The sequence below is a fragment of the Nocardia sp. NPDC056564 genome, from assembly GCF_042793755.1.
Taxonomy (GTDB): domain Bacteria; phylum Actinomycetota; class Actinomycetes; order Mycobacteriales; family Mycobacteriaceae; genus Nocardia.
Genome location: NZ_JBHTUR010000009.1, coordinates 113,002 through 169,536 on the forward strand (window position 1 = coordinate 113,002; position 56,535 = coordinate 169,536).

Below are 56,535 nucleotides of genomic sequence, written 5' to 3' on the forward strand. Positions count from 1 at the left end.
GGCACAACGCCCCGCTCGACAGGCGCCGGTCTGGCATCTGGAGATGGCATGGGCCGCAACCCTGTGGGACCACGGCAAACTGAGTGAATCCGAACGGCGGTACCTGATTGCCATCAACTCCTGGATACCGCATCGTACCGAGGCGATCGAGCCGATGCGTGAACGGTCCCTGGACATCTTCGATCACGAGAAGACACTCGACACGATCGTCACCTCGCGGATGTTCGGGCCCGGCCGGTTGACCTGGGAACTGCTGGCATCTTTTCCGTGCTGGCCGCCAGTCGAGCAAATGGTTCTCGGCGATCGTGCTTGGTTGATCGTGGAGAACTACACGACCTACTCATCGCTCAGCTCACGAGCGGGCGAGACCGGTTTCGATGGCCGGATCATCTGGGGTTCAGGAAATCAAGTCGCCACCCGGCTCTCTGCATTAGCGGATGCTCCTCGGCCGCAGCGATGCTGGTACTTCGGCGATGTCGACGCCGGAGGATTCCGAGTTGCCCGATCGGCTGCCAAACGGGCTCAGCAACTGGGAATGCCTGCCCTCGAACCAGCCTGCGGTCTGTATCGGCTGGCACTCGCCACTGGCAAACGCCGCAACGACGAGTCCAGCCGTCGACCCGGCGCAGCAACACTCGACTGGATCCGTTCATGGGCAACAGGACCGCTCGGTCAGGACCTTGCCGGTATCGTCGAAGCGCGCCAGCGCATTGTGCAGGAGAACGTCGGATGCTTGGTTCTCGCTACGACCACACCTGCCGATTGGACTCTCAGCTGCTGATCCGGTGGGCGCAGCCAACGCGATCGGCGCCGTCGTACCGCTATGCCTGAGTAAAACACCGACCGGTCGGTACCTCGACCTGCCGCCCGCGGCCGCCAAACTCTTCAATGGCTTCCAATGGCCGAAGGGCAGGTTCGAAGAAAGCGCCGACACCGTCTATCCGCCGGACGTCACTGCTTGCTTCCGGCCTGTGAAAGAGCGCACGTCTCCATGCCCGCGACGACCACTGCACACCGACCGGCCAACTACCGCTGAGAAGGCACTTGAGAAGCACTCGCCCGACAGTTAGTAGGCGAACCAGCTTCTCCGGCCCGAAGATCGACATCCAGATCGGGCGATCGCGCTGGGCGCGAGTGACGCCGTTCGTTGAAACAGCAGACCGTCGACAAGTACCGCCGTGAGATCAAGAAGTCGACCGGCTCGGTGGAGTACACAACCGCAGCGCCAGCGGCGCAGCAGAGCCATTTCGGTGTAGCCGGATGCGGGATCGACCGGGGTCTTCAGGACCGCTGGCGTGCTGTCGGGTGGTGGTGTAGACGCAGCAGGACAGTGCGCCGCTGTCGGCGATGGATCCAGGTGCCAGCTTCGACCGCGGCGGCGATTCGCTGGATTTGGCCGCCGGACAACGAAGTTGGCATGTGTGCTCAGGGCGGGATGAAGCGACTGTCGGTGTTCAGAAAGCCCGAAGGGACCGAAACCATGCACGTTTGGCTCCTCATCTGCGCATTTGCATGCCCGCATCAGCACAGTTTCGGCCGCATTTGCTCCTCGTCAACGGCTACGACTGTCGTTTGGAGGTCAGACCCCGCAGCTTCTCGTTGGCGCGCTGGGCGCGTTTGTGCCCGGCGCGTTGCCACCAGGTGGCGGCTTCGGGGAGTTGACCGCGGTAGCGGAGTCGGATGGCGAGGTTGTGCATTGCGTCGGGGTGTCCGGCCTCGGCGGCGTGCCGGTACCAGGTGAGCGCGTCATCGAAGAGCATTGACTTGTCGAGCATGATGGCGAGGTTGTACATGGCGTCGGTGTTGCCGACGTCCGCGGCTCGGCGCCACCAGCTTTCGGCGTCGCCGAAGTGTTTGATCTCGTGCAACAGGTTGGCCAGGTTGCCCATGGCTTCGGCATTGCCCTGCTCGGCGGCCTTGCGCCACCAGTCGTGTGCTTCGCGGATTTTCTTTTGGGTGTGCAACAGGTTGGCCAAGTTGTTCATCGCGCCGGTGTGGCCCTGCAATGCGGCGCTGCGCCAGAGGATTTCGGCTTGCGGGAGGTCGCCGGCTTCAGCTCGGACCTTGCCACGCTCGAATGTTTCGCGGGGGCTGTCGGTGGGTGTGGCGGTCGACGCGGCAATGGTGCCTTCGGTGACCGGTCGGATGGATGACGTGGTGAACAGTCGCAGGTCGCCTGCGACGTTGACGCTGCGACGTTGGGGTCGGGGGTAACCGTTGCGGAGCAGGATCTGGTCGACTGTGCGGTAGAGCTCGTCCAGGGTGAGGTCGGGGTTGGCGGCGGCGCTGAGTAGCGCGGCGGTGAAGGCGGTGTGGCGATGGCCCTCGGGCGCGACTGAAGGTTCGGTTCGCGCCGAGGAGGCGATGGTGTAGGTGCCCTGGATGTCGATCTGACCCTGCACGAGCGTGGATGTCGTGCTCATGGCCTCAAACGCGCGCCCGGAGAAGCAGCAATCCAGGATCAGGATGCGGGTTCGGGCTCGGCTGCCCACGAGGTCATCGCGGAGGGTGGAAAACGGGACAGAGCTCCATTTCGGCTGTTCCTTGTTACTGCCGGGTAACGCCAGATACAGCTGTCCGCGTCGGTCGACGACGCCATGCCCGGCGTAATACACCAGCAGGACGTCCTCAGCCTCCCGTACCGCGGAGCCGACTGCGAGGCCAACCTCGGTACTGTCCGGGTTGGTGAGGACGTGGCAATGGTTTTCGGCAAGTCCACCGCCGGCGGGCGCGGTCAAGAGCCGCTCGAGGTCGGCGACGTTGTTGAGCGCCGCGGGGATGTCGGGGAACTCGATGTCGTCGTACTGGCTGACTCCGACGAGAACGGCTCGCCAGCGGCTACGGGTGGGTGCTGAGGTCATTGCGGGTCGCGGGGCCGTTGGAGCATGTTTTGCAAAGTCTGAGCGACCTCGGGAGCTTTGATACGTTTGGCGTCGAGGGTCAGTTCGGTGTGGCCGTCGATTTTGAGTGTGATGGCGATATCGGATCCGCGGACGGTGAACCAGCTCGTCAGTGATCGGGCAAGCGCGGACGCGATTCCCCCGGCGCCGAGGGCGACGACGAGGACATCGTAGAGATCGCCCATCTGTCCCTGGCGGATTCCGTTCGAAGGCAACTCCACTCGACCTCGAAGGTCGTCGTCTTCGTTGAACCACTCGAGGAGTTCGATAAGGTCGTCAGCACTGCCGTTAGTGTGAAGTGTCAACTGGCCTTTGGGTTCTGGCATGGGTTGATTCTTCCTGTCGTTGAGCTTCATCGGGTGCGCGGAACAGGAGAAGCCGCACTGCCGGCGGCCTCGCTATTCGAGGCACCCCTGTGGGCAGTACGGCTCTGGTAGTACTCCTCGGCTTCGGCCAGCTCGTTGAATTCCAGGAGTTGCCCGGGCTCGAGGAACTGTCCGATCAGATCTTCTAGATGTGCGCGGACCTCCGCGGGTGTGGCGTAGAAGAACTCGCGACGCGGGTTCACCTTGTTGACGCGCTTGTCGGCCAGTCGGCGATGCAACTCCTCTTCGATTCCGGCCGCGTCCTTGGCATAGAACCTGGCGTGGACGTCGTATCGGAATGGCACCGCAGAGCTATTGAGATCACGGATGCGATCTTCCGGATCCCATCGGCGCGTCATGCCGATTTGAACCACCCCAGGGCCGAACGCGCCAATATTGGAGACGACATACACATTCCCTGCGCGAATGTTGGAGACCCGGTAGTCGATCGCGCTGAGGGCCTGTTCCGCTCCCGCCAACTTTTCCTGCAGGTCGTCAGCGTCGGCGGTGCCGAGGTTGCCTGCGGCCTCGAGCGCGGCGAGAGCGGTGCTGTAGTCCTGGCGCTGTTTCTCGATCCTCGCGCGTTCGCGTGTGAGCTCCTCTTGAGCTCTGCGCTCTTCGCGGAGGCGGTCACGTTCCTCGCGTTCGCGCTCCTTCTGCTGCGCGAGCAGTTGGAGGTGATCGGCGGTCATTTCCAGCTCCCGGCGGCGCAACTGGTGGTACTTCGGTGCCACGCGCAGCTTCGTGGTCTTGCCCAGCTTCTCGAGGGCGATGGCGACCTTGTCGATGCGGTCCAGCGCGTTGTCCAGCTTGTACGGCTTGAGACTTCTGACGAGGATGTCGACCTCGGCGTTGTACGTACGCAGCATGAGCGTCGAATACTCGCGGACCATCTTGCGTCCCTCGGTCACCGAGTTGTTGACCACCCAAGGGGCCATCGATTCGATTGCGCCTCCGTCGCGGCGCGCCATGTCCTTGATCTCTCCTTGAAGGTGCTTCAGCTGCTCACGGTAGGCGAACGAGTCCGAGAGGGGGTGCCGGTATTCGTAGATACCGATCTCCTGCAGCACCTGCTCCTCGCGGGTGTGGATGATCTGCTTGCGCAGGTCGTCCAACAGCACCTGCTGCTCGGAAACCTGCGCGCCCAGTTGATCACGCAGCTGTTGCAGGTCTGCGAGCTCGAGTCCACCGGTGCTAGTCAACTGCGCTCGCAGTCTTCGGATTTCGGCGAGCGCGTCAGCCAGCTCCTGCGATTGCTTCTTCGCGAACCCGCGGGCGCCGAACAACGGGACGTTTGTTGCGATCGATCCGCCACGCTGGCTGTGCTCGGCACCAGGCGCACCGACTTGTGCGCGGTCACCGGTCCACTCCGCGCCGTTCCAATACCTGAGAAAGCCCTCGTGCTGTGGGTCCGGGTACCAGTTCGGTGGAACAGTCATTTGTGATCCCCCTTGTCGCAGTTGCTGTTTCGAGACTGCCGCTACGGGCACTGTTGGATGTTCAGGTACCTCTCCAATGCGCGTATCCGCGCCGCACACGAAGGATGGCTAGCAAACATGTTGGCGCGCAACCCGTTCCGACGGCGCACATCGTCGTGCCCGGCGTGCAGCCACCTGTAGAGAACTTCGAGCAGAGCCGGGCCGTACCCTAGCTGGCCGGCTACCCGGTCCGCGTCGATCTCCTGATATCGGCTGAACCAGGCCAGCGCGAACGGAACCAACCACAACAGAACCAGCAGCGGGTGGATCGAATAGAAGAACAGAGTGACCAGTGCCAGCCAAAGAAACGGGAACAGGCGCACGAGGGGGCCGACCAGGCAACCGGTCGCCTCGCCGCCAGCAGCACCCAAAGTGAAGCCAGCGAACAAGGCGAACACCATCCGCGTCGTCCAATGCATAACTACGACAAACACCCGGCCAGGTAAGGAATACCAATACGTCAGAAGGGTCGCCCAGGAATGCCCGCCGACATGGTGCCCGAGCTCGTGCGCGAGCAACGCCTCGAGCTGGTGCGCCGGCAACGTGAGCGCGCCGCGTGTCACCGCTACTATATGCCCGGCCGCGGCAGAGGCATTGAGGTCTTTGGAATCCTCCACCCAAAGCCGATACTTGTCCGCCCGGACTCCAGCGCTATGGGTGACCAGATTCCACGCATGGTCGAGGCGCTGTGCCTCGGCGACAGTCGGCAGGCGGTAGTGGAAGAGGGCTCGGGCGATCACATACTCCGTCGGCCCGAAGAACACTGCCGCCCCGGATACGACGAACACGGTCAGCACCGTCCAAATCGCCGGGTTCCCCGCGGCGAGCAGGGTCGGCACCATACCCACGACGATCAGGCTCAGCACGAACCCAGGTAGGCCCATAACGAGGGTCCCTGCGGTCGACAGATGCAGCCCCCGACGCAACCGGGGAGCGCCGGCTGCGTGTAGTGCTCGCGAGTCAGGTTGGGCCCCAGCCGATTTCGATTGCTCGTACGGTTCGTCGCCAGCCACCATCATGCCCCCATCGATGTCGCGCTTCGGCAGGTTAGCTTAGCGCGATCGCTATCCGAGCAAGGGCCGATAGACAAGGACACAGATCTGTCCGGTGGTTCGATCGGAATCCGTTAGGGACAGATGGGCGATCTCTACGATGTCCTCGTCGTCGCCCTCGGCGCCGGGGGAATCGCTTCCACGCTTGCCCGATCACTGACGAGCTGGTTCACCGTCCGCGGATCCGATATCGCCAGCACACTCAGGTTTCGTCTTTCCGCGCTCGGGTGTGCTGGACGGATCCGGTGACGAAGGAGCGTCCTTCGAAGTCGGATTCGTTCGACACTCGGGAGGAGGCCGAGGAATGGATCGAGAAGATCCGCCAGGCCGCCGCCCGTGGCGTCGATCCGATGACGGCAACCTTGACGCTCAAGGACTACGGCAACGCTGTTTGAAACCTCGCGATGGCCGGTCTGGAGGAAAGTCCGCCGGTGACGCCTACAAACCTGCATGGCGCCTGCGCGTGGTTCCAACGCTCGGTCATCTTCCGGTGACCATGCCGAACGGCGGACCTCGGCTACCGGAGCTGCTCGCACGCATGGGGCAGGCCGATTGGTCCCAAGCTCCACATCGTCGAATAACGACGAAACCCCTCCGACCGAGGTCAGGAGGGGTTTCTCTCTGTCGGGCTGACAGGATTTGAACCTGCGACCACCTGACCCCCAGTCAGGTGCGCTACCAAGCTGCGCCACAGCCCGTTCCGCGCCCGTTGTTGGGCGCTCGAAAAGATTACCTCAGGTAAGGCCGGGGGAGCGAATCGCCTGGTTAACGGCGTGGCGGTGGGGGTGGGCGGGGGTGAATCCTGGTCGGGCGCAGGGGGTGTGATGGGGGTCGGGGTGGGTGGGGCGATTGGCGGGGAGTGGTGGGGGCATTCCCGTCAGGACGAAAACGGCCGGGCCTTGTGGGGGCCGGCGGGATGGAAGGAGATGGCGGGTATGAACCGGGAGCGGCGACTGGTCGAGGCGTTTGTGCAGTTGGCGGACTCGCTGGTGGAGGACTACGACCCGGTGGACGTGGTGCAGGAGCTGCTGGATCGCGCCGTCGAGTTGCTGGAACCGGTCGATACCGCCGCGGTGTTGCTGGCCGGCGAGGGTGACGAGATGAAGGTGCTGGCGTCGACCAGTGAGGCGACGCACTGGTTGGAGCTATTGCAGATCCAGGCACAGGACGGGCCGTGTGTGCAGTCGTACCGCAATGGTGAGCCGGTCATCGTGGAGGATCTGGAGAAGGCGCGGGAGCGGTGGCCCGCGTTCGCGAAACAGGCTCTGCTGGACGGCTTTCAGTCGGTGTACGCGCTCCCGCTGCGGTTGCGCGCGGACCGGGTGGGCGCGCTGAATCTGTTCGGCACCGGTGCGGAACATTTGACCGAGGATGATCTGCTGGTCGGGCAGGCGCTGGCGGATATCGCGAGTATCGCGATCTTGCAGGCGCGGTTGCTGGCCGGTCATAAGACGGTCAACGGGCAGCTGCGGCACGCGATGCAGAGCCGGATCGTGATCGAGCAGGCGAAGGGCATGCTCGCGGCGCATGGCGATCTCGATCCGGAGTCCGCGTTCGACGCGCTGCGCGGCTACGCCCGGCGCACCCGCGGGCGGCTGCCGGAGCTTGCCCGGGCCGTGGTCGACCGGACCGTCGACCCGGGCAAGATCCTGGAGCATCACCGCCCGCGCTGAGCTCACATGCGCTCGTGCACGGTGAGTAGCAGGTGGTCGAAGCGGGTGCGCAGCTCGACCATGGACCCCTCCATCGTGGTGACCTCGGAGACGAGCTGGGTGGCGAGCGCGCGCAGCTTCGTCCCGGTCTCCTGGGAACGCCAGGTGAGCACCCGGAACGCCTGGTCGGCGGTGATCCCGTAGATGAGCATCAGCGCGCCCTTGGCCTGTTCGATGGCGGCGCGCGCGGTGTACAGCTCGGGGAGCGCCCCGTCGAGGGTCTGCCTGCGGTCTTCTTCGAGCGCGTTGGTGATGTCGACGTAGTAGCCGGAGGTGCCGATCACGTGGCCGTTCTCGTCGAGCATGTCGTCGCCGACGACGAGCACGTGGTGCAGGACACCTCGGGTGTCGATGATCCGGTGCCGGCTACAGAACGGCTCGCCGGTCTCGACCGTGCGGGCGATGGTGTTCGCGACCTGCTGGCGATCGTCGGGATGCTTGTGTGACAGCAGCAGTTCGGTGGACGGCCGGACGGTGCCCGGCTCGTAGCCGTGAATGAGCGCGACCTCGTCGGACCATTCCCACCGCTGGTCGGCCAGCCAGAAGCGAAAGGTGCCCGCGCTTTGCGATCGGCCCGCGCCCAGCACTTCCTCGGCCGGCCGAACCGGGTCGGGTCCGGCGAGCTCCTGCGCCTCGCCGCCGCGCTTTCTTTCGGGTACCTCAACAGACTGATCCAACAACCTGCCCCTCTCCGCCTAAGACCGATGTCGGTATCGATTTCGGTTTCGGTCGGCTGGCGGGGTCTGGGGCAGCGCGGTCCGGTCGACTAGATTACCCAGGGGTACCGACAGTTCGTCGGCAAGGCAGCCTGGTGCCCCGCTCAGAGAGTGTGCATGCGGAGCAGCGGGGCGGGCAGCCGGTCGATCCGCGCGGTGCGGTTCCGCATCGCGATCGGTTGTGGCACTGTGCTACGCCGCTCAGACGCGGCGGGCGACGGTCAATACATCCGGCACGAGCGGGGCGGGGAGCGGTCTGCGGACGGGGCGCTGCTCGGTGACCCGGAATCCGGCCGTTTCGAACAGAACCCGCATCGCGTCGGGCGACGGGAAGTGCGCGACGTTCTGAATCGGCGTCGGCTGCAGCAGCTGCGCGAACCGGTGGCGCGGATTGATCAGGACGATCGCGAGCAGCCCACCGGGAGTGAGGATTCGGTGGAATTCCGCCAGCGCCGCCGGATGATCGAAGAAATGGAAGGCGTGCGTCGAGACGACGGCGTCGACCGCGCCTTCGGGCAGGCCCAGGTCCTCGGCGCGTCGATTGATCCAATGCACCTGGCCCGAGCGCGCTTTCGCCTGCCGGAGCATGCCGACGGAGGCATCGCAGCCGTAGATCACGTCGGGCCGCAGGTCCTGCTGTATGCGGGACGCGAGAATCCCTGTGCCGCAACCGACATCGGCGATCCGCCGGATATCGGCCTGCCGCAGCCGGCCGATGATCTCGTCCTGCGGCGGCCGGTAGGCGACCCGTTGCACCAGCGGGATGTTGTACACCCGGGCCAGCCGATTCCATCCGTGGGTGACGAGGCTGTTGAAGGCGCGGGCCGGAGCGTGCGGCATGGCGGCTGACATCGGTGTCCCTTCGGCGTGACGGGCCTCCAGATTAATCTGTCTGAGACAATTTAGGAAGCCTGCGGCGCGCGCTCGCCCGAGCCGGCACTGAGCGGTTTCGCGATGTCCTCCAGCGAGCGGCCTTCCGCCTTGACGCCGTACGCCAGCTCGACGAGTCCGGCGGCGAACATCGCGGCGGCGCCGATGACGAAGGCGAGCGCGATCTTGCCCGCATCGCCGTCGGCGGCCAGCTTCGAGAACACCAGTGGGCCGGCTACGCCGCCCGCGACGGTCCCGATCGCGTAGAAGAACGCGATGGCCATGGCGCGCGTCTCCATCGGGAAGATCTCGCTCACCGTCAGGTACGCCGCGCTGGCACCGCAGGAGGCGACGAACAGCACCGCGGTCCAGCACGCGGTCAGCGTCACCGCCGACAGCGCTCCGGCCGCGAAAAGCCAAGCCGTGCCGAACAATAGGACCGCCGAACTGAGGTAGCAGCCGGCGATCATGGGCTTGCGCCCGACGGTGTCGAAGAGCTTGCCGAGCAGCAGCGGTCCGAGGAAGTTGCCGAAGCAGATCACGGCGAAGTAGTAGCCGACCCGATCGTCGGCGACATGGAACGACTTCGACAGGATGAGCGCGTAATTGAAGGTGATGGCGTTGTAGAGGAACGCCTGCCCGATGAACAGTGCGAGGCCGAGCACGCTGCGCTTCGGGTAGTGCTTGGCCATCACCTCGGCGATCTCACGGAAGCTGATCGTGCGCCGCTGGTGGATCTCGATCCGCTGGTCGGACACGTCCTCCAGCTCGCGGCCGGTGTCGGCGCGGACCTGCGCCTCGATGTCGGCGACGGTCCGCTCCGCCCCGTCCTCGCGCTCGTGGATGAACATCCAGCGCGGGCTCTCCGGCACGTGCCTGCGCACCACCAGGATGACCAGACCGAACACCGCGCCGAGCGCAAAGGTCAAGCGCCAGCCGATGTTCGGCGCGAACAGGTCAGTGTTCAACGCGACGATGGACAAAAGCGAACCGCCGACCGCGCCGAGCCAGAACGTTCCGTTGATCACGATGTCGATGCGGCCCCGATACTTTCGCGGGATCAGCTCGTCGATGGCGGAGTTGATCGCCGCGTACTCGCCGCCGATGCCGAAGCCGGTGAGGAAGCGGAAGATGACGAACCACCACATCGAAAACGACAGGGCGGTCATGGCTGTCGCGAACAGATACACGGCGAGGGTGATCAGGAACAGCTTCTTGCGCCCGAATCTGTCGGTGAGCCAACCGAAGAACAGCGCGCCACAGCCGGCGCCGGCCACGTACATCGCCGCCGCGAGCCCGGAAACCTGTGCGGCGGTGATGCTTATGCCGCTGCCCGGTTCGGAGAGCCTGCTCGCCACGCTGCCGACGACGGTGACCTCCAGGCCGTCGAGGATCCACACGGACCCGAGCCCGATCACCACCATCCAGTGCCAGCGCGACCACGGCAAGCGATCCAGTCGCGCCGGAATGTCGGTCGATATCGTCTTCACAGCCACCCGCCTTCGGTCAGTGCCGTCCGATTACCCGACGGGTGAACAAGTATTCAGCGCGATATCCGGGGGATCGGCGGGCGGAATCGCAAGCTGACAAGTCGCTCCCGCCATGTGTGATCGACAGCGTGCGGGGTACCGCGAGGGCACCATCAGCCAAGAGGAGGGTGTCTGTGACGAGAGCCGTGCACGATCACACCAGGGCGCCGCTGGTCGAGGCGCTGGCGGACTATCACGAGCTGGGCCGGTACGGATTCACCCCGCCGGGCCACCGGCAAGGGCGCGGTACCGATAAGCGGGTGCTGGACGTGCTCGGCGCGGACGCGTTCGGCTCCGATGTCCTGATGAGCGGGGGCCTCGACGATCGGCTCATGCGCGGCGGCTATTTGCGCGAGGCCGAGGAGCTGATGGCCGACGCGGTCGGCGCGGAGATGGCGTTCTTCTCCACCTGCGGCAGTTCGCTGTCGGTGAAGGCGGCGATGATGGCGGTGGCCGGCGGGCACGACGGCGGCCTGCTGGTCGCGCGGGACAGTCACAAATCGATCGTGGCGGGCCTGATCTTCTCCGGCGTCCGCCCGCACTGGATCACCCCGCGCTGGGATGCCGAGCACCACCTGTCCCATCCGCCGTCGCCCGAGCAGGTCCGCCGCGCCTGGGCGGAGAATCCGGACGCGAGCGGCGCGCTGATCGTCAGCCCGAGCCCGTACGGCACCTGCGCCGATATCGCGGGTATCGCCGCGGAATGCCACGCCAGGGGCAAACCGCTCATCGTCGACGAGGCGTGGGGCGCGCATCTGCCCTTTCACCCGGCCCTGCCGACGTGGGCGATGGACGCGGGCGCCGATGTCTGTGTGGTGAGCGTGCACAAGATGGGCGCGGGCTTCGAACAAGGCTCGGTCTTCCACGTGCAGGGCGATCTGATCGACCGGGCCCGGCTCAGCGCGTGCGCCGACCTGCTGATGACCACCAGCCCGAACGTGCTGATCTACTCGGCCTTGGATGGCTGGCGCAGGCAGATGGTCCAGCACGGGCGCGAAATATACGACGCCGCGCTCGGCGTCGCCGACGAGGCGCGGACCGCGCTGTCCGAGATTCCCGGCGTCGCGGTGCTGGAGGAGGAACTGCTCGGCGTCGAGGCGTCGCACGACCTGGACCGCATGCAGGTGCTGATGGACGTCTCCGGCACCGGGGAATCCGGGTATCGGGCAGCGGACTGGTTGCGCGAACACCGGCGCATCGATGTCGGACTCAGCGACCACCGCCGCATCCTGGCGACGCTGTCCGTCGCCGACGACCGGCACACGATCGCCGCGCTCGCCGACGCCCTCAGCGCGTGGCGCAGGGATCTGAAAGATCCACAGCCACCCCGCATTTCGCTGCCCGCACCGGGCGAACTCGAACTCGAAACGGTGCTGCTGCCCAGGGACGCGTTCTTCGCCCGCACCGAAGCCGTGCCGCTGGACGAGGCGCCCGGACGTATCTCCGCCGAGCAGCTCACGCCCTACCCGCCGGGCATACCGGCGGTCGTGCCGGGTGAACGGCTCAACGCCGCCGTCGTCGAGTACCTGCGCACCGGCCGCCGATCCGGGATGAACGTCCCCGACGCCGCCGACCCGCAGCTGCGCACGATCCGCGTCACCGCGCGGTGACCTCGACAATCGCCCCTGCACAGACGGCCGATTACGGCGAAACCGACCGGGTATACGCCGCGAAGGAGGTGATCGACATGCCGAAGGAATGGACTGCCAAACAAGAGCGGCAGTACGAGCACATCAAGGATTCCGAGCGGGATCAGGGAGCGTCGGTCAAACGCGCGAAGGAGATCGCCGCGCGCACGGTGAACAAGAACCGCGCCCAGTCCGGCCAGTCGAAGACCGCCAGCCGGTCCTCGGTCCAGGACAAGTCGCCGCAGCAACGTGGCGGGCAGCGTTCGGGAACCAACCGGCCGAAGGGCCCGACCCGGGACCAGCTCTACAACGAGGCCAAGAAACGCAATATCGATGGCCGCTCGAAGATGAACAAGAGCCAGCTGGCCAAGGCGCTCGGCAAGGGCTGAATCTCGCTCACGCGTGGCGAGCCGGGCTCGCCACGGAATCGTTCGTAGGGAGAACCGATGGTTGCGCAAGAAGTGGTCGAACAGCTGCACGAGGATATCGCCGCCGCCGAGAGCAGCGGGGACACCGCGGCCGCCGGACGGTTGCGGGCCGAGCTCGCCGTCGCGACGGAATCGGACGGGATCGGCGCGGAAATCCAAGCCGCGCAAGCGCCCTCGACCCCCGACCCGGCTTCGATCGAGCGGGCGGCCGAGGATCTCGGCCCCGGCAGCTACGAGCAGAACGCGGAAGCCGCCGACGAACTCCCGCTCGGTTCGGCGCAGGACGAGGTCCAGGAGCCGCCCGATTGACCGGGTTCGCCGGCCTCATCATCCGCACGTGCGCACCAGTAGGAGGTACCGCGAGTGAAGTCCGCGGTGAAACTGGCCGAACTCGCCAAGCGAGACGGCCTGACGGTCGCCGTCGCGGAATCGCTGACCGCCGGAAATCTGGCCGCGACGCTCGGCGCCGCGCCGGACTCGGCCCAGTGGTTCCGCGGGGGAGTAGTCGCCTATTCCACGAAGGTCAAGTATCGGGTGCTCGAGGTGCCCGAAGGGCCGGTGGTGTCCGCGACGGCGGCCAGCGCGATGGCCGAAAGTGTTCGCGCACTGATGGATACCGACCTCGCCGTGGCGACCACCGGTGTCGGCGGCCCGGATCCGCAGGACGGCGAGCCGGCCGGGTCGGTCTGGTTCGCCGTGGCGACCCGCGCGGGCGTGCAAGCCGAGCATCGCCAGTACGACGGGGAGCCGGAAGGGGTCGTCGACCGGTCGGTGCGGCACGCGGTCGGGTTATTGCTCTCGGCGGCAAAGTCGTTCGGCTAGCCGCGCGGGCCGAGGGGTTTGAGCTACGCTGCGCAGAAGTAGAACCTGTTGCAGAAAGCGGTCGCGCGATGAAGGTGATGTTCGCACTCTGGGACGCCGGCGACCTCCTCGCCGAGGATTTGACCGACCGGCTCGTCGCCGCCGGAGCCGTTGCGGTGCAGGCGAACATCTCCGATGCGGCGGTGGAGACCGCGATGTTGCGGCTGACCACGTTCGACGAACCGGTGGCGGCGGTGGTCAGCGTGTGGGTCGCGGACCGCCGCGAAATCGGGGCGGTCGCCGATATTCTCGCGTCCGTCTCGAAGCGGGTCGTCGGCTGGCACGTCGAGGAGGTCAGGCCGATCGAGCCCCCGGCGGTGCCGGTCCGGGAACGGGCCCCTGGCTTGGCCAATGTCGCTCTTCTGCGCCGGCCCGACACCCTGTCGCCCGCCGACTGGTTGCACCGCTGGCGCATCGAGCACACCGAGGTCGCCATCGCCACCCAGGCGACCTTCGGCTATATCCAGAATCTCGTCCTCGAACCCGTCACCGAAGCGGCGCCCGACGTCGCCGCCCTCGTCGAAGAGCTGTTCCCGATCGAAGCCCTCACCGACCCGCACGCGTTCTACGGCAGCGCCGGCGACGACGCCGAGCTGACGCGGCGCATCTCGCGTTTGATGAAGAGCGTCAACACATTCGGCGCCGACCGCGACATCGACGTAGTGCCGACCAGTCGGTATCTTTTGCGCTGAGATCGAACCCGACACCAGTGCGCTGTGGACGACTCACGGAGTCTGCGCGACGGCCGAAGTCGTCAGCCGCGCGCGCGTATCCCGGCGGCGGTGACCGCCGCGGCCGAGGTCCGCAGTGCCGAGCGGGCGGCGCTGACCGCGGGATGGTCGCCCGTTCCGCGCCGATACGCCAGCAATGTCCGGCGCTGCGTCGGCAGCGGGGTCAGCGTGACCTCCGGCGGGCAGGTCAGCGCGCCGAGCGCGGGGACGAGCGCCACCCCCTGTCCGGCGGCGACGAGGGCCAGCACCGTGCCGAAGTCGTCGGCATGATGACGAATCCGCGGCGTGAATCCCGCTGCCTGGCAGGCACGCACGGTCATCGTGTGGCACAACGTGTCGGGAGTGCCTGCGATCCAAGCGGTTTCGCGCCAGCTGCCCAGTGCCTCGGCGGACAGCGCGGCGAGATAGATGGTCTCCTCGAGCAACGGCTCGGTGTCCAGCGCCGAATCCGGCTCCACCGGCACGTAGTCGTACTCCTGAACCAGCGCGACGTCCAGGGTCTCCGCGCGCAACGCGGCGGGCGCGGTCGCCGGGTCCAGTTCGGTGACCATCAATTCGAGCCCGGGATGGTCGCGGCTCAACGCGACGAGCGCGGGGGAGAGGATGGTTCGCACGGCGGTCGGGAAGGCGCCGATGCGCAGCGTCCCGGTCAGGTCGGCCCGGGTGGTGGCCAGCTCGGCGGCGGCCTGCTCGAGCACCGCGAGGATCGTCTCCGCGTGCTCGACGAGCGTGCGGGCGGCCGGGGTCAGCGCGACCCGGCGTCCGGTGCGCTCGAGCAGCGGCACGCCCGCTTCCCGTTCGAGCGCGCTGAGCTGCTGGGATACCGCCGAGGGCGTGTAGGCGAGCGCGTCGGCGACGGCCGCGATGGTCTCCCGATGGGCCAGCTCGCGCAGCAGCCGCAACTTCCGGATATCGAGCATCAGTCAATCTTATGCTCGACGGTAGAAACGTGAACTGGACCTAACCGTTCATCACGGTCAAGCTCGTATTCATGACGCTCGCAGGCTTATACGTCCCCCTGGTCACGCCGTTCACCGCCGACGGCGCGCTAGCCGCCGACGCGTTGGAAGGACTGGCCCACTCCGCCCTCGCCGAGGGCGCGACCGGCCTCGTCGCGCTCGGCACCACCGCCGAGGCCGCCACGTTGACCGCCGTGGAGCGCGCGCTCGTGGTCGAGATCTGCGCCCGCGTGTGCCGGGAACGCAACGGCCAGTTGATCGTCGGCGCCGGCTCGAACTCGACGGCGGCCTCGCTCGAGGCGGTCGCCGCGCTCAGCCCGCACATCACCGCCGCGCTCACGGTCGTCCCGTACTACACCCGCCCCTCCGAGGCCGGCGTGCTCGCCCACTTCCAGGCCCTCGCCGCCGCCAGCCCGGTCCCGCTGGTCATCTACAACATTCCGTACCGCACCGGCCGTATCCTCAGCGCCGAGACCCTGCGTCAGCTCGCCGGTCACCCGAACATCGTCGGCGTGAAGCACGCCGTCGGCAGCATCGACGACGCCACCATCGAGCTGATGGCCACGCGCCCAGCCGATTTCGCCGTCCTCGCGGGCGACGACCTCTACCTCTCGCCGCTGCTCGCCCTCGGAGCGGCGGGCGGCATCCTCGCCTCCTCGACCCTGCACACCGGGTCGTTCGCCGCGCTCATCGCGGCCTGGCAGGCCGGCCGGATCGACGAGGCCCGCGCCCTCGGCCACCGCCTGGCCGGGCTGTCAGCCGCGCTGTTCGCCGAGCCGAACCCCACCGTGATCAAGGCGGCCCTGGCGGCCCAGGGACGCATCCCCAGCCCGGCCGTCCGGCTGCCGCTGCTGCCCGCGAGCGAGGCCGCGACGACCGCCGCGCTGACCGCGGTGGAAAATTCTTCTGTCGAATTGCCCGCGAAATTGCTGGTGTAGGAGGCGAAGAGGTGCAACGCTGAAGCGGTGAACCTTCCTCCGGATAATCAGGCGACGGGGCCTGACCCGACCGCCGACAAACTGGACCCGGCGGTCTTGAAAGTAGCAGGCGTGGTCGTGCTCGGCGCGATCATGTCGATCCTCGACATCACCGTCGTCAATATCGCGCTTCCGACCTTCCAAGCCGAGTTCGAGACGAGCTACGCCATCGCGGCGTGGACGATCACCGGCTACACGCTCGCGCTGGCCACCGTCATTCCGCTCACCGGATGGGCGGCGGACCGGTTCGGCACCAAACGCCTGTACATGGCGGCGTTGACCTTCTTCGTGCTCGGCTCGGTGCTGTGCGCCACCGCGTGGAACATCGAGTCGCTGATCGCGTTCCGCGTGATCCAGGGCATCGGCGGCGGCATGCTGATGCCGCTCGGCATGACGATCATGACGCACGCGGCGGGCCCGCAGCGCGTCGGCCGGGTGATGGCGGTGCTCGGCGTGCCGATGCTGCTCGGCCCGATCTGCGGCCCGATCCTGGGCGGCTGGCTGATCGAATTCCACTGGCAGTGGATCTTTTTGATCAACGCCCCGATCGGCGTCATCGCGCTCATCCTGGCCTATGTCGTGTTCCCGGCGGACAAGCCGGAACCGTCGGAGTCGTTCGACTTCCTCGGCATGCTGCTCGCCTCGCCGGGACTCGCGCTGTTCCTGTTCGGCGTCTCGTCCATTCCGGGTGAGGGCACGGTGCTCGCGACAAAGGTGTTGCTGCCTGCCATCATCGGCGCGGTGCTCATGGTCGCGTTCGTGTTCCACGCGCTGCGCACCGAGCACCCGCTGATCGATCTGCATCTGTTCCGCAACCGGTCGCTGACCTTCGCGGTGCTCACCATGGTGCTGTTCGCCATCGCGTTCTTCGGCGGGGCCCTGCTGCTGCCGACGTACCTGCAACAGGTCCGGGGCGAATCGGCGTTGCAGGCCGGATTGCTGCTCATCCCACAGGGTTTGGGCGCGATGGTGACCATGCCGGTGGCGGGCAAGCTGGTCGACAAGATCGGGCCGGGGAAGATCGTGCTGGTCGGCATCACGCTGATCGCGGTCAGCACGGTGTTCTTCACCCAGCTCACGGTGGACACCTCGTACCCGCTGATGCTGGGCGCGCTGTTCGTGATGGGTCTCGGCATGGGCTGCACGATGATGCCGATCATGACCGCGGCCATCCAGACGCTGAGCCATCAGCAGGTCGCCCGCGGTTCGACGTTGATGAACATCGTGAACCAGACGGCGGGTTCGATCGGCACCGCGACCATCTCGGTGGTGCTGACCAACTTCCTGAACAACAAGGAATTCGCCAAGCCGGCGATCGTGGCGAACGCCAATCCGGAGTTCGCGAGCAAGCTGCCGCCTGGCGTGCTGGAGACCGGATTGAGCCAGGCGTCAACGGCATTCAGCCACACCTACATCGTGGCGCTGGTGCTGATCATCCTGACCCTGATCCCGGCGTTCTTCCTGCCGCGGACGAAGCCGAAGAATCCGGAGCTGACCGACGCGGTCGCTGCGGTCCACGTGTGACCCGCGTGTGCCGAGATCACCTGCCGTGCAGGTGATCTCGGCACACGACTATCAGCCGTGCAGGTCCTCGATCGTCGCCGCCTCGTTCCTGGACAGGTTGATGCCCAGGTTCGCCGCGGCCCGGTCGAGATCCTCGTCGTCGCCGTCGCGCATCTCGATCGCGGCGCCGTCGGAAGACAGCACCTCGACGTTGAGGCACAGCGACTGGAGTTCCTTGAGGAGCACCTTGAACGACTCCGGAATGCCCGGCTCCGGAATGTTCTCGCCCTTGACGATCGCCTCGTAAACCTTGACCCGGCCCACGATGTCGTCGGACTTGATCGTCAGCAGCTCCTGCAGCGTGTACGCCGCGCCGTAGGCCTGCATGGCCCAGCACTCCATTTCACCGAAGCGCTGGCCACCGAACTGGGCCTTACCGCCGAGCGGCTGCTGGGTGATCATCGAGTACGGACCGGTCGAGCGGGCGTGGATCTTATCGTCGACCAGGTGGTGCAGCTTCAGGATGTACATGTAGCCGACCGCGACCGGGTACGGGAACGGCTCGCCGGACCGACCGTCGAACAGGGTGGCCTTGCCGTCCGCGCCGACCAGCACGTCGCCGTCGCGGTTGGGCAGCGTGGAACCGAGCAGCCCGGTGAGCTCCTCGTCGCGGGCGCCGTCGAACACCGGTGTCGCGATATTGCTGTTCGCGGGCGCGGACCGCAACTCCGCGGGCAGGGTCTCGGCCCATTCCGGCGTCCCCTTGATCTCCCAGCCCGCCTTGCCGATCCAGCCGAGGTGGGTCTCCAAGATCTGGCCGATGTTCATCCGACGCGGCACACCGTGGGTGTTGAGGATGATGTCGACCGGGGTGCCGTCCGGCATGAACGGCATGTCCTCGGTCGGCAGGATCTTGCCGATGACACCCTTGTTGCCGTGGCGGCCGGCGAGCTTGTCGCCGTCCTGGATCTTGCGCTTCTGCGCCACGTACACGCGCACCAGCTCGTTCACCCCGGGCGGCAGATCGTCGTCGTCCTCGCGCGAGAACACCCGAATGCCAATGACTTTCCCGGACTGGCCGTGCGGCACCTTCAGCGAGGTATCGCGTACTTCGCGCGCCTTCTCGCCGAAGATGGCGCGCAGCAGGCGCTCCTCCGGGGTCAGCTCGGTCTCGCCCTTCGGGGTGACCTTGCCGACCAGGATGTCGCCGTCGCGCACCTCGGCGCCGATCCGGATGATGCCCCGGTCGTCGAGGTCGGCGAGCGCGTCGTCGGAGATGTTCGGGATGTCCCTGGTGATCTCCTCCGCGCCCAATTTCGTGTCCCTGGCATCGACTTCGTGCTCTTCGATGTGGATCGAGGTGAGCACGTCCTGCTCGACCAGGCGCTGGGACAGGATGATCGCGTCCTCGTAGTTGTGGCCCTCCCACGGCATGATCGCGACGAGCAGGTTCTTGCCCAGCGCCATCTCACCGTTCTCGGTGCACGGGCCGTCGGCGAGAACCTGTCCCGCTTCGACTCTCGCGCCCTCGTCGACGATCGGCCGCTGATTGACGCAGTTGCCCTGATTCGACCGGGCGAACTTGCGCAGGCGGTAGCTCTTGCGCGTGCCGTCGTCGGCCATCACGGTGAGGAAGTCGGCCGAAACCTCCTCCACCACACCGGCTTTCTCGTTGACCACGACATCGCCGGCGTCGATCGCCGCCCGCAGCTCCATGCCGGTGCCGACCACCGGCGCTTCGGACCGGATCAGCGGCACGGCCTGACGCTGCATGTTCGCGCCCATCAGCGCGCGGTTGGCGTCGTCGTGCTCGAGGAACGGAATCATCGCGGACGCGACCGAAACCATCTGGCGCGGAGACACATCCATCAGATCGACCTCGGTGGGCGCGACGAACTCGACCTCGTCGCCGAAGCGCCGCGCGAGCACCTTGCTCTCCACCAGCCGGCCCTGCGCGTCGACCGGGGAATTGGCCTGGGCGCGGACGTAGCGTTCCTCCTCATCGGCGGTCATGTAGACGATCTCGTCGGTGACCCGACCGTCGACCACCGTGCGGTAGGGCGTCTCGATGAAACCGAACGGATTGACCCGCGCGAACACCGAAAGATAGCCGATCAGACCGATACTCGGCCCCTCCGGCGTCTCGATCGGGCACATGCGGCCGTAGTGACTGAAGTGGATGTCGCGCACCTCGATGCTGGCGCGCTCCCTGGACAGGCCGCCGGGGCCGAGGGCGGACAGGCGGCGCTTGTGGGTGAGTCCGGCGAGCGGGTTGTCCTGCATCATGAACTGCGACAGCTGCGAGGTGCCGAAGAATTCCTTGATCGACGCGCTGACCGGGCGGATGTTGATCAGGGTCTGCGGGGTGATGGCCTCGATGTCCTGGGTGGTCATCCGCTCGCGCACCACGCGTTCCATGCGGGACAGGCCGATCCGGAGTTGGTTCTGGATCAGCTCGCCGACCGTGCGGACGCGGCGGTTGCCGAAGTGGTCGATGTCGTCGACGCCGATCGGTACCTCGACGCCACCCTCCGCGGTCATGGTCTTGTCGCTGCGGTGCAGGTGGGCCAGGTATTCGATGGTCGCGACGAGGTCGGCCTCGGTCAGCGTGGCCGCGTCGATCCGCAGGCCCAGCTTCTTGTTGATCTTGTAGCGACCGACGCGGGCCAGGTCGTAGCGCTTCTCCTTGAAGAACAGGTTCTCCAATAGGGCCTGCGCGGACTCCTTGGTCGGCGGCTCGCCCGGACGCAACTTGCGGTAGATGTCCAGCAGCGCCTCGTCGGGGCCCGCCGTGTGATCCTTTTCCAGCGTCGACATCATGATCTCGGAGAAGCCGAACCGCTCCACGATCCGTTCGGTGGTCCAGCCGAAGGCCTTGAGCAGCACGGTAACCGGTTGACGCCGCTTGCGGTCGATGCGGACGCCGACGCTGTCGCGCTTGTCGATGTCGAACTCCAGCCACGCGCCCCGCGACGGGATGACGCGCGCGCTGTAGAGGTCCTTCTCGGTGGTCTTGTCGACGGATTGATCGAAGTAGACGCCGGGGGAGCGCACCAGCTGGGCGACGACGACGCGCTCGGTGCCGTTGATGATGAACGTGCCCTTGTCGGTCATCATCGGGAAATCTCCCATGAAGACCGTCTGGCTCTTGATCTCACCGGTGTTGTTGTTGATGAACTCCGCGGTGACGAACAACGGCGCCGCGTAGGTCATGTCCTTGTCTTTGCACTCGTCGATGGAGGCCTTGACCTCTTCGAACCGCGGGTCGGACAGCGACAGCGACATGGTGCCGGCGAAGTCCTCGATCGGGGAGAGTTCGGCGAGCACCTCTTCGAGGCCGCCCCCCGTATCGTTCTCGCCGCGTGCGGCGGCGCGCGCCCGCCATTGCGGTGCGCCGATCAACCATTCGAACGAGTCGGTCTGCACGTCGAGCAGGCCGGGCACGTCGAGCGGCTCCCGAATCCTGGCGAACGACACCCGCTTCGGGGCGCCGGGAATACCGGCAATGTCCTGGGCTGTAGTGGTGACTTTCTGGGACGAGACTGACACGGTGCGTCCTTCCGCGACCTCACACTGCTGATGAATTGCGTGTGGTCACCTACCCGACGAAACTCGCACACCCGCGACGAGTGAACAGCATGGGTTTGTGTGGGTTGGACAGGAGGCAGCCAGCGCAACGTCCCAAGTTACTCGCTGAATTAGCGCAGCACAATAGGCATTCGAGAATCGGGTTCATGTAGTAACCGCGTCGAATGTTTTCGCCTATGGGAATATTAACCCCAGGAAGTTCTCCGCGTCAAGACTTTCGGCGGGAATTCGCCGATTCGCCCGGGTGAAAGGCGAGACTCAGGTGCTCGCCGCGCTCAGGAAGTCCAGTACGAGCGGGCTCGCGACGGCCCGGAATTCGTCGAAGTAGGCGTGCCTGGCGCCGGGGATCAGCCGCATCCGGGCGTGCGGGATGCGCTCGGCGAGCAGCGGCGCGTTCGCGGCCGGATTGAAGCGGTCCTCGGTGCCGTGCACGATCAGCGTGGGAGTCGCGATGTCCGGCAGGACATCCCAGGCGTCGTGCCGGTTGCTGGCCATCAGGTGGCGGCGCTTGGCATAGGCGGGCATGGCAGGGTCGCCGAGGGTGTTGTACGGACCGGTGTTGTGTGCCAGCCACTCCGGGGTGTACATCAGTTCCAGCAGGGCTCGCCGCGCCGCCTCCGGATCGGGATCGACGAGCGACTGACGGATCTCGGGGCCGCGTTCGACGCCGTGTCTGCCGCCGGGGGAGGTGCAGCCGAGGACCAGCGCGCTGACCCGCGTGGGATGGCGGGCGGCCAGCCACTGGGCGACGCGACCGCCCATGGACGTGCCGTAGACCGCGGCCCGGTCGACGCCGAGGTCGTCGAGCACCGCGACCGCGTCGTCGGCGAAACCGGTTGTGCTGTACGGCTCGTCGGGCTTGTCGCTGGCTCCGGTGCCGCGCCAGTCGAGGGTGATCGTGCGATACCGGCTCTCGAAGTCCGTGCGGATCCCGTCCCACCAGTGATGGTTGTTGGCCTGGCCGGCCAGCAGGAGCAGCGGGGCGCCCGTCCCCGCGGTTTGGTAGGCGAGGCGAACGCCGTCGGCGGCCTTGGCATATGGCACGGAATCGCTCCTAGCGGGTCGGTTGATGGACGGGACGCAGGCCGTCCAGGACCAGTTCGAGGCTGCGGCGCCAGGCGGGAGTCCCGGTCGCCTCGCCCAGGAGGGACAGGGCCCAGACCAGATGCACGACGTCGTCGTCGCTCGCGTCCGCGCGCACCGCGCCGACCCGCCGGGCGCGCTGGAGCAGCGTCGACAGCTGTGACATGCCCCGATGGCAGGCCTCGGTCAGCTGGGCCGCGGCGGGGTGGTCGCCGGTGAAGGCCTCGAGCAGCCCGCGATCGGTGGTCATCTGACTCAGCAGTTCCTCGATGAAGCCGCTGAACGCGACCCAGGCATCCGGCTCGGCGGCGGCCCGCGCGGCGAATTCGTCGATGGCGGCGAGGCGCGGCGGGAGCAGCGCCTCGATGAGCGCGTCGCGATGCGGGAAGTGGTTGTACAGCGTGCCGATGCTGACCCCGGCCCGGCGCGCGATCTCCTCCAGCGAGCCGTCGAGCCCCTGTTCGGTGAAGACGCCTGCGGCCTCCCGCAACAGCTTCTCGCGATTGCGGGCCGCGTCGCGACGCATCGGTTTGGTCATGGGATCCATCCTACAAAAGTCGAGGGGCTCCTCGATTTCGTGCTACGTTATGAAAGTGAGGACCCCCTCAATCTTTGGAAGGAGGCAGATGTCCACCACACCGATCGCGGTGATCGTCGGCGTCGGACCCGGCCTCGGCATGTCCATGGCCAGGCGTTTCGGCAGCGAGGGATTTCGGGTCGCGCTGGTGTCGCGCAATGGCGCACGCCACGGGGCCTATCTGAAAGACCTTGCCGCGCAGGGTGTCGACGCCACCGCCCACGTCGTCGACGTCACCGATCGGGAACGGCTGCAGGCTGTGCTCGCCGACATCGCCGACGGCGGCGACATCGAGCTGGCCTACTATGGTGCCGGTCCGGCGCAGCAACCCGTGCCGCTCACCGAAACCGATTCCGTCGCAGCGCAATCCGCCTTCCAGTGGGTGTGGCCCGCGATCGACATGGGGCACGCGGTGCTCCCGGCCGTGCTGACGCGTGGCTCGGGTGCCCTGCTCTTCGCAGGCGGTCTGTCGAGCGTCCGGCCCATGCCGATGCTCGGCCGGCTGGCACTGCCGTCCGCCGCGATCCGCAACTACGCGATCACGCTGAACGCGGCCCTTGCCGATCGGGGCGTCTACGCGGGCACGCTCACCATCGGCGGTCTCATCGAGCGCGGCGACATCCACGCCATGGTCGCCGCCGACCCGGGCCGGTTCGGTTCGCTCGAGGGACGCACGCTGAACCCGGACGACCTCGCCGCCACCGCCTGGGACATGTACCGCGGTCGCGACCGCGCGGAAGAGGTCTTCGACCTGTTCGGCGGCTGACGGGGCTCGAATTCAGCCGTCGGTGAGGATTCCGGCGGCGGCGTCCAGGCCCTCGGCGGTGCCGACGATCACCAGCAGGTCGCCGGCCGCGAAGACGAAATCCGGGCCCGGTGACGGGATCACCGCCCCGCCGCGCATGATCGCTACGATGGAAACCCTTGTCCGAGTCCGCATCTCGGTCTCGCCGAGCGGACGGTCGACGTAGGGGGAGCCGGCGAGGATGGAGAACTGACGGGTGTTCACGCCGTCGAACTCGCGGTGTTCCGCACGCAGCTGCGCCACCAGCTGCGGGGCGCCGAGCAGATTGGCCAGCGCGGCCGCCTCCGACGCCGACAACGGGATCTGGTCGGTGGCCTCGGGATTGTCGGACTTGCTGACGATCAGATAGATCGTGCCGTCCTTGTGATCGATGACGCCGATGCGGCGGCGAACGCCCTTGACCGGAAAGTCTTTACGCACACCGATGCCCGGCAGGCGCGTCACCTCAACGTTCACTCCTCCAGCGTAACCGGGTGTGCGAGCCGAGGTGTGACGCCGGTCATGGCGCGGGCGGCCGGAACCGTGGTTGCGCTGGTGCGGAATCGGCAACCCGGTCCGGCCGCGGCGCTCCGCGCGCGGCCGGGCAGCTCAGTCCGACGGGCCCCCGAGGTGATAGCGCACGGTCGGGCTCCACAGGAAGAAGCCGTTCACGCCGGCGTCGTTCGCGGCGTCGATCTGTGCCCTGACCTCGCCGGGACCGTAGTCGACGCCGAGGCTGAAGTCCTGCAACCAGGGCACGATCTTGGCGGAGGTGCCCTGCGTCTGGGTGCGGAAGTCGTGCAGTGAGCGGTAGATGATGTCGTAGGGCTGCGAATTCGGGTTCGAGACACCGTATTCGCCGGCGTTCCAATGCGAGGGATACAGCATCGGCGCGATGTAGTCGACGTACTTGGCCAGCAACGGAATGTCCTGGGCGATCTGGTCGGGGCGGGTGGACGCTATGCCGAACACGGCGGCGCTCAGATCGGCGCCGGCGTCGTGCACGGGATCGCGGCTCTCGCGCAGGAATTCGGCGATCGACACGGTGGGCGAGGTGGTCGAGCCGGGGAAATTCATCTGGGACAGCGCGCCGTCCGGGCGCCTGACGTAGTCGTACATGATCCCGTCGAAGCCGAGTTTCGCCGCCTCGACCGCGAGATCGATGTTGTATCGGCGCATTTCGGCATTCGCGAAATTGGTGAAGGCGATCGGGCCGTACTTGCTGGAATACGGCTGGCCGGCCGGAGTTTGCACGACCCAGTCCTGATGCCCGCTCTGCCACGCCCATTCGGCCATGGTCTTGTCGCGGAAGGCGACGATCCGGCCGACCACGCGAATACCCATGTCGTGCAATTGCCGCAGTGCGGCGGGGGCGTCGTAGATGCGCGTGACGGCGCCCGATTCCTGGGCCAGCGGCACCTGGGAGTCGTAGCCGACGACGCCGTCCTCGTCCTTGATGTCGAGCTGCACGGTGTTGATCCGGCCGTCCCTGGCCATGGTCAGCACGTCCTCGCGGAGGCCGTCGTCGGACCAGCCGTAGGCGGTCACGTGTACCGCCTTGATCCGCGGCTGCTCGACGGCCGTGGTGATCGCCTGTTCGACCTGGTTGCCCGCCGCGTCCACGGCGACGACCTGGGCGCCGGTCTGCGCCCGTGGCATAGCGATCTCGAACGTGCCGTCGTCGGCCGGCGTCACGGTCTGCGTGCCGACCGACACGCGCTCGGCCCCTTCGGCTTTGCCGCGCAGGGTGACCGGCTGCCGGTAGGAGGTCACGCCCGTCGGCTGGGTCAGCGCCAGCGCGGGCGGCGCGTTGTCGACCGTGAACGTCTTCGACACGCCCGGACCGGTGCGGAGGAAACCGAGAAAGCTCGGCGGGATCTCGGCGGTGAACTTGTGCTCGCCGTCGGGCAGCGCCCCCGGCCGGTAGACGACGGTGTTGCCGTCGACCGCGCCGGAGACCGGCGCACCGTCGAGCGAGAGTCGCATGGCGGCGGGGTCGTAGGCGCCCGCGTCGACCCGCAAAGTCATGGTGGACATGGTGGTCGCGCCGACCAAATTGTTCGGCAACCCGGTAACGGTCAGCCCACGGGGTTCGGTGCGCACCCAACTCAGGGTCACGGAAGCGATAAGAATCAATAAGACCGAGATAACCAGGACTGCCGCCAACCGCCGGTGTCCTGTAACGCCTAGTCTTTCTAGCAACGCGCACACCAACTTTCGTCAGAATATCGCTCAACTATCGCGGGTTCGGCCCGCGCCCGTCGCAACTTTGCCCGAGTTCCTTACGCAACGAAATGGTCTACCTCGCGTACTGTTCGCACGGTGGCGAAGAACGCGACTATCAGTGTTCGAGTTGTGTTGTCGGTGCTGGTGTTGACGGCCGCGGCGTGTACCGCGGACCCCGGCCCGGCCAATCTCGCGGGCCCGATGGAGAGTTCGCCGCCATCGAGCAGTCCCGCACCCGATCCGGCCGCGGTGGCGGCCAATGAACTGGGGGTGGTGCCGGTCCTGATGTACCACCAACTGGAAGCCGTGCCGGACGGTGAATACGACCAGACGCCAGAGAAATTCCGCGCCGAGCTCGACCGGCTGTATCGGGAGAACTACCGTCCGGTGACCACGGCCGCCTACGTATCCGGCGCCATCGATCTGCCCGCGGGCGCGCACCCGGTGGTGCTCACCTTCGACGACTCGACGCGCAGCCAGCTCGCGTTCACCGCCGACGGACAGGTCGCGCCGGACACCGCCGTCGGCATCCTGGAGCAGTTCCGGACCGTGCACCCCGACTTCGCGCCGACCGCGACGTTCTACGTCAACAATCAGCCGTTCGGGGACGACCCGCGCGCCCTGTCCTGGTTGGCCGCACACGGATACGAGATCGGCGCCCACACCGCGACCCACGCGAACCTCGCGCGGCTCGACAGCACCGGAGTGCAGCGCGAGCTGGCGGACAACGTCCGCGCGATCGGGTCGGCGGTAGCGGGCCCGGTACGGACGATGGCGTTGCCGCTGGGCATTTCCCCGGCCGACCGGGGGCTGGCCACCGCGGGCAGTTGGGACGGCACGAACTACGCGTTCGAGGCGGTGCTGCTGGTCGGGGCCGAGCCGGCCCCGTCGCCATACGCCGACCTGGATCCCACGGCGATTCCCCGAATTCGTTCCGGTGCCACAGCAGTCGACTTCGACTCGGCCTACTGGCTCGATCGGCTCGCCGCGAATCCGGAGCAGCGCTACACCTCGGACGGCAATCCACGCCAGATCTCGTTCCCCGCGCGCCTGTCCGGGCCGCTGAACCCGCGCTGGTCGGCGCAGGCCAGGCAGTACTGATCGGACCGCGCGAGAGGTCGGCCGCACCGGAGTGCGGCCGACCTAGATGCGGGTTCAGCGCCTCACCGCGGCGAGCGAGCCGCTAGTTGTTCCAGGACGGCGACCATGCGATCGATCTCCTCGCAGGTGTTGTAGAAGGCGAACGACGGGCGCACCGTCGCCTCCAGGCCGAGGCGACGCAGGATCGGCTGGGCGCAGTGGTGGCCGGCGCGCACGGCGATGCCCTTCTCGTTCAACGCCTTTCCGACCTCGATCGGCTCGTAGCCCGCCAGCACGAACGAGAGCACGCTCGCCTTGTCGGCGGCCGTGCCCACCAGCCGGACGCCGCGGATCGCGGCGACCCGCGGGGTCGCGTACTCGAGCAGTCCGTGCTCGTAGCGTGCGATGGCGTCCATGCCGACGCCCTCGACGTACTCGATCGCCGCGCCGAGACCCACCGCGTCCGCGATGTTTCCGGTGCCCGCCTCGAATCGCCCGGGCGGCGGCTGGAACAGCGAACGTTCCAGCGTGACATCGCTGATCATGTTGCCGCCGCCCTGCCAGGGCGGAACGTCTTGCAGGAGCTCGGATTTCCCGTACACCACACCGATTCCGGTCGGGCCGAACAGCTTGTGGCCGGAGAACACGAAGAAATCGGCGCCGATCGAGCGCACGTCGATCCTGGTGTGCGGGACCGATTGCGCGCCGTCGACCAGGGTGACCGCCCCGGCCCGCTGGGCCTCCGCGACGATCTCGCGCACCGGGGTGATGGTGCCGAGCGCGTTCGAAACATGTGCCACCGAAACGAGTTTGGTGCGATCGGAGAGCAGTTTGGTGTACTCGCCGAGCATCAGCTCGCCGTTGTCGTCCACCGGAATGACCTTCAGCACCGCGCCGGTCTCGGCGGCCAGCATCTGCCAGGGGACGATGTTCGCGTGATGCTCCAGGTGTGAGATGACGATCTCGTCACCCGCGCGAATGTTCTTGCGGCCCCAGGTCTGGGCGATCAGGTTGATGCCCTCGGTCGCGCCGCGGACGAAGATGATCTCCTCCGCCGAGGACGCGCCGATGAACCGGGCCACGATGTCGCGGGCCTGCTCGTAGGCGTCGGTGGACCGGGCCGCCAATTCGTGCGCGGCACGGTGGATGTTGGAGTTCTCGTGCTCGTAGAAGTAGGAGATGCGCTCGATCACCGCGCGCGGCTTCTGCGTCGTCGCGGCGTTGTCGAACCACACCAGCGGGTGGCCGTTCACCTGCTCCCGAAGGATCGGGAAGTCGTTGCGCACCGCGTAGACGTCGAACGGCGGATGGGCGTCGGGCAGGCGCGGCGACGCCGCGGGTGCCGCGGCCGAGTCCAGGAAATAGAAGCTCGGCGCCGTGGACGGCTGCCCGCCGGCGTCGGGAAAGCGTTGCGGGGACAGCACTTCGCGCAGCGACGGCAGAGCGGTGAGGAACGGGTCGCTGGGTATTCCCGCGGTGCCCACCGGCGGATGCGCGGGTGCGCCTGCCGCGTCGGCCATCGGCACGTCTCGTCCCCAGCCCGGCACCGACGGTTCCGGTGTACTGCCGCCGGGCGGCGTGCTGCCGGAAAACCCTTGCGCGCCAGCCGTCGACCCGCCGGCAGGTGCCGTGCCGTCGACGCCGGGAACCGACGGCTCCGGTGTGTGCCCACCCGGATGCGCGGCACCGGAGAACCCCGGCGCCCCAGTCGCCGTCGCCGTCGGCACCGGGGACGGCACCGGCACATTCGGCGGGGAGGTCGGCAGGTCCGGCTGCACCATGCTCACGCCCGGCGGCGCGGCGGGCGAACCCGCCGCGGCCGACGGCAGCGCCGAGAAGAACGCGCCGGCAAGGCGATTCAGCGTCGCCTCGTCCGGCAGCAGCCACTCGGCGCCACCGTCGTCCGCTGGGCGCGAGCGGTCAGCTCCGGTAGGTCGGTGCGTAGTCATGGAACTTGCCCACCTCGGCTCCGTCGAGCACTGCCACCGCATCGTCGGTCAGGATCGCCAGCGAGCAGTACAGCGACACCAGATATGACGCGATCGCGCTGCGATCGATACCCATGAACTTCACCGACAGGCCCGGCCCCTGCTCCCCGGCCAGCCCGGGCTGATACAGACCGATCACGCCCTGCCGGGCCTCGCCGGTGCGGATCAGCACGAACTTGGTCTTCCCGCGTTCCACCGGAACCTTGTCCGACGGAATGATCGGAATCCCGCGCCAGGTCAGGAACTGCGACCCGAACATGCTCACGGTCGGCGGCGGCACCCCGCGCCGGGTGCATTCCCGGCCGAACGCGGCGATGCCCTGCGGGTGGGTGAGGAAGAAGCCCGGCTCTTTCCAGACCTTGGTGAGCAGATTGTCCAGATCGTCGGGCGTGGGCGGCCCGGCGATCGTCGAGAGGCGCTGCGCCTTCGTGGCATTCGCGATGAGACCGTAGTCCGGGCTGTTGATCAGCTCGCCCTCTTGGTGCTCCTTGATTGCCTCGATGGTCAGCCGCAACTGTTGAGCAATCTGGTCGTGCGGGCTCGAGTACAGATCCGAGACCCGGGTGTGCACGTCGAGAATCGTGTGCACGGCCTTGAGCCGGTACTCGCGCGGGTCTCGCTCGTAGTCGATAAAGGTCTCCGGCAGCGGAGACTCGTCGAAGTTATCGCACTGAATATCGACGGTTTGTTCGTGCGTGACCCGGTTTCTCCGGTAGATACCGGCTTCGACCGGCACCCAGTTCAGCAGATGGACCAACCACCGCGGGGTGATGGACTCCATCTGCGGAACGGACTTCGTTGCATTGGCGAGTGTCCGGGCGGCTTCATCGCCCAGTGCCACCGGCCGCGGAACAGCTTTCGTCATCGAACCACCTTGGGATCGGCAAATCCACCGTTACCAGCTCGCCCATGCTAGCCCCTGCCTCCCGGTTCGCCCGGATAGGCCCTATTGCCCGCCTTGCTCCGCGTGCCGCGGCTCGATCGGCGCGGTCAGCGGGTGGTGCGTTCGCCGCCGTTGACCGCCAGAACCTGCCCGGTCACCTGTCGCGCCCCGGGGGAAGCGAGGTAGTGGACCGCGGCGGCGATGTCCTCGGGAACGCCGGCGCGGCGGGTGTGCGTCGCGGCGATGAGCGAATCGCGGCGCTCGTCGGTCAGCCTGTCCCGGAAGAACTCGGTGGCGGAGATGTAGCCGGGGGCAACGACATTCGCGGTGATGCCGCGCGGTCCCAGCTCGGCGGACAGTTGGGTGTTCCACGAGGCGAGGCCGGCCTTGGCCGCGCCGTAGGCGCCCGCGCCCTTGTCGGCGGCGATCGAGCCGATGTTCACCACGGCGCCGGGCGCGGCCAACCGGTCGCGCAGCGCCGAGGTCATCAGTACCGCGCTGATCAGATTGGCGTCCAGGTTGGTTCGCCAGGCGGCGGCCAGGCCGCGCAGGTCGGTCGGCGCCGGCTGATCGAAGTCGGTGTTGCCGCCCGCGTTGTTGACCAGCACGTGGATCTCGTGGGGGAGCACGTCGATCAGCGCTTCGATCTGCGCCGGATCGGTCGCGTCGCAGACCTGTGCGGTGACGCCGAGTTCCGTCGCGGTCGCGTGCAGCGGTTCGGGCCTGCGGCCGGTGATCACCACCGTGTCGCCCTCGGCCGCGAAGATCTGCGCGATCGCCCGCCCGATTCCGGTGGCTCCGCCGGTCACCACGATGTTTCGCCCCATGGTCAGCTCCTTGATCGCGCCTATCGAGTACATTTAGATCTAAACGTACATGTCGTTTAGATCTAAACGCAATTGAGGAGTGGCATGGACCAGAACGACCCGGTGGACGCGATCGCCCTCGCCTGGCTCCGCGAGCGGCCGGGCACGCCGGTCGACGGCATCGGCGTCGTGACCCGAATATGGCACCTGGCCAAGCTGTTCGGCGACGATCGCCGCCGGGTGCTTGCCGTGCAGAGCGCCGACGCGGCCACCCTCGACCTGCTCAGCGTGTTGCGCCGCAGTGGCCCGCCGTATCAATTGACCACTCGGGAACTCAAAGACCGCACCATGCTCACCGCCGGTGCGATTTCCCAGCGGGTCGCGCGTGCCGAAGGGGAGGGCCTGGTCACCAGGGCGCCGCTGGACGACGGTTCGCGCGCCGTCGTCGTCTCGCTCACCCCCGCCGGTCACGCCATGATCGAGCGATTGGTCGACCACGTGCTCGGCCGCGAGTACGACCTGCTCTCCGCCCTGACCGCGCGGCAGCAGGCCGACCTGACGGAACTGCTTCGAATCCTGCATCGGGACCTGATGGCCCGACTGGGCTCGCAGAAGGTCACGCAAGTCGGTTCGGACGAAACCTGAGCAGGTGAAAGCTGTTGTGTGCCAGCTGAATAAGCCGCGTCGCCAATCGGCCCGGGCGCGCGCTCAGCGCAGGGCGAGCGCGAGGAAGAAGTCGACGCGGTCTTCGAGGCGGGACAGGTCGCGTCCGGTCAGTTCCTCGATGCGCTGAATGCGGTACCGCAGGGTGTTCACATGAACGTGCAGCAGGTCCGCGCATTTGGTCCAGGACCCGGACACCTCGAGGAACGTCTCCAGCGTGTGCACGAGGTCGGCGCGATTGTCCTGGTCATAGGTGGTGAGCGGGTCGAGCAGGCGGAGCCGGAACATGCGGCGGACCTCGTCCGGGACCGAGGCGAGCAGCAGCATGTGGGTGGCGAGTTCGTCGTGGCCGACGACGCTCGCCGGTTGTAGTCGGCCCGCGGCCATCCGGCGGGCGTAGCGCGCCTCTTCGACGGCGCCGCGCAGGCCCTCGCCGTCGACCACGCCGCTGACCCCGACGGAGAGCCGGCTGCCGCGCAGTCCGGGCTCCAAAGCGGTGACCGCGCGGTTGATTTCGTCGATCACCGGGGTGTCCGGGCCGGCCGGGATCAGCGCGATCGCCTCGCCGTCCACCACGCCGGCGGCCGGCCCTCTGCCGTAGAGGATTTCGCGCAGCAGCACGCGTAATTCGCCGGGGCGCAACGTGTCATCGGCGGCGGCCGCCACCGCGATATAGGTTTCGCCGGGCCCGAGCCCGGTGAGTTCCAGCCGCGAGATGATCTCGGTCGGCTTGGCGTCGGACACGATCAACTCGATGAGTTCCTGCGCGAGCCGCCCTTCGGCGCTCTGCCGGTCGTCCTGCCGCGCCCGTTCCAGTGAGACGACGGCCGCGAGCTCGCCGGCCAGCGCGCGGCGCTCCTCGGGCCACTCGGTGTAGTCCCCCTCGAAGACCAAGAACCAGTCCGCGGCCCGCGAGGTCCGGTGCTCATCGACCGCGAACAGGGAAAACCGGCTGCCGCCGTGCAGAAAAGCCAGTGGTAATCGCCGGGCGCTGAGAAACGCGGTGGTCACCTCGATCGGCGGCGGGGTGGCCGGTCCGGCCACGACCCGTCCGGTCGAGGACACCACCCAACATCGCATGCCCAGATCGCGCTCGATGAGCTCGAGCACCGAGCCGAGCCCGGCGCCGGAGACCAGTTGCCGATGCCGGTCCAGGATCGCGGTCAGATCCGCCGCCCGCCCGGTCGACAGATTGCGGGTGATCTGCTCGGTGACCGCGGCGAACGCGACCGTCTCCGGCACCCGGAACAGCGGGATCCGATGCTTGCGGCAGGCCTCGACGACATCCGGCGGCGCACCGCCGTACCTGGCGTCGCCCGCGGCCATCCCCGCCACCCCGGCCTGGGCCAGTGCGCGCACGAACACCTCGCTGTCGCCGGGATCATGCCGCCATTGCAGGCCGGTGAGCACGAGCTCCCCGCCGGACAGGTAGCGACCAGGATCGAGCATGTCCGTGGTCACCACCCAACGCACGAACCGGTCCAGCTCTTCCTCGCCGGTGACGAGTTCCAGTCCCAGGTCCGCCATGGTCAGCAGTGATCGAAGGCGCACGCTGCGAAGGCTAACAGTCGCACCCCTGGTGAACGCCCTTGGACATTCGCACAAAGAGTTGGGTGTGAACTGGCGCACAGTTCAGATTTCTCGTTTCTAGCTGCGGTGTTCCCCGGCGGGTGTACTTGCGGAACAGATTGGTGAACCCCGACAGGAGGTCAGATGGCAGGCGACATCGGATGGCTCAACTCGCTGCCACCGGACCGGGCCGAGCAGGAACTGCTGACCTGCTGCGCGTCCCGGCAATGGGCGCAGAAGGTGGCGGCGTCGCGGCCCTACGCCGATGCCGAGGGCGCCACCGCCGCGGCCGTGGCCGCGGTGTGCGAGCTGAGTTGGCCGGATGTCGAGGAGGCGCTCTCGGCGCATCCGCGCATCGGCGACCGGGCCAAGGCGGAGTTGTCCGAGCGGGAGGCGGCGTGGTCGCGCGGCGAGCAGTCCGGCGCCGCGAGCGCCGACGCCGCCGTGCGCGCCGAGCTGGCCGCGGGCAACCGGGCCTACGAGGATCGCTTCGGTCACGTCTTCCTGATCCGCGCCACCGGCCGCAGCGCCGAGGAGATGCTCACCGAGCTGCGCAAGCGCCTGGCCAACTCCGAGCTGGACGAGCGGATCAAGGTGCAGAGCGAACTCGCCGACATCACTCGGCTGCGGGTGCGAAAGCTGCTGGGGGACAAGTGAGTCTGTCCACGCACGTGCTGAACGCGGTGACCGGCCTGCCCGCGGCGGGCCTGCGGGTCCGGCTGTCGAGCGCCGACGGCACCGTGCTCGCCGAGCGGCACACCGACGCCGACGGCCGGATCAAGGACCTGCCCGCGCCCGAATCCGGCACGCACCGGCTGACGTTCGACACCGGCGAGATCAGCCCCTTCTACCCCTCGGTCGCCATCGACTTCATCGTCGCCGACCCGGCCGCGCACTACCACGTGCCGCTGCTGCTCAGTCCGTATTCCTACTCCACCTATCGAGGTAGCTGAACAATGTCGATCAAGCTCGGACCGAACCGATACGGCAAAGCGGAGACCCATGTCGTCAGCGTGACGAAAAACGGTGGCGTGCACGAGATCCGGGATCTCAATGTCGGCGTGGCGCTGTCCGGCGACATGGACGAGGTGCACCTGACCGGCGACAACGGCGCGGTGCTGCCCACCGACACGCAGAAGAACACGGTCTTCGCCTTCGCCAAGGAGCACGGCATCTCCTCGCCCGAGGCGTTCGGGGTGCTGCTGGCCCGGCACTTCGTCGATTCGCAGGCGACCATCCGGCATGCCCGGGTCAGCATCGAGGAGTATGCCTGGGAGCGCATCGCGCTCGGCGGCGAGAAGCAGCATTCGTTCGTCCGCTCCGGGCAGGAGGTGCGTACCGCGCGGGTGCACTACGACGGCGAAAAGGCTTGGGTCGTCGCGGGTTTGCAGGGTCTGGTGGTGCTCAACTCGACCGGTTCGGAGTTCCACGGGTACCTGAAGGACAAGTACACGACGCTGCGGGAAGCCTACGACCGCGTGCTCGCCACCGAGGTCAACGCGGAGTGGCGGTTCACCGGCGAGCCGGGTGACTGGGACAAGACCTATCGCGAGGCCAGGCAGGCGCTGCTGGAGGCGTTCGCCGATACCTACAGCTACTCGCTGCAGCAGACCCTCTACGCGATGGGCGAGCGAGTGCTCAACGCCTGCCCGGAGATCGGTGAGGTCCGGCTGTCGCTGCCGAACAAGCACCACTTCACCGTCGACCTGTCCGCCTTCGGGCTGGCGAACGACAACGAGGTGTTCTACGCCGCCGACCGCCCGTACGGCCTGATCGAGGGCACCGTGCTGCGCGAGGACGCGCCCGCCGCCGGTCCGGCGTGGGAGTGACGATGGATTTCCTACGACCCACCAGCTGGGCGGACGCCCTGGACATCAAGTCCGGCCGCCCGGACGCCACCCCGATCCAGGGCGGCACCGACATGATGGTCGAACTGAACTTCGACAAGGGCCGCCCGAGCGCGCTGCTCGACCTCAACCCGTGCCGGGAGTTGTTCGAGTACCAGGAGATCGACGGCAGGATCCGGATCGGCTCCGGCGTGCCGTACGTGCGGATCATCAACCGGCTCGGCAATCAGCTGCCCGGTCTGGCGCAGGCCTCGCGCACGGTCGGCTCGCCGCAGATCCGCAATCGCGGCACGGTCGGCGGCAACCTCGGCGGCGCCTCGCCCGCCGGGGACGCGCATCCGGCGCTGCTCGCGGGCAACGCGGTGATCGAGGTCGAGTCCGCCGCCCGCGGCACCAGGATGATCCCGATCGACGACTTCTACATCTGGGTACGGAAGAACGCGCTCGAGGCCGACGAGCTGATCCGCGCGGTCTGGCTGCCGCCGGCCGAAGGGCCGCAATACTTTTCGAAGGTCGGCACGCGCAACGCCATGGTGATCGCGGTGTGCTCGTTCTCGATCGCGCTCTACCCGGGCAACGGGACGGTGCGCACGGGCATCGGCTCGTCCGGGCCGACCCCGCTGCGCGCCGGGTCCGCCGAGGAATTCCTGGCCACGCAACTGCCGTGGCACGACCCGGCACCGCTCACCGACCGGGTGCTGCGCGAGTTCGGCACGCTCGTCGCGGCGGCCGCCAAGCCGATCGATGACGTCCGCGGCACCGCGGACTACCGCAAGCACGCCCTCTCGGTGCTGGCCCGCCGCACCCTGGGCTGGGCATGGACGGACTACCTGACAGAAAGGAAGGCAGCCTGATGCGCGTGACCTTCGACGTGAACGGCTCCACGGAGACCGTCGACGACGTGTGGGAGGGCGAGAGCCTGCTCTACATGCTGCGCGAGCGGATGGGCCTTCCCGGCTCCAAGAACGCTTGCGAGCAGGGTGAATGTGGTTCCTGCACGGTCTATTTGAACGGCACGCCGGTGTGCTCCTGCCTGGTCGCGGCGGGGCAGGCGGAGGGCTGTTCGGTGCGGACCGTCGAGGGCCTGGCCAAGGGCGCGAAGCTGGATCCGATGCAGCAGGCGTTCGTCGAGGCCGGTGCGGTCCAATGTGGTTTCTGCACACCGGGTCTGATCGTTCAGGCGCACGACCTGATCGAGCACAATCCCGAACCCTCGGACGCGGAGATCAGGGAGGCGCTGGCCGGAAACCTGTGCCGCTGCACCGGATACGAGAAGATCCTCGACGCCGTACGGCTCGCGGCGGCGCGAAAGGCGGGGGCGCGATGAGCAAGGTCGTCATCGAAAACGCTTACATCGCACCGGTGGTCGGTTCGGAGATCGCCTCCGGGTACCTGGTGCTCGCGAACGGCCGGATCGAATCGCTCGGCGCGGGACCGGCGCCCATCGTGCCGGACGCGCAGCGCATCGACGGCACCGGCTGCCTGGTGACGCCCGGCCTGGTCAACACCCACCATCACCTCTACCAGTGGGCGAGCCAGGGGCTGTTCCAGGACTCGACGCTGTTCGAATGGCTGACCGGGCTCTACCGGCTCTGGGCGGGCATGGACGCCGAGGTCGTGTACGGCGCGGCCGCAGCGGGATTGGGCTGGCTGGCGCTGACCGGCTGCACCACCAGCAGCGACCACCACTACGTGTTCCCCAAGGGACGCGGCGACCTGTTCGACGCCGAGGTCCGGGCCGCGCACGAGCTCGGCATCCGGTTCCACCCGTGCCGCGGCTCGATGGACCGCGGCCAGTCCGACGGCGGCCTGCCGCCGGACGAGGTGGTCGAGGACCGCGACGAGATCCTGCTGAACACCGCGGAAACCATCGACAAGTACCACGATCCGTCGTTCGACTCGATGCTGCGGGTCGCGGTCGCGCCCTGCTCGCCGTTCTCGGTGAGCGAGGGGCTGATGACCGACGCGGCGCTGCTGGCGCGCACCAAGAACGTCCGGCTGCACACCCACCTCGCCGAGACGCTCGACGAGGAAGCGCACTGCCGCGAGCAGATGGGTTGCACGCCGGTCGAATACATGGAGAAGCTCGGCTGGCTTGGCGAGGACGTGTGGTTCGCGCACGCGGTGCACCTGCACGACGCCGACATCCGCCGCTTCGCCGAAACCGGCACCGGCTCGGCCCATTGCCCCAGCTCCAACGCTCGCCTCGGCGCGGGCATCGCCAGGGTCTCCGAGTTGCTGCGCGCCGGCGCCCCGGTCGGACTCGGGGTGGACGGCGCGGCGTCGAGCGAGCTGACCTCGATGGCGGGGGAGATGCGCCAGGCCATGCTGTTCCAGCGGGCCGTGCACGGGCCGACCGCGCTCACCGCGCGGCAGGCGCTGGAGATCGGAACCCTGGGCGGCGCACGCAATCTCGGGCGGCAGCAAGAGCTGGGCAGCCTGGAGGTCGGCAAGCTCGCCGACATCGCGATGTGGCGGGTGGACGGATTCCGGGCCGCGGTCGAGGACCCGGTGTGCGCGCTGGTCTTCGGGCCGACGCCGCCGCTGGCCCGGTTGCTGGTCGGCGGGCGAACCATTGTGGAAAACGACGAACTGCGCACGGTGGCCCACGATGCGGTCGGACGTGCGGGCGCCGCGGCTCGCCTACGGCTCATGCGAGGACAGGCATGACCACCGCACGCACCACCCGGTTCCCGAGCGAGGTCGCCGCACCGGGCAAGGGCGGCATCGGCGAAAGCCCGCTGCGCCCCGACGGCACGTTGAAGGTGAAGGGCGAGTTCGCCTACGCCTCCGACCTGTGGATGGACGGCATGCTGTGGGGCGCGACCCTGCGCAGTCCGCATCCCCGCGCCCGCATCGTCAGCATCGACATCAGTCAGGCGCTCGCGCTGCCCGGCGTGTTCGCCGTGCTCACGCACGAGGACGTGCCCGGCCGCAATGTCTATGGCCTGGACCAGACCTGGGATCAGCCGGTGCTGGCCATCGGCGAGGTCCGCCATCACGGCGAGCCGATCGCGCTCGTCGCCGCCGACCACCCGGAGATCGCCCGCCGCGCCATGGACGCGATCGCCATCGAGTGGGAGGTGCTGACGCCCATCACCGATCCGCTCGCGGTGGTCGCCGACCCGGAGGGCAACAAGGTGCAGGAACGCGGCGGCATCGCCAGGCACCAGCCGGTCCGGGTCGGCGATATCGCGGTCGGCCGGGCGCTGTCCGATGTGGTGGTGACCGGCGAGTACGAGGTCGGCATCCAGGACCAGGCGTTCCTCGGACCCGAGGCCGGTCTGGTCGCGCCGGGTGAGGACGGCGGTCTCGATTTCTATGTCGCCACCCAGTGGATGCACAACGACCTCAAGCAGATCGGCCCCTGTCTCGGCCTGCCGGACGACAAGATCCGGATGACGCTGGCCGGCGTCGGCGGCGCGTTCGGCGGCCGCGAGGACCTGTCGATGCAGATCCACGCCGGCATGCTCGCGCTCTACACCGGCAAGCCGATCAAGATGATGTACAACCGCGAGGAATCCTTCTTCGGGCACGTGCACCGGCATCCGGCGAAGATGCGCTACGAGTACGGCGTCACCCGGGCGGGGAAGATCGTGTTCGCCGAGGTGCAGATCGTGCTGGACGGCGGCGCGTACACCTCGGCGACGCTGAACGTCACCGGCAACGCGTCCTCGCTCGCGGTGGGGCCGTACGAGATCCCGCACATCAAGATCGACGCGTACGGCGTGTACACGAACAACCCGCCGTGCGGCGCGATGCGTGGATTCGGTGCGGTGCAGGCGTGTTTCGCGCACGAGTCGATGATGGACAAGGTCGCCGAGGCGCTCGGGCTCGATCCGATCCATGTGCGTCAGGTGAACGCGGTGTCGCAGGGCTCGAAGCTGGCGACCGGGCAGATCGTGCACGCGCCGATGCCGATGGCCGAGATGCTCGCCCAGGCGCGGGACCTGCCGCTGCCCGCGGAGCTGGACCCGTCCGATATCCGGAACCTGCCGGGCGGCGCCTCCCAGACCACCCATGGGGAAGGCGTGGTGCGCGGCATCGGCTACGGCGTCGGCATCAAGAACATCTGCTTCTCCGAGGGTTTCGATGACCTGTCGACCGCCAGGGTGCGGCTGGAGGTGATCGGCGGGGAACCGGTCGCGCTGGTGCACACCGCGGCCGCCGAGGTCGGCCAAGGGCTGGTCACCGTCGAAGCACAGATCGCGCGCACCGAGCTCGGCATCGAGCGGGTGACCATCCATCCGGCCGACAACCAGGTCGGCGACTCCGGTTCCTCCTCCGCGTCCCGGCAGACCTACATGACCGGGGGCGCGGTGAAGGCCGCCTGCGAGGCCGTGCGGATGCGCGTACTCGCCCTGGCCCAAGGACGTTTCGGCGCGACCCGCGGACTCCAGCTGGTCGGCGGCAAGGTGGTCTCGCGCACCGGCGAGGTCTACGCCGCGATCGTCGACCTGCTCGGGGACGAGATCATCGAGGAGACCAGGGAATTCCACCACCGGCCGACCACCGGCATGGATCCGGTGACCGGCCAGGGCAACAGCCACACCCAGCTCGCCCTCTGCGTGCATCGCGCCGTGGTGGACATCGACACCGAACTCGGACTGGTCAAAGTCGTCTCCCTGGACGCGGTCCAAGACGTCGGCAAGATCATGAACCGCCTGTCGCTGGAGGGGCAGATCCACGGCGGCTCCGCGCAGGGCCTCGGCCTGGCGGTCATGGAGGAAATCCAGGTTCGCGACGGAAAGGTGCTCAATCCGTCCTTCACCGACTATCTGATCCCCACGATTCTCGACATGCCGCCACAGCGGCTGGAGATTCTCGAAAACGCCGACCCGCACGCCCCATACGGGCTGCGCGGCGCCGGAGAGCCACCCACGCTCTCCTCCACACCCGCGATCGTCTCGGCCATTCGGGACGCATGCCGATCCGCGGGTGGAACCGTGCACATCAACCGAGTGCCGGTGCGTCCGGAAGACATCATCCGGAGCAGTTGATCAACAGGGGCTTCGAACCCCACAACAGAACCGAACCAGGCGATCCGGCCGATCCGGCCGGTTCGTAGGTCGGCTATGCCCAAGGGAGGGCACGCCATGACCCAAGTCCAGACCCACTCCTCCGTCCCGGAGCCGGTCACGGGAAGATCGCCGCTCGATCGGTTCTTCCGGTTGACTGCCCGCAAAACCACCGTATCCCGCGAAATCCGCGGCGGCATCACCACTTTCGTAGCGATGGCCTACGTTATCCTGCTCGTCCCGCTGATCATCGGCGGGGTGCAGGACATCAACGGCAACACCCTCAGCATCGCCCAGCTCACCACCGCGACCGCGTTCTCGGCCGGGCTCAGCACCATTCTGATGGGCCTGGTCGGCAACGTCCCGCTCGCGCTTGCGGCCGGCCTCGGTGTGGTCCCGGTGGTCGCGTTCCAGGCGGCCCCGCACATGACGTGGCCGCAGACCATGGGGCTGGTCGTACTGATGGGTGTCATCATCGTGATCCTGGCCGCGACCGGGCTGCGCACGATGATCATCAACGCGATCCCGCTGTCGCTGAAGAACGCGATCGGCGTCGGGATCGGCATGTTCATCGCGATGATCGGGCTGGTGTCGGCCGGGGTGGTCGGGCACGGTGCGCAGACCGGGCCGCCGGTCACGCTCGGCGTCGCCGGTCACCTTTCCGGTTGGCCGGTGGTGATTTTCGCGGTCGGGCTACTGCTCATGCTGGCGCTGTTCATCCGCAAGGTGCCCGGCGCCATTCTGCTCAGCATCGCCATCGCCACGGTGCTGGCCGTCGTGGTCAACTCGCTGGCCGAGATCGATCCGAAGGCGTGGGGACCGGTGGTGCCGGAGACCCCGAAGGGATTCTTCGCGGCGCCCGATTTCGGGCTGGTGCTGAACATCGACCTGATCGGCGGATTCGCCAAGGCGGGTGGGCTGGTCGCGGGCGTGGTGCTGTTCACGCTGGTGCTCACCGGGTTCTTCGACGCCATGGGCACCGTGTTCGGCGTGTGTGACGAGGCGGGACTGCTCGACGAGCGCGGCACCATGCCCGGCCTGGGCAAGGTGCTGACGATCGACGGTGTCGCGCAGGTCATCGGCGGGGTCAGCGGCGGCGCGGGCAACACCGTGTACGTCGAGTCCGCGACGGGCGTCGGTGAGGGCGCGCGTACCGGGCTGGCCAGCGTGATGACCGGCGGATTGTTCTGCCTCGCAGTGCTGTTCACGCCGCTGGCCGCGGTGGTGCCGATCCAGGCGGCCGCGCCGGCGCTCGTGCTGGTGGGCGCGCTGATGATGACCCAGGCCCGCAAGATCGACTGGGCCGACCTGGAAGTCGCGGTGCCCGCCTTCCTGACCATCGTGCTGATGCCGTTCACCTACTCGATCACCAACGGTGTCGGCGCAGGCGTCATCGCCTTCCTGGTGATCAAGGCGGCGCGCGGCAAATTCAGCGAAATCCATTGGCTGATCTGGGTGGTCGGGGTCGTGTTCGCCGGCTACTTCGGCATCGCGGCCATCGAACTACTGCTCGGCGGATAGAACGGCGAACGAACAATGCGTGACCTCGCGGCAGAACTCTTGCACTGGCACACGGCGGGCAAGTCCTACGCCGTCGCCACCGTCATCGGCGTCAGCGGCAGTGCGCCGCGGCCACCGGGCGCCGCCCTGGCGGTGGACGCCGACGGCGTGGTCATCGGAAGCATTTCCGGTGGCTGCGTCGAGGGTGCGGTGTACGAGCTCTGCCGCGCGGCGCTGCGCACCGGGCAACCGGTGCGCGAAACCTTCGGGTACAGCGACGACGACGCGTTCGCCGTCGGCCTGACCTGCGGAGGGAAGATCGAGGTATTCGTTCAGCCGATCACTCCCGCGGCGCACGGCACGATCGAGGCGCTGCTCCGGTCGGCCGAGCCGGTCGCCCTGGTGCGCGACCTGAACACCGGGGCCGCAATGGCTTTGGGTCCGTGGTGGACGCTCGGCGCCACCTTCGATCCGGTGGTGGTGGCCGAGGCCAGGGCCATGCTCGAGCTGGCCGCCACCGGCGTGCGGGTGATCGGGTGCGGCGAGCGCGAGGTCACGATCTTCGTGGAGTCGTATGTGCCGCCGCCGCGCATGATCGTGTTCGGCGCCATCGATTTCGCGGCCGCGGTGACGCGGATGGGCCGGTTTCTCGGCTATCACGTCACCGTGTGCGACGCCCGTCCGGTGTTCGCGACCCCGGCGCGGTTCCCCGACGCGCACGAGGTCGTCGTCGAGTGGCCGGATCGCTATCTGGCCCGCACCGCGGTCGACGCCAGGACGGTGCTGTGCGTGCTGACCCACGACGCGAAGTTCGATATCCCGTTGCTGGAGAAAGCATTACGACTGCCCGTGGCCTACGTGGGCGCGATGGGTTCGCGGCGCACGCACGATGAACGGATGGCCAGTCTGCGCGCCGCCGGTCTCACCGAAGCCGAACTGGCCGTGCTGCATTCGCCCATCGGGCTCGATCTGGGCGGTCGCACCGCCGAGGAGACCGCGGTCGCCATCGCGGCCGAGATCGTCGCGGTCCGGCGCGGCGGCTCGACGCGGCCGCTGACGACCAGCGACGGGCCCATTCATCGGGACTTGGCGCCGGTCTGGTGATGTATTCGCCCCGGCCCAACCTATCGCTGGAGCATCATACAAAAGCCGCTACGGAATGGTCGATCAGCTTTGGGTTGATCTCATCTATCCGATAACCAGGTAATCCACGCATACTTGGTGAAATTCGACACAAAAGGACCCGATTATGCCGTTGATTTTTCTGAACGGCTCCGCCATGCGCGGAGGGCCGCTCAACCATCTGTTGAACGGCGCGCCGTTCGCCGGTGAAGCGAAAACCGCTCCGCGCTACCGATTCTTCTCGGTCGGCGACCGTTTCCCCGGGCTCGAGCCCGCGCCGGACGGTGGCTACTCGATCACCGGCGAGCTGTTCGACGTGCCCCTCGACGTGCTGCGCGAGCACCTGCTACCTGCGGAACCGCCCGAGCTGGAGCTCGGCGCGATCGAGCTGGACGACGGCAGGTCGGTCCTGTCGATGGTGCTGCGTCGCCCGCCGACCTCGTACCCGGAACTGATCGACATCACCCGCATCGGCAGCTGGAAGAAATATCGCGAAGGAGCTGAGTGAAGCATTACGCAGGGGAGTCCGGTCTCCCGAAATTCGACGTCAATTGCTCTATTCTTTTCACGGACCTACCGCTGCTGGAGCGGCCCGCCGCGGCTAAAGCGGCCGGCTTCGACGCGGTCGAATTCTGGTGGCCCTTCGGCGAAGACCCCACGCCGGCGGATAACGAGATCGACGCATTTGTTCGCGCGCTCGACGACGCCGGCGTGCAGCTGGTCGGGCTGAATTTCATCGATCTGATTCCGGTCGGCCGCGGGCTGGTGTCCGTCCCCGGTGAGGTCACCAGGTTCCGGGACAACATCGAGGTGGCCGTCGGGATCGCCGAGCGCACCGGCTGCCGGGCGCTGAACGCGCTCTACGGCAACCGGATCGCGGGCGAGGACCCGGCGAAGCAGGACGCGCTCGCCCTGGAGAACCTGCGGCTGGCGGCGCGCGCCGCCGCCCGGATCGGCGCCACGGTGCTCGTCGAGGCGTTGAATGCCCCTGAGTCGCCGCACTATCCGATCGTCAGCGCCGAGGCCGCCGTGCGGGTGATCCAGCAGACCGGCGAGCCGAACGTGCGCTTCCTCTGCGACCTCTACCACCTGGCGCGGATGGACGAGAACCTCATCCAGGTGATCAAGACCTACGCGCGCTACATCGGCCACGTACAGATCGCCGACGATCCCGGTCGCGGCCGGCCGGGCACCGGCGAACTCGACTTCACCACGCTGTTCGAAACCCTCGCCGCCGCAGGCTACGACGGGTGGATCGGCCTGGAATACAAAGACCCCGAGCTGGATTGGAAGTGGATGTCGGCATGAGCAATATCGGATTCATCGGCCTCGGAATCATGGGCAGTCCGATGGCGGGACACCTGGTCAAGGCCGGACACGAGGTGACCGGGTACGACATCGGGCCCAAGGGACTGGAAAAGCTCAAAGCGGCGGGCGGTTCCGCGGCGGCCAGCGTGGCCGAGGCGGTCCGGGACAAGGACATCGTCATCACGATGCTGCCCCAGGACGAGCAGATCGAAGAGGTCTTCCCCGACATCGTCGAGCACGCCGTCCACGGCGCGCTGTACATCGACTTCTCCACGATCACACCCAAGACCGCCAAGTGGACCGCCGAGCAGGGCAGGAAGAACGGCCTGCGCGTGCTGGACGCCCCGGTCAGTGGCGGGGAGAACGGGGCGATCAACGCGGCGCTGTCCATCATGGTCGGCGGCTCCGCGGCCGACTTCGCCTCCGCCACACCGATCTTCGAGACGGTCGGCAAGACCTTCGCGCTGGTCGGCGGCAGTGGTGCCGGGCAGTGCGTGAAGGCGGCCAACCAGCTCGTCGTCGGCGGTACCTACGCGCTGGTCGCCGAGGCGATCCTGCTGATGGAGAACCTGGGTGCGGACGCGGCCAAGGGCCTGGACGTGCTGGCCGGCGGGCTCGCGGGCAGCAAGATCCTCGAGCTCAAGCGCGAAACCATGCTCGCCCGCAACTTCGTGCCCGGCTTCCGGATCGACCTGCACCACAAGGACATGGGCATCATCCTGCAGGCCGCCCGCGAGGCCGAGGTCTCCATCCCGATGGGTGCGCTGACCGCGCAGCTCATCGCGGCGGGCCGGGCCATGGGCTACGGCTCGCTCGATCACTCCGGTCTGCTGCTGGTCGCGGAGGCGCTGTCGGGCCGGGGCGAGGCATGAGGATGCCGGCCACGCCCACAATGCCTGCGCGGCACGAGGAATGCGGCATCCGGCTGCCGGACGGCTGGGTGCGCGGCGAGAGAACTGCCGGCAATGCAGTGCTGCGCGCGATGCAATCGTGCGGCGCGCGCCAGAACAAGGAGCGTTGAGCATGGCACGGATGCGTACGGTCGATGCCGCGGTGTTGATTCTGGAAAAGGAAGGTGCGACGCAGGCGTTCGGGTTGCCGGGGGCGGCGATCAATCCGTTCTATAGCGCGATGCGGGCCCATGGTGGGATCAAGCATGTGCTGGCTCGTCATGTCGAGGCTGCTTCGCATATGGCTGAGGGGTATACCCGGGCGGTGGCGGGCAATATCGGTGTGTGTGTCGGCACGTCGGGTCCTGCGGGTACGGACATGATCACTGGGTTGTATTCGGCCAGTGCTGATTCGATTCCGATTTTGTGCATTACGGGGCAGGCGCCGGTGGCCAAGTTGCACAAGGAGGATTTCCAGGCTGTCGATATCGCCTCGATCGCTGGACCGGTGGCGAAGTGGGCGGTGACGGTTCTGGAGCCTGCGCAGGTGCCGGGTAGCTTCCAGAAGGCGTTCCGGTTGATGCGTGAGGGTCGGCCGGGTCCGGTGTTGATTGATTTGCCGATCGATGTGCAGCTGGCCGAGATCGAGTTCGACATCGAGACTTACGAGCCGTTGCAGGTGCATCGTCCGGCGGCGACTCGGGCGCAGGCGGAAAAGGTTCTCGCGATGTTGAACGCGGCCGAGCGGCCGCTGCTGGTGGCGGGTGGTGGCGTCGTGAATGCCGATGCCGCGGGTCTGCTGGTCGAGTTCGCTGAGCTGACCGGTGTTCCGGTGGTGCCGACGTTGATGGGGTGGGGCACGATTCCCGATGATCATCCGTTGCATGCGGGGATGGTCGGTTTGCAGACCTCGCACCGGTATGGGAACGCGACGATGCTGGAGTCCGATTTCGTTGTTGGTATCGGGAATCGGTGGGCTAACCGGCATACCGGTGGGGTGGAGACCTACACCAAGGACCGCACGTTCGTGCATGTCGATATCGAGCCGACGCAGATCGGGCGGGTCTTCGCCCCGGATTTCGGTATTACTTCCGATGCGGGTGCGGCGCTGAGGGTGTTCATCGAGGTCGCTCGGGAGCTCGCGGGGGCGGGGATGTTGCGTGATCGGTCCGATTGGGCGGGGCAGGTGCGGGCGCGAAAGCAGCTCGGGCAGCGTAAGACTCATTTCGATAATGTGCCGATCAAGCCGCAGCGGGTCTATGAGGAGATGAACAGGGCGTTCGGGCCGGATGTCCGTTATGTCAGCACGATCGGTCTCTCGCAGATCCAGGCGTCGCAGCTGTTGCATGTCTACCGGCCGCGGCATTGGATCAATGCTGGGCAGGCGGGGCCGCTGGGCTGGACCTTGCCCGCGGCGCTGGGGGTGGCGACCGCGGTCCCGGACGCGACGGTGGTCGCGTTGTCGGGTGACTACGACTTTCAGTTCCTTATCGAGGAATTGGCGGTCGGGGCGCAGTTCGGCATTCCGTATATTCATGTGCTGGTGAACAACTCGTATCTGGGTCTGATCCGTCAGGCGCAACGTGCGTTCAGCATGGACTATTACGTGCAGCTCGATTTCGACAACATCAACAGTCCTGAGGTCGGCGGGTATGGCGTGGACCACGTGAAGGTGGCGGAAGGGCTAGGCTGCAAGGCGATCCGCGTCTTCGAGCCCGAACACATCGGCCAGGCTCTGGAGGACGCCAAGAAGCTGATGGTCGAGCACCGGGTGCCGGTGGTCGTGGAATGCATCCTCGAACGCGTCACCAACGTGTCCATGGGCTTGGAGATCGACAATATCGTCGAATTCGAGGAATTGGCGCTGTCCGCCGCGGACGCGCCCACTGCCACCGTCGCCATCGAACCGGAGCCGGAACCGGTCGGGGGCGGCAGGTGAGCGGGCCGGACGCGCTGCGCTCGAGCGGTGTGCGCGGCGGGTGGCGCGAAGGACACTGTGTCATCGCCCCCGACAAGTTCAAGGGGTCGCTGACCGCGCCTCAGGTCGCCGCGCACATCGCGACCGGACTCCGCCGGGTGCGCCCGGACCTCCCCGTCGTCACCATGCCGGTGGCCGACGGCGGTGACGGCACGGTCGACGCGGTCGTGGAGTCGGGCTTCGTCCGCTTCCAGACGGGCGTCGCCGGCCCGCTGGGGTCACCGGTGGCCGCCTCGTTCGCGATGCGGGGCGAGGCCGCCGTGATCGAGCTCGCGGAAGCGTCCGGCCTGCGTCGGCTGCCTATTCGGCCGACATTCCAAACCGCCATGACCGCAACGAGTTACGGCACCGGCGAGCTGATCCGCGCGGCCGCCACCCGCGGCGCGCGCAGCGTGGTGCTCGGTCTCGGCGGGAGCGCGTGCACGGACGGGGGAGTGGGCATGATGTCCGCGCTCGGCGTCCGGTTCCTCGACGAGCACGACCGGGAGTTGCCGCGCGGCGGCGCGGCGCTCACCCGGCTGGCCCGCATCGATGCCAGTGACATGCTGCAGGTGCCGGTGATCGTCGCCTCGGACGTGGACAACCCACTGCTCGGACCGCGCGGTGCCGCACAGGTGTACGGGCCGCAGAAGGGTGCGCGGCAGCGCGATATCGACGAATTGGAATGGGGCCTGGCCCGTTTGGCCGCGATCGTCGAGCGCGACCTCGGCGCCGACGTAGCGGATCGGCCCGGCGCTGGTGCGGCGGGCGGGGTCGGCTATGCCGCGCTCGCCTTCCTCGGCGCGACGGTGCGGCCGGGCATCGAGATCATCCTCGATCTGATGTCCTTCGCCGAGCAGGTCGAGGGGGCGCGGCTGGTAATCACCGGCGAGGGCTCGCTCGACCCGCAGACCCTGCACGGCAAGGCGCCGGTCGGGGTCGCCCGGGCCGCGGCGGGCGCCACCGTGCCGGTCGTCGCGGTGGCCGGGCGGCGCTCGCTCACCGGCGAGCAACTGCGCGACGCCCACATCGAGCAGGCGTACGCGCTGACCGATCTCGAACCCGACCCCGAGGTCTGCATGGCGCAGGCCGGACCCCTGTTGGAACGGCTCGCCGGTGAGATCGCCGGCGCCTGGCTGGGAGCGAGTGCTCATGCATGATCTGGTTATCCGGTCCCGGCGGGTCGCCCTGCCGGAGGGAATCCGCGCGGCCTCGATCGCCGTGCGGGACGGCAAGATCGCCGAGCTGGCGGACTACGACGCGGTGCCGGCCGCCGCGGCGACCACCGATCTCGCCGACCTCGTCGTGCTGCCCGGCCTGGTGGATTCGCACGTACACGTCAACGAGCCGGGGCGGACCGAGTGGGAGGGTTTCGCCACGGCCACCAAGGCCGCCGCGGCGGGCGGGGTGACGACGATCGTCGACATGCCGCTCAACTCGCTGCCGCCGACGGTCAGCGTGCCGGACCTGGCGATGAAACAGGCCGTGGCGCAGGGGCAGTGCCATGTGGACGTCGCGTTCTGGGGCGGGGCGATTCCGGGAAACCTGCCGTCGCTGCGGCCGCTGCACGAGGCGGGTGTGGCCGGGTTCAAATGCTTCCTCTCCCCGTCCGGGGTGGACGAGTTCCCGCCGCTCGGGCTCGGCGAGGTGGAGCGGGTGATGCGTGAGCTCGTCGAGTTCGACGGGTTGCTGGTGGTGCACGCCGAAGATCCGGTGCGCCTGCGTGATCCGGTGGACGGGACGTATCGCGCGTTCCTGGATTCGCGGCCGGGAGCGGCGGAAAGTGCTGCGGTGCAAGAGGTTATCTCGCTCGCCGAGCTGACCGGCGTGCGCGCGCACATCCTGCACGTCTCGGCCGCGGCCTGTCTCGAACCGCTCGCGGCGGCGCAGGCGCGAGGTGTCCGGATCACCGCGGAGACCTGCCCGCACTATCTGACGCTGTCGGCCGCCGAGGCGTCGTCCACCGCGTTCAAGTGCTGCCCGCCGATTCGCGACGCAGGCAACCAGGACGCGCTGTGGCAGGGCTTGGCCGACGGGGTGCTGTCCTGTGTGGTCTCCGACCATTCGCCGTGCACGCCGGAGTTGAAAGAGGGCGACTTCGCGACCGCCTGGGGCGGCATCTCGTCCTTGCAGATCGGCCTGCCCGCGGTGTGGACGGCCGCCGCCGAGCGCGGGTTCCGGCTGACCGACGTGGTCCGCTGGATGGCCGCCGCGCCCGCCGAACTGGCCGGGCTGCCGGACAAGGGGCGGATCGCGGTCGGTTGCGATGCCGACCTGGTGGCCTTCGACCCGTGGGCGCCGATCACCGTCGATCCGGGCGCGCTGGCGCACAAGAACCCGATCACGCCCTATGGCGGTCGCGAACTACGCGGCCTCGTCCACGCCACGTGGCTCCGCGGTCGCGTCGTCGGTAACGGCCACCCGCCCGCGGGCCGCCTCATTTCCCTGCACCACAACCGGATAGGAAACAATGTCTGACTTCACCGGCCTGCCCGATCTGGCGCTGCGCACCAATCGCGCGGGGGTGATCGCCGCCAGCGACGAGTCGTTCGAGGAACGCGAAAACCTCATCAACCCGTGGGAACCTCGCTTCGCCGAGCACACGTTCGGGCCCAAGGGCCAGGAGTACGACGGCTGGGAAACGCGACGGCATCGCGGACCCGGCCACGACTGGGCGATGATCCGGCTCGGCATGCCCGGCGTGATTCGCGGCGTCGTCATCGATACCGCGTGGTTCAAGGGCAACTATCCGCCGTTCACCTCGATCGAGGCCTGCCGGGCTCCCGGCTATCCCTCGCCGGCGCAACTGGATTCGGCCGAATGGGCCGAGATCGTGCCGCGCACCGCACTCGGCGGCGACGCGAAGCACGAGCTCGCGGTCTCGGACGACCGCATCTTCACCCACGTCCGCCTGAACATCTATCCCGATGGCGGCGTCGCCCGGCTGCGCGTGCACGGCGAGGTGGTTCCGGACCCGACCCTGCTCACCGGTCTCACCGTGGATCTGGCCGCACTGGAGAACGGCGCCCGAACGATCGCCTGCTCCAACATGTTCTACTCGGCTCCGGACAACATGCTCTCCCCGGGCCTGGCCCGCAACCAGGCCGAGGGCTGGGAGACGGCTCGCCGTCGCGACACCGGAAACGACTGGGCCGTCATCGAACTCGCGGCGCAGGGTACCCCCGCGCTGATCGAACTCGACACGACCAACCTGCTGTTCAACGCGCCCGGCGAAACCCGCATCCGCGCCATCGATCATCAGGGCCCCGAACCACTTCCGCCGGCCGACGACCCCGCATGGTACGAGTTGCTGCCCAGGACAACCCTGCAACCCGACACCCCCCATCGATTCCGGCTCACCCCCACCGACCGCCCCGCCACCCACGTCCGCGTCGACATCTACCCGGACGGCGGCATCGCCCGCCTGCGCGTCCTCGGCTCGCTCACCACAGCCGCCGAGCGAGAGCTGAACTCCCGCTGGCTCGCGAACCAGCGATGAGCTGCCACCCGCCCGGGCAGGCAGATCTGAGGTGATGATCGGCGCACCCGCTCGCGGTAGTGTCCGACTATGTCGATCAACGTCGTGAGGGCAGGCGGCGGTCGCGGCACCGCGCTGTGCCGCCGGGTGCGCCGATGACCGTTTACGACGCTACCGGGCGGACGTATTCGGTGACCCGCCAGGCTGATCCGCGGATTGCGGACGTGATCGCGGGCGCGCTGCGCGGTATGCGGACGGTGGTGAATATCGGGGCGGGTACTGGTTCGTATGAGCCGAGTCGGACGGTGCTCGCTGTGGAGCCCAGCCGGGTGATGATCGCGCAACGGCCGGTGGGCGCGGCGCCGGCGGTGCGTGCGACGGCCGAACGCCTGCCGCTGCGGACCGATTCGGTGGATGCGGCACTTGCCGTGCTCACCGTTCATCACTGGACCGACCTGGAGTGCGGCATCGCCGAGATGACCCGGGTTGCTCGCCGCCGCGTCGCGATCCTCACCTGGGATCATGCGGTGTACCGGCAGTTCTGGTTGGTACGCGACTACCTGCCCGCGGCGGCCGAGACCGACGGGCGGCTCTCCGTCGCGCTGTCCCGGCTCACGGGATTGCTGAAAGATCCGCAGATCCAGCCGATCCCGGTGCCGCACGATTGTGTAGACGGCTTCGGTGGCGCCTACTGGCGCAGGCCCGAAGCCTATCTCGACGAAACGGTCCGGGCGGGCATGTCGATGCTGGCGCTGACGCCGAAACCGCTACTGCTACCGGGATTGTCCCGATTGCGGCAGGACCTGGTGACCGGCGAATGGCACTCCCGATACGCCGATCTCGTCGATCGGCCGCACCTGGATCTGGGCTATCGCCTGGTCACCGCCGACCTGCCGAGCTGACCGAAAGAGATCGTCTCGGGCGGCGACCCGACCTACCGAACGCCGGTCGATTCGGGTAATCGCGAGCGCCCGATCTTGCCACCGATGCGCACGAGCAATTCGGCCGTCAGCGCGGAATCGCCCGCCGTATCGCGATCGGTGTAGTCGGTGAGTGCGTAGACGTCGGCGAAACCATTGTGCCGCCAACGACTTCCGGCAATCTCACTGCGCCCCGCGACGGCGACGACCGGAACCGGCCCGGCGCGCCGAGCGACCACGGCGGGCAGCTTGCCGTGCTCGGTCTGTGCGTCCAGGCTCCCCTCGCCGGTGATGACCAGATCGGCCTCGGCGCAATGCCGATCGAAATCGAGCAGATCGAGGAAGAACTCGGCCCCGGAGTTCATCCGCGCCCCGAGCAGCAGGGCGGCGAAGCCGATCCCACCCGCGCTGCCCGCGCCGGGCGTCGCGGCGAGCCGGTCCGCCTCGGGAAAGCCGCTGCGGGACAGCATGTCCACCAGGTGCCGGAGTCCACGATCGAGCAGGCACACCGTTGCCGGGTCGGCCCCCTTCTGCGGTCCGTACACCGCGGCCGCCCCGTCGAATCCGGTCAGCGGGTTCGTGACATCACCGGCCACCAGCAACTCGACCGGTGGTAAGCGCACGGCCGCGGCCGTATCGATCGCGGCGATGTCGAGTAGCGCTCGCCCACTGGGCGGTAGAACGCGCCCCGCGGCGTCGAGAAAGCGGAACCCGAAGGCGGTGAGCAACCCCATGCCGCCGTCCGTGCTCGCGCTGCCCCCGAGTGCCAGCACCACCTGACCAGGGGCGAACCGCAACGCCTGCCGAATGGCCTGCCCCAGGCCGAGACTCGACGCATCCAGCGGCTGCCCACGGCCACCGGGCAGCGTGCCCAGTCCACAGGTATTCGCCACCTCGACGACAACCGTGTCCCCGCGCACCGCCAGCACGGCGCGCCGCGGTGTCCCGATCGCACCCGCCACCGTGCACGAACGCCCCGAGAACCCCGCCGCGACAGCCGCATCGACGCTCCCGTCCCCACCATCCGCCAGCGGCAGTTGCCGCCCCTCGACCCCGGCGTCGGCCAGCCCGAGGGCCAGCCAGCGCGCGACCTCGGCCGCGGTCAGGCTCCCCTTGAACTTGTCCGGCGCGACCAGAACCCTCATCCTTCGACCACCCTGATCAGCGCCGCCGCCGAGATCACGGTCGTAACCCCGCCGATCCGCGTCGAAATCTGCGCGAACGGCATCAGATTCATCCGGTTCGACGCCGAAAGGATGGCCACGTCCCCGGTTCCACCGAGCCCGCTGTGGCACACCGTCACCAGCGAGGCGTCGATCGGGTACATGCCGATCGCCCGCCCCACCCAGAACCCGGTGGCGGCCATGGCGATCACCACGCCGATACACGCGGCCACATAGCCCACCGAGATCACGCCCATGATGTTCTTCAACGGCAGATACAGCATGCCGAGCCCGATCATCGTCGGATAGATGAAGTGCCGCGCGATGACCGTGTAGATCCCGCGCACGCTGTCCTCCACCTCGGCCGGAAACACGCCGAACAGCTTGCAGAGCACCGACATGATGATCACCAGCACCGGCGCGGGCAGATGCACGACCTGCTCCAGCAGCGTGGCCAGCACGAAGAGACCGCAGATGATCAGCACGCCGAGCGCGTGATTGCGACCCGCACCGGCGGTCTCCGGCGGCGCGACCGGGGGAGTGATCTCCGGCGCCGGCACCTTCACCAGCTGACCCCCGCCGTCGAGCTGCGGCCGCCGATCCCCGAGCCTGCGCAACAGCCCCGCGATGATCACGGCCGCGATGTTGCCGATGATCGCCGCCGGAATCAGTTCCGCCACATAACTTCCCGGCTCCCCGCCCAGTGCCGACGCGTAGGCCGAGGACAGCGGGATCACCCCTTCCCCGATCCCGCCCCCGATGATCGGCACCACGATGTAGAACAGCGCCCGATGAAAGCCGTACCCGAACGCCATCGCCACCCCGATCCCCACCGACACCGCGGCCACCGTCCCGAGGACCAGCGGCGGGAAGATGCGAATCAGCCCGCCCACCATCACCTTCCGGCTCATCCCGAGGATGCTGCCCACCACCAGCGTGCTGATGACAAAGTAGAGGAAGTTCGCCTCCTTCATGAGGGCATTGACCCCGGCCAGCGTATTCGCGTTGAACACACCGAAATACACCAGCACCGACGGCACCATCAGGCAGATCAGCGCCCCGCCGCCGATCTTCGAGATCACCGGCAGCCGATTGCCCAGCGGCCCGAGCAGCATGCCGAGCCCGACGATCACCGCCAGCCCGCCGATCATGTTCTTCGGCACCGCGTCGAACACCCCCGCGGCCAGCACCCCCGCCGTGAGCACGATCGGCACGACCAGCGGTATCCCGTCCAGCGTCGGCAGCGTGAACGACCGCGCGGTTTTCGCTTGCAGACTCATGACCGGCTCACCGATGCCATCGAGGCCGCCGACTCCAGCTCCGCGCGCACCTGCCCGCCGACGGATTCCGTCGTCGCGGTCCCGCCCATATCCGGGGTCAGCGCCGACTTCCCCTGAGCCAGCACCGTTTCGATCGCCGCGAGCACCGCGTCGGCCGCAGCCTGCTCGCCGAGATGCTCCAGCATCATCGCGCCGCTCCAGATCTGCCCGATCGGATTCGCGATGCCGAGTCCGGCGATATCCGGCGCGGACCCGTGCACCGGCTCGAACAAACTCGGGAACAGCCGCTCCGGGTTGATGTTTCCGCTCGGTGCGATACCGATGGTCCCGGTGCACGCGGGACCGAGATCGGAAAGAATATCGCCGAACAGATTGCTCGCGACGACGACATCGAACCAGTCCGGATGCAACACGAAATTGGCCGTCAGAATATCGATGTGATACTTGTCCACCTCGACATCGGGATACTCCGCCGCCATCGCCGCGACCCGTTCGTCCCAATAGGGCATCGTGATCGAAATGCCGTTGCTCTTGGTCGCCGAGGTGAGGTGCCCCTTCGGCCGCCGCCGGGCGAGTTCGAAGGCGTACTTCAGGATTCGGTCGACGCCGGTCCTGGTCATCACCGTCTCCTGGATCACCGTCTCCCGGTCGGTCCCCTCGAAGATCTTGCCGCCGATGCTCGAATACTCGCCCTCGGTGTTCTCCCTGACCACATAGAAGTCCACGTCACCGGGCTCGCGGCCGGCGAGCGGGCTGCTGATGCCGCGCAGCAGCCGGACCGGCCGCAGGCTCACGTACTGATCGAAATGCCGCCGGAACTGCAACAGGCTGCCCCACAGCGAAATGTGGTCCGGCACCACCTCCGGCCACCCCACCGCGCCGAAGAAGATCGCGTCGAAGCCCGCCAGTTCCTCGAACCACCGATCCGGCAGCATTTGCCCGGTCGCGGTGTAATATTCCGCGCTGGCGAAGTCGAACTCGGTGAAATCCAGGGTGAAATCGAACGCGGTCGCCGCGGCCTCCAGCACTCGAACTCCCTGCGGCACGACTTCTTTGCCGATGCCGTCGCCCGGAATGACGGCAATACGGTGCGTTGAACCCATCGTGGCGTGCTCCGATCTCGTGGATATCGGCCCCGGAATACGTTGGTGTGGGGCCGATCACAACGGTAGGCTCGGATATTCCGCGGCAAAAGCACGCAACGCGAAAGAGACTCTTTCCCGAATGGAAAAGACGAGGAGGTCGCCGTGTCCGGTGCGTCCACCGACGACGTCACCTTTTTCGACATCGTCGCCCGTTCCCGCAGCCTGACCGAGGCCGCCAGGGAATTCGGCGTCTCGGTGTCCTCGGTGAGCAAGCGGCTCGCCCAGATGGAGGCCAGGCTCGGCGTGCTGCTCGTGCAGCGCAGCACCAGGCGGCTGACGCTGACCCCGGAGGGGGAGCGCTACGCCGCGGGCGCCTCGGTGATCGCGGCCCAGCTCGAGGAACTGGAAGACTCGATCGCCGAGCAGCGGCACGAACTGCGCGGCCGCGTCCACGTTCGCTCGACCATCGGCCTCGGCCGCGCCCACATCGCCCCGCTCGTCGCGGATTTCGTCGAGCGCAACCCCAGAGTGCAAGTGGACCTGGAACTCTCGGCGCTGCCGCTGAACATCGCGGGCACCGGCTTCGACATCGACATCCGGGTCGGCGCCCTCCGGGATTCCCGACTGACCGCGACCAGGCTGTGGGTCAATCGCCGCGTGCTCTGCGCGTCACCGGAGTATCTGCGGCGCAACGGAACCCCCGCGAACCTCGACGAACTCGAGCAGCACAACTGCATCATCCTGCGGGAGAACGAATCCGACTACGCGCTGTGGCGCTTCGAGACCGGCGACAAGGAACTCTCCGTCCGGGTGGCGGGCAACCTGATCAGCAACGACGGCGACGTCATCACCCAGTGGTGCCTGGCCGGTCGCGGTCTGGTGATGCGCTCGCTCTGGCAGGTCGAGCCCCTGCTGCGCGACGGCTCGCTCATCCAGGTGCTGCCCGACATCCAGACCCCGAGCGCCGACATCGCCGCCGTATACGCCGCCGCGGCCCCGCTGCCGCGCCGGACCCGCGCCGTCATCGATCACCTGAAGGCAGGCCTCGGCCGCCGAATCACCGCGGCGGCTCGATAACGCCTGTCGCAGCGCCGGTTTCAGCCGTAGAGCGCGACGAACTTGTCCAGCGAACGCTCGATGTCGCCCTTCACCGCGCGCGCCACCCCGGCCCCGATCGGCCCGAACAACGACCTGCCGCCGAGTTCGATGTCGACCGTCACCTCCGACCCCGTGCCCTTCGGCGCCACGAGCAACTCCAGCCCGAGCTTGGTGCCGCCCTTGCCCGCACCCGTCAGCAGCAGCCGCCGCGGCGCCTCGGCGGCCTTCACCGTCCACGTCACCCGATTCCGCAGTCCCTTCACCGAGGCCACACCGACCAGCTGCGTCCCGACCGTCAACTGTTCCGGCACCTCGCTGCGCCACGCCTCGTGCATGGTCAGCCACTTGTCCAGGTCGGTCAGATTGGACGTGTGCGACCACGCCTCCTCGGGCGAGATCGGCACATCGACGGAGACCTTCAGCTTTGCCATGGCCGCATAGTATCCGGTACCCGGAGTTCGCCATAGTTGACCTGAAGAGATAGCGCTCCACATCTGCGCGAACGGCTTCATGATCGGCTCGATCATTACGTCCGAGGTGGTCGGGCGACATTCGGGCAACCTTCGCGAGCCGCGTGACTCGGACCACCCCGGCGTTTCCGCCTAAAACAAACTGGTCGTTCCAGCAAACTTCCGGTCGCTACCAACCCCCAATACCCTGTTCTCGCACCCGCTTCGGATAGGCGCGGTTGACGGCATGCGCGTGATGCGCGGTACCGCAGAGTGATCCGATGATGTGTCCTCTATCGCCACGCCGGAAACGCCCCTGGTCATCGCGTGGCAAGCGACCGTGATCACTAGTGGCGCAGCATTATTGCGCATCCCGGCGCACTCGTCATCTGATGTCTGCAAACGCAATCGTGTGACTGGATCTGGAGAGAACTGGTTGCATAGCTGCTAATGTCGCAGCGTCG

At 67.6% G+C, this 56,535-nt stretch carries 53 protein-coding genes and 1 tRNA gene (1 of these 54 only partly in view); 32 read left to right on the plus strand and 22 right to left on the minus strand.

Annotation, left to right across the window (positions count from 1 at the left end):
• A protein-coding gene (locus ACFQ9K_RS22950; protein ID WP_378717084.1) for a Wadjet anti-phage system protein JetD domain-containing protein crosses the window boundary here: on the plus strand, positions 1-781 show its 3' portion. Its footprint begins 263 nt before the window's first position; 781 of the gene's 1,044 nt are visible here — the last part of the coding sequence; the start codon falls outside the window, past its left edge; it ends in the stop codon at positions 779-781.
• A gap of 778 nt (positions 782-1,559) precedes the next feature.
• Here ACFQ9K_RS22950 and ACFQ9K_RS22955 read toward each other — a convergent pair.
• The 4 genes from ACFQ9K_RS22955 to ACFQ9K_RS22970 are packed head-to-tail and all read right to left on the minus strand — an operon-like array spanning position 1,560 to position 5,609.
• The gene (locus ACFQ9K_RS22955) at positions 1,560-2,861 is read right to left on the minus strand and encodes a tetratricopeptide repeat protein (RefSeq protein ID WP_378717083.1); all 1,302 of its coding nucleotides are present in this window, start codon (positions 2,859-2,861) and stop codon (positions 1,560-1,562) included.
• Complete coding sequence (locus tag ACFQ9K_RS22960) at positions 2,858-3,226, minus strand: hypothetical protein (RefSeq protein ID WP_378983554.1); 369 nt, start codon at positions 3,224-3,226, stop codon at positions 2,858-2,860. Before ACFQ9K_RS22960 ends, ACFQ9K_RS22955 begins: the two co-directional genes overlap by 4 nt.
• Before the next feature lie 26 nt (positions 3,227-3,252).
• Complete coding sequence (locus ACFQ9K_RS22965; protein WP_378717081.1) at positions 3,253-4,704, minus strand: DUF4041 domain-containing protein; 1,452 nt, start codon at positions 4,702-4,704, stop codon at positions 3,253-3,255.
• A 41-nt stretch (positions 4,705-4,745) separates the two neighbouring features.
• Positions 4,746-5,609: a M48 family metalloprotease gene (locus tag ACFQ9K_RS22970; RefSeq protein WP_378717079.1), complete on the minus strand. Its 864-nt coding sequence runs from the start codon at positions 5,607-5,609 to the stop codon at positions 4,746-4,748.
• Between the two features lie 270 nt (positions 5,610-5,879).
• On the opposite strand from ACFQ9K_RS22970, the gene ACFQ9K_RS22975 reads away from it, so the two are divergent.
• A complete protein-coding gene (locus tag ACFQ9K_RS22975) occupies positions 5,880-6,044 on the plus strand; it encodes a hypothetical protein (protein ID WP_378717078.1) in 165 nt (54 codons plus the stop codon).
• Positions 6,041-6,190 (plus strand): hypothetical protein, encoded by a 150-nt coding sequence (locus ACFQ9K_RS22980; RefSeq protein ID WP_378717076.1) that lies wholly within the window; start codon positions 6,041-6,043, stop codon positions 6,188-6,190. The genes ACFQ9K_RS22975 and ACFQ9K_RS22980 overlap by 4 nt, the downstream gene beginning before the upstream one ends.
• Before the next feature lie 229 nt (positions 6,191-6,419).
• Here the strand turns inward: ACFQ9K_RS22980 and ACFQ9K_RS22985 are convergent.
• Positions 6,420-6,493 (minus strand) — tRNA-Pro (locus tag ACFQ9K_RS22985).
• A gap of 237 nt (positions 6,494-6,730) precedes the next feature.
• Between ACFQ9K_RS22985 and ACFQ9K_RS22990 the strand changes: the two genes are divergently transcribed.
• Entirely contained in the window at positions 6,731-7,468 is a 738-nt protein-coding gene (locus tag ACFQ9K_RS22990) for a GAF and ANTAR domain-containing protein (RefSeq protein ID WP_378717075.1), read from the plus strand.
• A gap of 2 nt (positions 7,469-7,470) precedes the next feature.
• Here ACFQ9K_RS22990 and ACFQ9K_RS22995 read toward each other — a convergent pair whose 3' ends face one another.
• From ACFQ9K_RS22995 to ACFQ9K_RS23005, 3 genes are all read right to left on the minus strand, one after another.
• Positions 7,471-8,184, minus strand: a complete 714-nt coding sequence (locus tag ACFQ9K_RS22995) for a PAS and ANTAR domain-containing protein (RefSeq protein WP_378717074.1) — start codon at positions 8,182-8,184, stop codon at positions 7,471-7,473.
• A gap of 240 nt (positions 8,185-8,424) precedes the next feature.
• On the minus strand, positions 8,425-9,075 hold the full coding sequence (locus ACFQ9K_RS23000; protein WP_378717072.1) for a class I SAM-dependent DNA methyltransferase: 651 nt from the start codon (positions 9,073-9,075) through the stop codon (positions 8,425-8,427).
• 50 nt (positions 9,076-9,125) lie between these two features.
• Complete coding sequence (locus ACFQ9K_RS23005) at positions 9,126-10,583, minus strand: MFS transporter (RefSeq protein ID WP_378717071.1); 1,458 nt, start codon at positions 10,581-10,583, stop codon at positions 9,126-9,128.
• A 173-nt stretch (positions 10,584-10,756) separates the two neighbouring features.
• On the opposite strand from ACFQ9K_RS23005, the gene ACFQ9K_RS23010 reads away from it, so the two are divergent.
• The 5 genes from ACFQ9K_RS23010 to ACFQ9K_RS23030 all read left to right on the plus strand — a co-directional run bounded on the left by ACFQ9K_RS23010 (position 10,757) and on the right by ACFQ9K_RS23030 (position 14,231).
• Positions 10,757-12,232 (plus strand): aminotransferase class I/II-fold pyridoxal phosphate-dependent enzyme, encoded by a 1,476-nt coding sequence (locus ACFQ9K_RS23010; protein WP_378717070.1) that lies wholly within the window; start codon positions 10,757-10,759, stop codon positions 12,230-12,232.
• A 77-nt stretch (positions 12,233-12,309) separates the two neighbouring features.
• Positions 12,310-12,639, plus strand: a complete 330-nt coding sequence (locus ACFQ9K_RS23015; protein ID WP_378717069.1) for a plasmid stabilization protein — start codon at positions 12,310-12,312, stop codon at positions 12,637-12,639.
• A 57-nt stretch (positions 12,640-12,696) separates the two neighbouring features.
• Entirely contained in the window at positions 12,697-12,987 is a 291-nt protein-coding gene (locus ACFQ9K_RS23020; RefSeq protein WP_378717068.1) for a hypothetical protein, read from the plus strand.
• Positions 12,988-13,041: 54 nt separating this feature from the next.
• Positions 13,042-13,500 carry a CinA family protein gene (locus ACFQ9K_RS23025; RefSeq protein ID WP_378717067.1) on the plus strand — a complete coding sequence of 153 codons (459 nt, stop codon included), beginning with the start codon at positions 13,042-13,044 and terminating at the stop codon, positions 13,498-13,500.
• A 68-nt stretch (positions 13,501-13,568) separates the two neighbouring features.
• Positions 13,569-14,231 (plus strand): hypothetical protein, encoded by a 663-nt coding sequence (locus tag ACFQ9K_RS23030; protein ID WP_378983557.1) that lies wholly within the window; start codon positions 13,569-13,571, stop codon positions 14,229-14,231.
• Between the two features lie 62 nt (positions 14,232-14,293).
• On the opposite strand, the gene ACFQ9K_RS23035 is transcribed toward ACFQ9K_RS23030, so the two are convergent.
• Positions 14,294-15,190: a LysR family transcriptional regulator gene (locus ACFQ9K_RS23035; protein ID WP_378717064.1), complete on the minus strand. Its 897-nt coding sequence runs from the start codon at positions 15,188-15,190 to the stop codon at positions 14,294-14,296.
• A 71-nt stretch (positions 15,191-15,261) separates the two neighbouring features.
• On the opposite strand from ACFQ9K_RS23035, the gene dapA reads away from it, so the two are divergent.
• Positions 15,262-16,167: a 4-hydroxy-tetrahydrodipicolinate synthase gene (dapA, locus tag ACFQ9K_RS23040; protein WP_378717063.1), complete on the plus strand. Its 906-nt coding sequence runs from the start codon at positions 15,262-15,264 to the stop codon at positions 16,165-16,167.
• A gap of 27 nt (positions 16,168-16,194) precedes the next feature.
• On the plus strand, positions 16,195-17,730 hold the full coding sequence (locus ACFQ9K_RS23045; protein WP_378717062.1) for a DHA2 family efflux MFS transporter permease subunit: 1,536 nt from the start codon (positions 16,195-16,197) through the stop codon (positions 17,728-17,730).
• 51 nt (positions 17,731-17,781) lie between these two features.
• Here ACFQ9K_RS23045 and ACFQ9K_RS23050 read toward each other — a convergent pair whose 3' ends face one another.
• The 3 genes from ACFQ9K_RS23050 to ACFQ9K_RS23060 form a co-directional block, all read right to left on the minus strand.
• The gene (locus tag ACFQ9K_RS23050) at positions 17,782-21,258 is read right to left on the minus strand and encodes a DNA-directed RNA polymerase subunit beta (RefSeq protein WP_378983560.1); all 3,477 of its coding nucleotides are present in this window, start codon (positions 21,256-21,258) and stop codon (positions 17,782-17,784) included.
• Positions 21,259-21,555: 297 nt separating this feature from the next.
• Positions 21,556-22,341: an alpha/beta fold hydrolase gene (locus ACFQ9K_RS23055; RefSeq protein WP_378727085.1), complete on the minus strand. Its 786-nt coding sequence runs from the start codon at positions 22,339-22,341 to the stop codon at positions 21,556-21,558.
• Positions 22,342-22,351: 10 nt separating this feature from the next.
• Positions 22,352-22,918, minus strand: coding sequence for a TetR/AcrR family transcriptional regulator (locus tag ACFQ9K_RS23060; protein WP_378727083.1), 567 nt, complete (start codon positions 22,916-22,918; stop codon positions 22,352-22,354).
• Between the two features lie 88 nt (positions 22,919-23,006).
• Here ACFQ9K_RS23060 and ACFQ9K_RS23065 point away from each other — a divergent pair, with 88 nt between their 5' ends.
• A complete protein-coding gene (locus ACFQ9K_RS23065; protein WP_378727081.1) occupies positions 23,007-23,723 on the plus strand; it encodes an SDR family NAD(P)-dependent oxidoreductase in 717 nt (238 codons plus the stop codon).
• Between the two features lie 12 nt (positions 23,724-23,735).
• On the opposite strand, the gene ACFQ9K_RS23070 is transcribed toward ACFQ9K_RS23065, so the two are convergent.
• Together ACFQ9K_RS23070 and ACFQ9K_RS23075 are read right to left on the minus strand one after the other, a co-directional pair.
• The gene (locus ACFQ9K_RS23070) at positions 23,736-24,218 is read right to left on the minus strand and encodes a cation:proton antiporter regulatory subunit (protein WP_378727079.1); all 483 of its coding nucleotides are present in this window, start codon (positions 24,216-24,218) and stop codon (positions 23,736-23,738) included.
• Positions 24,219-24,350: 132 nt separating this feature from the next.
• A complete protein-coding gene (locus tag ACFQ9K_RS23075; protein ID WP_378727185.1) occupies positions 24,351-25,859 on the minus strand; it encodes a putative glycoside hydrolase in 1,509 nt (502 codons plus the stop codon).
• 204 nt (positions 25,860-26,063) lie between these two features.
• Here ACFQ9K_RS23075 and ACFQ9K_RS23080 point away from each other — a divergent pair, with 204 nt between their 5' ends.
• Positions 26,064-27,068 carry a polysaccharide deacetylase family protein gene (locus ACFQ9K_RS23080; RefSeq protein ID WP_378727187.1) on the plus strand — a complete coding sequence of 335 codons (1,005 nt, stop codon included), beginning with the start codon at positions 26,064-26,066 and terminating at the stop codon, positions 27,066-27,068.
• Positions 27,069-27,130: 62 nt separating this feature from the next.
• On the opposite strand, the gene ACFQ9K_RS23085 is transcribed toward ACFQ9K_RS23080, so the two are convergent.
• The 3 genes from ACFQ9K_RS23085 to ACFQ9K_RS23095 all read right to left on the minus strand — a co-directional run bounded on the left by ACFQ9K_RS23085 (position 27,131) and on the right by ACFQ9K_RS23095 (position 30,745).
• Entirely contained in the window at positions 27,131-28,996 is a 1,866-nt protein-coding gene (locus ACFQ9K_RS23085) for a family 2A encapsulin nanocompartment cargo protein cysteine desulfurase (protein WP_378983565.1), read from the minus strand.
• On the minus strand, positions 28,968-29,900 hold the full coding sequence (locus ACFQ9K_RS23090; RefSeq protein ID WP_378727254.1) for a family 2A encapsulin nanocompartment shell protein: 933 nt from the start codon (positions 29,898-29,900) through the stop codon (positions 28,968-28,970). The genes ACFQ9K_RS23085 and ACFQ9K_RS23090 overlap by 29 nt, the downstream gene beginning before the upstream one ends.
• 125 nt (positions 29,901-30,025) lie before the next feature.
• Positions 30,026-30,745, minus strand: a complete 720-nt coding sequence (locus ACFQ9K_RS23095) for an SDR family NAD(P)-dependent oxidoreductase (protein ID WP_378983568.1) — start codon at positions 30,743-30,745, stop codon at positions 30,026-30,028.
• Positions 30,746-30,829: 84 nt separating this feature from the next.
• Here ACFQ9K_RS23095 and ACFQ9K_RS23100 point away from each other — a divergent pair, with 84 nt between their 5' ends.
• A complete protein-coding gene (locus ACFQ9K_RS23100) occupies positions 30,830-31,369 on the plus strand; it encodes a MarR family winged helix-turn-helix transcriptional regulator (protein ID WP_378724615.1) in 540 nt (179 codons plus the stop codon).
• A 63-nt stretch (positions 31,370-31,432) separates the two neighbouring features.
• On the opposite strand, the gene ACFQ9K_RS23105 is transcribed toward ACFQ9K_RS23100, so the two are convergent.
• Complete coding sequence (locus ACFQ9K_RS23105; RefSeq protein WP_378724617.1) at positions 31,433-32,938, minus strand: PucR family transcriptional regulator; 1,506 nt, start codon at positions 32,936-32,938, stop codon at positions 31,433-31,435.
• 162 nt (positions 32,939-33,100) lie between these two features.
• Between ACFQ9K_RS23105 and uraD the strand changes: the two genes are divergently transcribed.
• From uraD to ACFQ9K_RS23190, 17 genes are all read left to right on the plus strand, one after another.
• Positions 33,101-33,613: a 2-oxo-4-hydroxy-4-carboxy-5-ureidoimidazoline decarboxylase gene (uraD, locus tag ACFQ9K_RS23110; RefSeq protein ID WP_378724622.1), complete on the plus strand. Its 513-nt coding sequence runs from the start codon at positions 33,101-33,103 to the stop codon at positions 33,611-33,613.
• The gene (gene uraH / locus ACFQ9K_RS23115; RefSeq protein ID WP_378724624.1) at positions 33,610-33,909 is read left to right on the plus strand and encodes a hydroxyisourate hydrolase; all 300 of its coding nucleotides are present in this window, start codon (positions 33,610-33,612) and stop codon (positions 33,907-33,909) included. Before uraD ends, uraH begins: the two co-directional genes overlap by 4 nt.
• Before the next feature lie 3 nt (positions 33,910-33,912).
• Positions 33,913-34,785 carry a factor-independent urate hydroxylase gene (pucL, locus tag ACFQ9K_RS23120; RefSeq protein WP_378724626.1) on the plus strand — a complete coding sequence of 291 codons (873 nt, stop codon included), beginning with the start codon at positions 33,913-33,915 and terminating at the stop codon, positions 34,783-34,785.
• A gap of 2 nt (positions 34,786-34,787) precedes the next feature.
• Positions 34,788-35,657: an FAD binding domain-containing protein gene (locus ACFQ9K_RS23125; protein WP_378724628.1), complete on the plus strand. Its 870-nt coding sequence runs from the start codon at positions 34,788-34,790 to the stop codon at positions 35,655-35,657.
• Positions 35,657-36,130 (plus strand): (2Fe-2S)-binding protein, encoded by a 474-nt coding sequence (locus tag ACFQ9K_RS23130; RefSeq protein WP_150407739.1) that lies wholly within the window; start codon positions 35,657-35,659, stop codon positions 36,128-36,130. Before ACFQ9K_RS23125 ends, ACFQ9K_RS23130 begins: the two co-directional genes overlap by 1 nt.
• The gene (locus tag ACFQ9K_RS23135; protein WP_378724631.1) at positions 36,127-37,473 is read left to right on the plus strand and encodes an 8-oxoguanine deaminase; all 1,347 of its coding nucleotides are present in this window, start codon (positions 36,127-36,129) and stop codon (positions 37,471-37,473) included. Before ACFQ9K_RS23130 ends, ACFQ9K_RS23135 begins: the two co-directional genes overlap by 4 nt.
• Positions 37,470-39,803, plus strand: coding sequence for a xanthine dehydrogenase family protein molybdopterin-binding subunit (locus ACFQ9K_RS23140; protein ID WP_378724633.1), 2,334 nt, complete (start codon positions 37,470-37,472; stop codon positions 39,801-39,803). Before ACFQ9K_RS23135 ends, ACFQ9K_RS23140 begins: the two co-directional genes overlap by 4 nt.
• A 96-nt stretch (positions 39,804-39,899) precedes the next feature.
• Positions 39,900-41,342, plus strand: a complete 1,443-nt coding sequence (locus ACFQ9K_RS23145) for an NCS2 family permease (protein ID WP_378724635.1) — start codon at positions 39,900-39,902, stop codon at positions 41,340-41,342.
• Between the two features lie 15 nt (positions 41,343-41,357).
• The gene (locus tag ACFQ9K_RS23150) at positions 41,358-42,425 is read left to right on the plus strand and encodes an XdhC family protein (RefSeq protein WP_378724637.1); all 1,068 of its coding nucleotides are present in this window, start codon (positions 41,358-41,360) and stop codon (positions 42,423-42,425) included.
• A 145-nt stretch (positions 42,426-42,570) separates the two neighbouring features.
• Positions 42,571-42,951 carry a gamma-glutamylcyclotransferase gene (locus ACFQ9K_RS23155; protein ID WP_378724638.1) on the plus strand — a complete coding sequence of 127 codons (381 nt, stop codon included), beginning with the start codon at positions 42,571-42,573 and terminating at the stop codon, positions 42,949-42,951.
• Complete coding sequence (locus ACFQ9K_RS23160; protein WP_378724640.1) at positions 42,948-43,751, plus strand: hydroxypyruvate isomerase family protein; 804 nt, start codon at positions 42,948-42,950, stop codon at positions 43,749-43,751. Before ACFQ9K_RS23155 ends, ACFQ9K_RS23160 begins: the two co-directional genes overlap by 4 nt.
• Positions 43,748-44,623, plus strand: a complete 876-nt coding sequence (locus tag ACFQ9K_RS23165) for an NAD(P)-dependent oxidoreductase (protein ID WP_378724642.1) — start codon at positions 43,748-43,750, stop codon at positions 44,621-44,623. Before ACFQ9K_RS23160 ends, ACFQ9K_RS23165 begins: the two co-directional genes overlap by 4 nt.
• Before the next feature lie 151 nt (positions 44,624-44,774).
• Entirely contained in the window at positions 44,775-46,580 is a 1,806-nt protein-coding gene (gene gcl, locus ACFQ9K_RS23170) for a glyoxylate carboligase (RefSeq protein ID WP_378983575.1), read from the plus strand.
• Entirely contained in the window at positions 46,577-47,758 is a 1,182-nt protein-coding gene (locus ACFQ9K_RS23175; RefSeq protein WP_378722023.1) for a glycerate kinase, read from the plus strand. The genes gcl and ACFQ9K_RS23175 overlap by 4 nt, the downstream gene beginning before the upstream one ends.
• Positions 47,751-49,076 (plus strand): allantoinase AllB, encoded by a 1,326-nt coding sequence (allB, locus tag ACFQ9K_RS23180; protein WP_378722024.1) that lies wholly within the window; start codon positions 47,751-47,753, stop codon positions 49,074-49,076. The genes ACFQ9K_RS23175 and allB overlap by 8 nt, the downstream gene beginning before the upstream one ends.
• Entirely contained in the window at positions 49,069-50,097 is a 1,029-nt protein-coding gene (gene alc / locus ACFQ9K_RS23185; RefSeq protein ID WP_378722025.1) for an allantoicase, read from the plus strand. The genes allB and alc overlap by 8 nt, the downstream gene beginning before the upstream one ends.
• Positions 50,098-50,231: 134 nt before the next feature.
• A complete protein-coding gene (locus ACFQ9K_RS23190; RefSeq protein WP_378722026.1) occupies positions 50,232-50,978 on the plus strand; it encodes a class I SAM-dependent methyltransferase in 747 nt (248 codons plus the stop codon).
• A gap of 32 nt (positions 50,979-51,010) precedes the next feature.
• Here the strand turns inward: ACFQ9K_RS23190 and ACFQ9K_RS23195 are convergent, their stop codons facing one another.
• From ACFQ9K_RS23195 to ACFQ9K_RS23205, 3 genes are read right to left on the minus strand one after another with little or no spacing between them, the layout of a single operon-like run.
• Complete coding sequence (locus ACFQ9K_RS23195) at positions 51,011-52,141, minus strand: glycerate kinase (protein WP_378722027.1); 1,131 nt, start codon at positions 52,139-52,141, stop codon at positions 51,011-51,013.
• Positions 52,138-53,439, minus strand: a complete 1,302-nt coding sequence (locus ACFQ9K_RS23200) for a 2-hydroxycarboxylate transporter family protein (RefSeq protein WP_378722028.1) — start codon at positions 53,437-53,439, stop codon at positions 52,138-52,140. Before ACFQ9K_RS23200 ends, ACFQ9K_RS23195 begins: the two co-directional genes overlap by 4 nt.
• The gene (locus ACFQ9K_RS23205) at positions 53,436-54,542 is read right to left on the minus strand and encodes a tartrate dehydrogenase (protein WP_378722029.1); all 1,107 of its coding nucleotides are present in this window, start codon (positions 54,540-54,542) and stop codon (positions 53,436-53,438) included. Before ACFQ9K_RS23205 ends, ACFQ9K_RS23200 begins: the two co-directional genes overlap by 4 nt.
• A gap of 144 nt (positions 54,543-54,686) precedes the next feature.
• Here ACFQ9K_RS23205 and ACFQ9K_RS23210 point away from each other — a divergent pair, with 144 nt between their 5' ends.
• On the plus strand, positions 54,687-55,601 hold the full coding sequence (locus ACFQ9K_RS23210; RefSeq protein WP_378722030.1) for a LysR family transcriptional regulator: 915 nt from the start codon (positions 54,687-54,689) through the stop codon (positions 55,599-55,601).
• Positions 55,602-55,621: 20 nt separating this feature from the next.
• Here the strand turns inward: ACFQ9K_RS23210 and ACFQ9K_RS23215 are convergent, their stop codons facing one another.
• Entirely contained in the window at positions 55,622-56,053 is a 432-nt protein-coding gene (locus ACFQ9K_RS23215; RefSeq protein ID WP_378722031.1) for an SRPBCC family protein, read from the minus strand.
• Between the last annotated feature and the right edge of the window lie 482 nt (positions 56,054-56,535).

Excerpts from the sequence above, each read along its gene's own strand:
- ACFQ9K_RS22955 (WP_378717083.1), bottom strand. The coding sequence starts at position 2,861 with ATGACCTCAGCACCCACCCGTAGCCGCTGGCGAGCCGTTCTCGTCGGA.
- ACFQ9K_RS22960 (WP_378983554.1), bottom strand. The coding sequence starts at position 3,226 with ATGCCAGAACCCAAAGGCCAGTTGACACTTCACACTAACGGCAGTGCT.
- ACFQ9K_RS22965 (WP_378717081.1), bottom strand. The coding sequence starts at position 4,704 with ATGACTGTTCCACCGAACTGGTACCCGGACCCACAGCACGAGGGCTTT.
- ACFQ9K_RS22975 (WP_378717078.1), top strand. The coding sequence starts at position 5,880 with ATGGGCGATCTCTACGATGTCCTCGTCGTCGCCCTCGGCGCCGGGGGA.
- ACFQ9K_RS22990 (WP_378717075.1), top strand. The coding sequence starts at position 6,731 with ATGAACCGGGAGCGGCGACTGGTCGAGGCGTTTGTGCAGTTGGCGGAC.
- ACFQ9K_RS23000 (WP_378717072.1), bottom strand. The coding sequence starts at position 9,075 with ATGTCAGCCGCCATGCCGCACGCTCCGGCCCGCGCCTTCAACAGCCTC.
- ACFQ9K_RS23015 (WP_378717069.1), top strand. The coding sequence starts at position 12,310 with ATGCCGAAGGAATGGACTGCCAAACAAGAGCGGCAGTACGAGCACATC.
- ACFQ9K_RS23020 (WP_378717068.1), top strand. The coding sequence starts at position 12,697 with ATGGTTGCGCAAGAAGTGGTCGAACAGCTGCACGAGGATATCGCCGCC.
- ACFQ9K_RS23030 (WP_378983557.1), top strand. The coding sequence starts at position 13,569 with ATGAAGGTGATGTTCGCACTCTGGGACGCCGGCGACCTCCTCGCCGAG.
- ACFQ9K_RS23035 (WP_378717064.1), bottom strand. The coding sequence starts at position 15,190 with ATGCTCGATATCCGGAAGTTGCGGCTGCTGCGCGAGCTGGCCCATCGG.
- dapA (WP_378717063.1), top strand. The coding sequence starts at position 15,262 with ATGACGCTCGCAGGCTTATACGTCCCCCTGGTCACGCCGTTCACCGCC.
- ACFQ9K_RS23060 (WP_378727083.1), bottom strand. The coding sequence starts at position 22,918 with ATGACCAAACCGATGCGTCGCGACGCGGCCCGCAATCGCGAGAAGCTG.
- ACFQ9K_RS23065 (WP_378727081.1), top strand. The coding sequence starts at position 23,007 with ATGTCCACCACACCGATCGCGGTGATCGTCGGCGTCGGACCCGGCCTC.
- ACFQ9K_RS23085 (WP_378983565.1), bottom strand. The coding sequence starts at position 28,996 with ATGACTACGCACCGACCTACCGGAGCTGACCGCTCGCGCCCAGCGGAC.
- ACFQ9K_RS23090 (WP_378727254.1), bottom strand. The coding sequence starts at position 29,900 with ATGACGAAAGCTGTTCCGCGGCCGGTGGCACTGGGCGATGAAGCCGCC.
- ACFQ9K_RS23095 (WP_378983568.1), bottom strand. The coding sequence starts at position 30,745 with ATGGGGCGAAACATCGTGGTGACCGGCGGAGCCACCGGAATCGGGCGG.
- ACFQ9K_RS23100 (WP_378724615.1), top strand. The coding sequence starts at position 30,830 with ATGGACCAGAACGACCCGGTGGACGCGATCGCCCTCGCCTGGCTCCGC.
- uraD (WP_378724622.1), top strand. The coding sequence starts at position 33,101 with ATGGCAGGCGACATCGGATGGCTCAACTCGCTGCCACCGGACCGGGCC.
- pucL (WP_378724626.1), top strand. The coding sequence starts at position 33,913 with ATGTCGATCAAGCTCGGACCGAACCGATACGGCAAAGCGGAGACCCAT.
- ACFQ9K_RS23125 (WP_378724628.1), top strand. The coding sequence starts at position 34,788 with ATGGATTTCCTACGACCCACCAGCTGGGCGGACGCCCTGGACATCAAG.
- ACFQ9K_RS23130 (WP_150407739.1), top strand. The coding sequence starts at position 35,657 with ATGCGCGTGACCTTCGACGTGAACGGCTCCACGGAGACCGTCGACGAC.
- ACFQ9K_RS23135 (WP_378724631.1), top strand. The coding sequence starts at position 36,127 with ATGAGCAAGGTCGTCATCGAAAACGCTTACATCGCACCGGTGGTCGGT.
- ACFQ9K_RS23140 (WP_378724633.1), top strand. The coding sequence starts at position 37,470 with ATGACCACCGCACGCACCACCCGGTTCCCGAGCGAGGTCGCCGCACCG.
- ACFQ9K_RS23145 (WP_378724635.1), top strand. The coding sequence starts at position 39,900 with ATGACCCAAGTCCAGACCCACTCCTCCGTCCCGGAGCCGGTCACGGGA.
- ACFQ9K_RS23150 (WP_378724637.1), top strand. The coding sequence starts at position 41,358 with ATGCGTGACCTCGCGGCAGAACTCTTGCACTGGCACACGGCGGGCAAG.
- ACFQ9K_RS23155 (WP_378724638.1), top strand. The coding sequence starts at position 42,571 with ATGCCGTTGATTTTTCTGAACGGCTCCGCCATGCGCGGAGGGCCGCTC.
- ACFQ9K_RS23165 (WP_378724642.1), top strand. The coding sequence starts at position 43,748 with ATGAGCAATATCGGATTCATCGGCCTCGGAATCATGGGCAGTCCGATG.
- gcl (WP_378983575.1), top strand. The coding sequence starts at position 44,775 with ATGGCACGGATGCGTACGGTCGATGCCGCGGTGTTGATTCTGGAAAAG.
- allB (WP_378722024.1), top strand. The coding sequence starts at position 47,751 with ATGCATGATCTGGTTATCCGGTCCCGGCGGGTCGCCCTGCCGGAGGGA.
- alc (WP_378722025.1), top strand. The coding sequence starts at position 49,069 with ATGTCTGACTTCACCGGCCTGCCCGATCTGGCGCTGCGCACCAATCGC.
- ACFQ9K_RS23190 (WP_378722026.1), top strand. The coding sequence starts at position 50,232 with ATGACCGTTTACGACGCTACCGGGCGGACGTATTCGGTGACCCGCCAG.
- ACFQ9K_RS23195 (WP_378722027.1), bottom strand. The coding sequence starts at position 52,141 with ATGAGGGTTCTGGTCGCGCCGGACAAGTTCAAGGGGAGCCTGACCGCG.
- ACFQ9K_RS23200 (WP_378722028.1), bottom strand. The coding sequence starts at position 53,439 with ATGAGTCTGCAAGCGAAAACCGCGCGGTCGTTCACGCTGCCGACGCTG.
- ACFQ9K_RS23205 (WP_378722029.1), bottom strand. The coding sequence starts at position 54,542 with ATGGGTTCAACGCACCGTATTGCCGTCATTCCGGGCGACGGCATCGGC.
- ACFQ9K_RS23215 (WP_378722031.1), bottom strand. The coding sequence starts at position 56,053 with ATGGCAAAGCTGAAGGTCTCCGTCGATGTGCCGATCTCGCCCGAGGAG.